The 57,671-nt window shown below is 72.3% G+C and carries 49 protein-coding genes and 2 riboswitches; of the genes, 19 read left to right on the forward strand and 30 right to left on the reverse strand.

Annotated features, from left to right (window positions below; translation table 11 throughout):
- Positions 1-137 precede the first annotated feature (137 nt).
- The 10 genes from EF918_RS00965 to EF918_RS01010 form a co-directional block, all read right to left on the reverse strand.
- The gene (locus EF918_RS00965) at positions 138-995 is read right to left on the reverse strand and encodes a thioesterase family protein (RefSeq protein WP_125638989.1); all 858 of its coding nucleotides are present in this window, start codon (positions 993-995) and stop codon (positions 138-140) included.
- A 56-nt stretch (positions 996-1,051) separates the two neighbouring features.
- Positions 1,052-1,708, reverse strand: coding sequence for a trimeric intracellular cation channel family protein (locus tag EF918_RS00970; protein WP_125638992.1), 657 nt, complete (start codon positions 1,706-1,708; stop codon positions 1,052-1,054).
- A gap of 129 nt (positions 1,709-1,837) precedes the next feature.
- Positions 1,838-2,929 carry an ABC transporter ATP-binding protein gene (locus EF918_RS00975; protein WP_125638995.1) on the reverse strand — a complete coding sequence of 364 codons (1,092 nt, stop codon included), beginning with the start codon at positions 2,927-2,929 and terminating at the stop codon, positions 1,838-1,840.
- Positions 2,930-2,934: 5 nt separating this feature from the next.
- Positions 2,935-4,047 carry an ABC transporter ATP-binding protein gene (locus EF918_RS00980; protein WP_125638998.1) on the reverse strand — a complete coding sequence of 371 codons (1,113 nt, stop codon included), beginning with the start codon at positions 4,045-4,047 and terminating at the stop codon, positions 2,935-2,937.
- A complete protein-coding gene (locus tag EF918_RS00985) occupies positions 4,044-5,042 on the reverse strand; it encodes an ABC transporter permease (RefSeq protein ID WP_125639001.1) in 999 nt (332 codons plus the stop codon). Before EF918_RS00985 ends, EF918_RS00980 begins: the two co-directional genes overlap by 4 nt.
- 119 nt (positions 5,043-5,161) lie before the next feature.
- A complete protein-coding gene (locus tag EF918_RS00990; RefSeq protein ID WP_125639004.1) occupies positions 5,162-6,946 on the reverse strand; it encodes an ABC transporter substrate-binding protein in 1,785 nt (594 codons plus the stop codon).
- 103 nt (positions 6,947-7,049) lie between these two features.
- Positions 7,050-8,048 carry an ABC transporter permease gene (locus EF918_RS00995; protein WP_125639007.1) on the reverse strand — a complete coding sequence of 333 codons (999 nt, stop codon included), beginning with the start codon at positions 8,046-8,048 and terminating at the stop codon, positions 7,050-7,052.
- A gap of 520 nt (positions 8,049-8,568) precedes the next feature.
- Positions 8,569-9,309 (reverse strand): enhanced serine sensitivity protein SseB C-terminal domain-containing protein, encoded by a 741-nt coding sequence (locus EF918_RS01000; protein ID WP_125639010.1) that lies wholly within the window; start codon positions 9,307-9,309, stop codon positions 8,569-8,571.
- A gap of 93 nt (positions 9,310-9,402) precedes the next feature.
- Complete coding sequence (locus EF918_RS01005) at positions 9,403-10,146, reverse strand: enhanced serine sensitivity protein SseB (protein WP_125639013.1); 744 nt, start codon at positions 10,144-10,146, stop codon at positions 9,403-9,405.
- A gap of 373 nt (positions 10,147-10,519) precedes the next feature.
- Positions 10,520-11,128, reverse strand: coding sequence for an ABC transporter ATP-binding protein (locus EF918_RS01010; RefSeq protein ID WP_125639016.1), 609 nt, complete (start codon positions 11,126-11,128; stop codon positions 10,520-10,522).
- A gap of 295 nt (positions 11,129-11,423) precedes the next feature.
- Positions 11,424-11,522, forward strand: a riboswitch (glycine riboswitch).
- 167 nt (positions 11,523-11,689) lie between these two features.
- Here EF918_RS01010 and gcvT point away from each other — a divergent pair.
- From gcvT to EF918_RS01060, 10 genes are all read left to right on the forward strand, one after another.
- The gene (gene gcvT / locus EF918_RS01015) at positions 11,690-12,805 is read left to right on the forward strand and encodes a glycine cleavage system aminomethyltransferase GcvT (protein WP_125639019.1); all 1,116 of its coding nucleotides are present in this window, start codon (positions 11,690-11,692) and stop codon (positions 12,803-12,805) included.
- A gap of 79 nt (positions 12,806-12,884) precedes the next feature.
- Positions 12,885-13,265: a glycine cleavage system protein GcvH gene (gcvH, locus tag EF918_RS01020; protein ID WP_125639022.1), complete on the forward strand. Its 381-nt coding sequence runs from the start codon at positions 12,885-12,887 to the stop codon at positions 13,263-13,265.
- 26 nt (positions 13,266-13,291) lie between these two features.
- Positions 13,292-14,557: a serine hydroxymethyltransferase gene (glyA, locus tag EF918_RS01025; RefSeq protein ID WP_125639025.1), complete on the forward strand. Its 1,266-nt coding sequence runs from the start codon at positions 13,292-13,294 to the stop codon at positions 14,555-14,557.
- A gap of 224 nt (positions 14,558-14,781) precedes the next feature.
- Positions 14,782-16,164, forward strand: a complete 1,383-nt coding sequence (locus EF918_RS01030; protein ID WP_125639028.1) for an L-serine ammonia-lyase — start codon at positions 14,782-14,784, stop codon at positions 16,162-16,164.
- A 144-nt stretch (positions 16,165-16,308) separates the two neighbouring features.
- The gene (locus tag EF918_RS36665) at positions 16,309-17,004 is read left to right on the forward strand and encodes a hypothetical protein (RefSeq protein ID WP_185921544.1); all 696 of its coding nucleotides are present in this window, start codon (positions 16,309-16,311) and stop codon (positions 17,002-17,004) included.
- Between the two features lie 21 nt (positions 17,005-17,025).
- Positions 17,026-17,220, forward strand: a riboswitch (cobalamin riboswitch).
- A 28-nt stretch (positions 17,221-17,248) separates the two neighbouring features.
- Positions 17,249-17,938, forward strand: a complete 690-nt coding sequence (locus tag EF918_RS01040; protein ID WP_125639031.1) for an energy-coupling factor ABC transporter permease — start codon at positions 17,249-17,251, stop codon at positions 17,936-17,938.
- Positions 17,938-18,372, forward strand: a complete 435-nt coding sequence (locus EF918_RS01045) for an energy-coupling factor ABC transporter substrate-binding protein (RefSeq protein WP_125639034.1) — start codon at positions 17,938-17,940, stop codon at positions 18,370-18,372. The genes EF918_RS01040 and EF918_RS01045 overlap by 1 nt, the downstream gene beginning before the upstream one ends.
- A 3-nt stretch (positions 18,373-18,375) precedes the next feature.
- Positions 18,376-19,125, forward strand: coding sequence for a cobalt ECF transporter T component CbiQ (gene cbiQ / locus EF918_RS01050; protein WP_125639037.1), 750 nt, complete (start codon positions 18,376-18,378; stop codon positions 19,123-19,125).
- On the forward strand, positions 19,122-19,964 hold the full coding sequence (locus EF918_RS01055) for an energy-coupling factor ABC transporter ATP-binding protein (protein WP_125639040.1): 843 nt from the start codon (positions 19,122-19,124) through the stop codon (positions 19,962-19,964). The genes cbiQ and EF918_RS01055 overlap by 4 nt, the downstream gene beginning before the upstream one ends.
- A gap of 9 nt (positions 19,965-19,973) precedes the next feature.
- Positions 19,974-20,510, forward strand: a complete 537-nt coding sequence (locus EF918_RS01060) for a PadR family transcriptional regulator (protein WP_125639043.1) — start codon at positions 19,974-19,976, stop codon at positions 20,508-20,510.
- A gap of 65 nt (positions 20,511-20,575) precedes the next feature.
- Here the strand turns inward: EF918_RS01060 and EF918_RS01065 are convergent, their stop codons facing one another.
- The gene (locus EF918_RS01065) at positions 20,576-20,788 is read right to left on the reverse strand and encodes an EF-hand domain-containing protein (protein ID WP_125639046.1); all 213 of its coding nucleotides are present in this window, start codon (positions 20,786-20,788) and stop codon (positions 20,576-20,578) included.
- Between the two features lie 254 nt (positions 20,789-21,042).
- Between EF918_RS01065 and EF918_RS01070 the strand changes: the two genes are divergently transcribed.
- Both EF918_RS01070 and EF918_RS01075 read left to right on the forward strand, forming a co-directional pair.
- Positions 21,043-21,777 (forward strand): tRNA-dependent cyclodipeptide synthase, encoded by a 735-nt coding sequence (locus EF918_RS01070; RefSeq protein WP_125639049.1) that lies wholly within the window; start codon positions 21,043-21,045, stop codon positions 21,775-21,777.
- A complete protein-coding gene (locus tag EF918_RS01075) occupies positions 21,758-22,990 on the forward strand; it encodes a cytochrome P450 (RefSeq protein ID WP_125639052.1) in 1,233 nt (410 codons plus the stop codon). Before EF918_RS01070 ends, EF918_RS01075 begins: the two co-directional genes overlap by 20 nt.
- Before the next feature lie 44 nt (positions 22,991-23,034).
- On the opposite strand, the gene EF918_RS01080 is transcribed toward EF918_RS01075, so the two are convergent.
- From EF918_RS01080 to EF918_RS01110, 7 genes are all read right to left on the reverse strand, one after another.
- Positions 23,035-24,222: a YncE family protein gene (locus tag EF918_RS01080; protein ID WP_125639055.1), complete on the reverse strand. Its 1,188-nt coding sequence runs from the start codon at positions 24,220-24,222 to the stop codon at positions 23,035-23,037.
- The gene (locus EF918_RS01085; RefSeq protein WP_260609679.1) at positions 24,219-25,022 is read right to left on the reverse strand and encodes a polysaccharide deacetylase family protein; all 804 of its coding nucleotides are present in this window, start codon (positions 25,020-25,022) and stop codon (positions 24,219-24,221) included. The genes EF918_RS01080 and EF918_RS01085 overlap by 4 nt, the downstream gene beginning before the upstream one ends.
- Before the next feature lie 404 nt (positions 25,023-25,426).
- Positions 25,427-26,035 (reverse strand): ATP-binding protein, encoded by a 609-nt coding sequence (locus tag EF918_RS01090; protein ID WP_260609680.1) that lies wholly within the window; start codon positions 26,033-26,035, stop codon positions 25,427-25,429.
- Positions 26,036-26,170: 135 nt separating this feature from the next.
- Positions 26,171-26,938 (reverse strand): enoyl-CoA hydratase/isomerase family protein, encoded by a 768-nt coding sequence (locus EF918_RS01095; protein ID WP_125639061.1) that lies wholly within the window; start codon positions 26,936-26,938, stop codon positions 26,171-26,173.
- 42 nt (positions 26,939-26,980) lie between these two features.
- Complete coding sequence (locus EF918_RS01100; RefSeq protein WP_125639125.1) at positions 26,981-28,192, reverse strand: Ig-like domain-containing protein; 1,212 nt, start codon at positions 28,190-28,192, stop codon at positions 26,981-26,983.
- Positions 28,193-28,363: 171 nt separating this feature from the next.
- Positions 28,364-30,583, reverse strand: a complete 2,220-nt coding sequence (locus EF918_RS36670) for a choice-of-anchor A family protein (RefSeq protein ID WP_185921545.1) — start codon at positions 30,581-30,583, stop codon at positions 28,364-28,366.
- 145 nt (positions 30,584-30,728) lie between these two features.
- On the reverse strand, positions 30,729-31,961 hold the full coding sequence (locus EF918_RS01110) for an Ig-like domain-containing protein (protein ID WP_260609681.1): 1,233 nt from the start codon (positions 31,959-31,961) through the stop codon (positions 30,729-30,731).
- A 412-nt stretch (positions 31,962-32,373) separates the two neighbouring features.
- On the opposite strand from EF918_RS01110, the gene glgX reads away from it, so the two are divergent.
- On the forward strand, positions 32,374-34,575 hold the full coding sequence (gene glgX / locus EF918_RS01115) for a glycogen debranching protein GlgX (protein ID WP_260609684.1): 2,202 nt from the start codon (positions 32,374-32,376) through the stop codon (positions 34,573-34,575).
- An 82-nt stretch (positions 34,576-34,657) separates the two neighbouring features.
- On the opposite strand, the gene EF918_RS01120 is transcribed toward glgX, so the two are convergent.
- From EF918_RS01120 to EF918_RS01135, 4 genes are all read right to left on the reverse strand, one after another.
- Positions 34,658-36,046: a serine/threonine-protein kinase gene (locus EF918_RS01120; RefSeq protein WP_260609682.1), complete on the reverse strand. Its 1,389-nt coding sequence runs from the start codon at positions 36,044-36,046 to the stop codon at positions 34,658-34,660.
- A 130-nt stretch (positions 36,047-36,176) separates the two neighbouring features.
- Positions 36,177-37,382, reverse strand: a complete 1,206-nt coding sequence (locus EF918_RS01125; protein WP_125639067.1) for a hypothetical protein — start codon at positions 37,380-37,382, stop codon at positions 36,177-36,179.
- Positions 37,379-39,097, reverse strand: a complete 1,719-nt coding sequence (locus EF918_RS01130; RefSeq protein ID WP_125639070.1) for a lipopolysaccharide biosynthesis protein — start codon at positions 39,095-39,097, stop codon at positions 37,379-37,381. Before EF918_RS01130 ends, EF918_RS01125 begins: the two co-directional genes overlap by 4 nt.
- Complete coding sequence (locus EF918_RS01135) at positions 39,094-40,299, reverse strand: glycosyltransferase family 4 protein (protein WP_125639130.1); 1,206 nt, start codon at positions 40,297-40,299, stop codon at positions 39,094-39,096. Before EF918_RS01135 ends, EF918_RS01130 begins: the two co-directional genes overlap by 4 nt.
- A 156-nt stretch (positions 40,300-40,455) precedes the next feature.
- Here EF918_RS01135 and EF918_RS01140 point away from each other — a divergent pair, with 156 nt between their 5' ends.
- Positions 40,456-40,962 carry an adenylyltransferase/cytidyltransferase family protein gene (locus EF918_RS01140; protein ID WP_260609683.1) on the forward strand — a complete coding sequence of 169 codons (507 nt, stop codon included), beginning with the start codon at positions 40,456-40,458 and terminating at the stop codon, positions 40,960-40,962.
- On the opposite strand, the gene EF918_RS01145 is transcribed toward EF918_RS01140, so the two are convergent.
- Entirely contained in the window at positions 40,943-41,665 is a 723-nt protein-coding gene (locus tag EF918_RS01145) for a CDP-alcohol phosphatidyltransferase family protein (RefSeq protein ID WP_125639074.1), read from the reverse strand. The two genes, EF918_RS01140 and EF918_RS01145, sit on opposite strands and share 20 nt — an antisense overlap.
- Positions 41,666-41,694: 29 nt before the next feature.
- On the reverse strand, positions 41,695-42,933 hold the full coding sequence (locus EF918_RS01150; protein WP_125639077.1) for an MFS transporter: 1,239 nt from the start codon (positions 42,931-42,933) through the stop codon (positions 41,695-41,697).
- A 68-nt stretch (positions 42,934-43,001) separates the two neighbouring features.
- Here EF918_RS01150 and EF918_RS01155 point away from each other — a divergent pair, with 68 nt between their 5' ends.
- Entirely contained in the window at positions 43,002-43,523 is a 522-nt protein-coding gene (locus EF918_RS01155; RefSeq protein ID WP_125639080.1) for a MarR family winged helix-turn-helix transcriptional regulator, read from the forward strand.
- On the opposite strand, the gene EF918_RS01160 is transcribed toward EF918_RS01155, so the two are convergent.
- Positions 43,520-44,989, reverse strand: coding sequence for a hypothetical protein (locus tag EF918_RS01160; RefSeq protein WP_260609685.1), 1,470 nt, complete (start codon positions 44,987-44,989; stop codon positions 43,520-43,522). The genes EF918_RS01155 and EF918_RS01160 overlap by 4 nt on opposite strands.
- A gap of 162 nt (positions 44,990-45,151) precedes the next feature.
- On the opposite strand from EF918_RS01160, the gene EF918_RS01165 reads away from it, so the two are divergent.
- Together EF918_RS01165 and EF918_RS01170 are read left to right on the forward strand one after the other, a co-directional pair.
- Positions 45,152-45,691, forward strand: a complete 540-nt coding sequence (locus EF918_RS01165; protein ID WP_125639083.1) for a WcaF family extracellular polysaccharide biosynthesis acetyltransferase — start codon at positions 45,152-45,154, stop codon at positions 45,689-45,691.
- Complete coding sequence (locus tag EF918_RS01170; RefSeq protein WP_125639085.1) at positions 45,688-46,812, forward strand: glycosyltransferase; 1,125 nt, start codon at positions 45,688-45,690, stop codon at positions 46,810-46,812. The genes EF918_RS01165 and EF918_RS01170 overlap by 4 nt, the downstream gene beginning before the upstream one ends.
- A gap of 48 nt (positions 46,813-46,860) precedes the next feature.
- Here the strand turns inward: EF918_RS01170 and EF918_RS01175 are convergent, their stop codons facing one another.
- The 3 genes from EF918_RS01175 to gmd all read right to left on the reverse strand — a co-directional run bounded on the left by EF918_RS01175 (position 46,861) and on the right by gmd (position 51,554).
- On the reverse strand, positions 46,861-47,544 hold the full coding sequence (locus EF918_RS01175) for a hypothetical protein (protein ID WP_125639088.1): 684 nt from the start codon (positions 47,542-47,544) through the stop codon (positions 46,861-46,863).
- Positions 47,545-47,633: 89 nt separating this feature from the next.
- Entirely contained in the window at positions 47,634-50,408 is a 2,775-nt protein-coding gene (locus tag EF918_RS01180) for a DNRLRE domain-containing protein (protein WP_125639092.1), read from the reverse strand.
- A gap of 132 nt (positions 50,409-50,540) precedes the next feature.
- The gene (gmd, locus tag EF918_RS01185) at positions 50,541-51,554 is read right to left on the reverse strand and encodes a GDP-mannose 4,6-dehydratase (RefSeq protein ID WP_125639095.1); all 1,014 of its coding nucleotides are present in this window, start codon (positions 51,552-51,554) and stop codon (positions 50,541-50,543) included.
- A 294-nt stretch (positions 51,555-51,848) separates the two neighbouring features.
- Here gmd and EF918_RS01190 point away from each other — a divergent pair, with 294 nt between their 5' ends.
- The gene (locus tag EF918_RS01190) at positions 51,849-52,805 is read left to right on the forward strand and encodes a GDP-L-fucose synthase (RefSeq protein WP_125639097.1); all 957 of its coding nucleotides are present in this window, start codon (positions 51,849-51,851) and stop codon (positions 52,803-52,805) included.
- A 19-nt stretch (positions 52,806-52,824) separates the two neighbouring features.
- Here the strand turns inward: EF918_RS01190 and EF918_RS01195 are convergent, their stop codons facing one another.
- A complete protein-coding gene (locus tag EF918_RS01195; protein WP_125639102.1) occupies positions 52,825-54,300 on the reverse strand; it encodes a sugar transferase in 1,476 nt (491 codons plus the stop codon).
- 394 nt (positions 54,301-54,694) lie between these two features.
- Here EF918_RS01195 and EF918_RS01200 point away from each other — a divergent pair, with 394 nt between their 5' ends.
- Positions 54,695-56,965 (forward strand): M4 family metallopeptidase, encoded by a 2,271-nt coding sequence (locus tag EF918_RS01200; protein WP_125639105.1) that lies wholly within the window; start codon positions 54,695-54,697, stop codon positions 56,963-56,965.
- 110 nt (positions 56,966-57,075) lie between these two features.
- On the opposite strand, the gene EF918_RS01205 is transcribed toward EF918_RS01200, so the two are convergent.
- Complete coding sequence (locus EF918_RS01205) at positions 57,076-57,594, reverse strand: hypothetical protein (RefSeq protein WP_125639108.1); 519 nt, start codon at positions 57,592-57,594, stop codon at positions 57,076-57,078.
- Between the last annotated feature and the right edge of the window lie 77 nt (positions 57,595-57,671).

Consider the following 57,671-nt stretch of genomic DNA (forward strand, 5'->3'; position numbering starts at 1 on the left):
GTCCCGCCAACTGGCCCGCGCCCCCCGCCCGGCCTGACCGCCAGACCGCACCTGCGGCCCTGGGGCGCCACAAGCCCCCGGGGCCGCAGGCCGCCGGGCCGCCGGGCGCCACCCGGGCCGCAGGTGCGGTCTGGCGGTCAGGCCGGGCGGGGGGCGCGGGCCAGTTGGCGGGACTGGGCGACCAGGCGGTCGGTCGAGTCCCAGACCTCGGCGTCCTCCTCCAGGAAGCCGCCGGCCAGGTTCCGCGTGGTGATGGAGACGCGCAGCGGTCCGGGGGCGGGCCGGTGGCGGATGTGGGTGGTGAGCTCCACGGTCGGGCTCCAGCCCATCAGGCCCAGGTCGAACACGGTCGGCGGGAGCGCGTCCACCACCAGGAGCAGGGACAGCGGGTCGGCGTCGCGGCCGTCGGCCAACTCGAACCAGGCCCGCATCTCGCCCTTGCCGGAGGGCCGGCCCACGGCCCAGCCCGCGGTCGCCGGGTCCAGGCGCAGCCGCAGCCGGTCGACGATCTCGGAGCTGCCGGGGATCGGGGCGGGTCCGGCGTCCGCGGCGAGGCAGTCCTCGTAGGCGGGCATGGCCGGCGGGGTCGCGGTGGTGCGCACGTCGTCGGGCAGGGACGCGAGGTCGCCGTACGAGGCCAGCACGCGGATGCGCTCGACCTCGGCGCCGTTCTCGTCGAACTGGACCAGCGAGGCCTGGCCGGTGGAGAGCGTCCGGCCGGTGCGGACGACCTCGGTACGGATCACGGCCGGGCCGGGGACCGAGGCGCTGAGGTAGTGCGCCGAGACGGTGAACGGGTCCGGGTGCGGCAGGGCCGCGGACAGGGCCCGGCCGACCAGGGCCAGCAGGTAGCCGCCGTTGACTGCGGCGATGATCGTCCAGCCGGCGGAGAGCTCCGCGTCGTACACGCCGGGCTCGCCCGCGCGCGGGATGACGGAGGTGTCCCGGTCGAATTCGCTGTCGCCGATGAGGGCGTGGGCCGCTGCGTGTGACATGGCTCGAAAGTACACCCTCAGGCTACTAAGCGGTAGCTTTTTCGTTCAGGTGTGGGTCACGGCTCCTCCGCCACCGAGGAGCGGCGGTTCCAGGCCAGCGGGGCGCGCCAGTGGAAGCGCATGGCCAGCAGGCGCAGGACGAAGGTGGTGACGACGGCGAGGCCGCTGGTCAGCGGCGTGAGCATGCCCATGCCGAGGAAGACCGCCACCAGGGTGGCCCCGACCAGGGCGGGGACCGCGTACATCTCGCGGTCGCGAAGGAGGGAGGGGACCTCGTTGACCAGGACGTCGCGCAGGACGCCGCCGCCGACGGCCGTGGCCACGCCGAGCGCGGCGGAGGCGGTCAGGCCGAGGCCGTACTCGTAGGCCTTGGTCGTACCGGTCACCGAGAAGAGGGCGAGGCCGGCGGCGTCCAGGACGTTGATCAGCCGGTTGATGCGGGCGACCTCGGGGTGCAGGAAGAAGACGATCGCGGCGGCGACCAGGGGCGTGACGAAGAAGCTGAGTTCGCCGAAGGCCGCCGGGGGGACCGCGCCGATGACCAGGTCGCGGAAGAGGCCGCCCCCGAGGGCCGTGACCAGCGCGAGGACGGCGATGCCGAAGACGTCGAAGTTCTTGCGGACGGCCAGCAGGGCGCCGGCGGTGGCGAAGACGAAGATGCCCGCGAGGTCCAGCGCGTGCTGGATTTCGGGCGGGAAGAGATCGTGGAGCACCGGCCCATTGTGTCCCGTCCCCCGGCCCCACCAGGCTCCCGGGGCACCCGTGCCCCGGCCGGGAACCGGCGCGCCCGGCCGGGGACCTGAGGGTCCCGGCCGGGCGGCGGGGGCGGGTGACGGCCGGGATCAGGCCGTCGGGGTGGCCTTGGCGTCCGCGGCGCCCGGCAGGGGCTGGTCGCCGGGGGCCTGGTCGGTGCCGTTCTCCGGGTGGTGGCAGGCCACCTGGTGCCCCGGCTTGAGGGCCGCCAGCGGCGGCTCCTTCGTCGCGCAGATCTGGGTCGCCTTCCAGCAGCGCGTGTGGAAGCGGCAGCCCGACGGCGGCGACAGCGGGGACGGGACGTCGCCCTTGAGCAGGATGCGGCCCGTCTTCACGCCCCGGCGGCGCGGGTCCGGCACCGGCACCGCCGACATCAGGGCGTTGGTGTACGGGTGCATGGGGGTGTCGTAGAGCGACTTGCGGTCGGTCAGCTCGACGATCTTGCCCAGGTACATCACGGCGATGCGGTCCGAGACGTGCCGGATGACCGACAGGTCGTGCGCGATGATCACGTACGTGAGGCCGAGCTCCTCCTGGAGGTCGTCCAGCAGGTTGACCACCTGGGCCTGGATCGACACGTCCAGGGCCGAGACCGGCTCGTCCGCCACCACCAGCTTCGGCTTGAGCGCGAGGGCCCGGGCGATGCCGATGCGCTGGCGCTGGCCGCCGGAGAACTCGTGGGGGTAGCGGTTGTAGTGCTCGGGGTTCAGACCCACCAGCGACAGCAGCCGCTGGACCTCCGCCTTGATGCCGCCCTCCGGCTGCACGCCCTGGAGCTTGAACGGGGCGCCCACGATCGTGCCGACCGTGTGCCGCGGGTTCAGCGAGCCGTACGGGTCCTGGAAGATCATCTGCACGTCCCGGCGGAGCGGGCGCATGGCCGCCACCCCGAGGTGCGTGATGTCCTTGCCCTCGAACTCGACCTTGCCGCCCGTCGGCTCCAGCAGGCGCGTGATCAGCCGGCCCATCGTGGACTTGCCGCAGCCCGACTCGCCCACGACACCGAGGGTCTCACCGCGGCGGACGTCGAAGTCGATGCCGTCGACGGCCTTGACCGCCCCGACCTGGCGGCGCAGCAGCCCCTTGTTGACGGGGAAGTGCTTGGTCAGGCCGGTGACCTTCAGCAGCGGTTCCGGGGAGTCCACCGCCTGGGCGGGTACGGCCGCGGCCGTCTTGTTCATGTCGGTCACAGCTTCGGCGCAATCTCTTCGGTCCAGATCCGGGTCCGCTCCTCCTGCGACATGTGGCAGGCGGACCAGTGCTGCTCCCCGCCCCCGCCCGCGTCGACGAGCGTCAGCTCGGGCCGCTGGGTGCGGGTGATGCCGCCCTTGGGGACGTCGGCGTACGGGCAGCGCGGGTGGAAGGCACAGCCGCTGGGGATGTTGATCAGGCTGGGCGGGGAGCCCTTGACCGGGATGAGGCGGTCGGTCTGGTCGCGGTCGATGCGGGGCATCGAGCCGAGCAGGCCCCAGGTGTAGGGGTGGCGGGGCTCGTAGAAGACCTTCTCGGCCGAGCCGCGCTCGACGCACCGGCCGCCGTACATGACCAGGATGTCGTCGGCCATCTCGGCGACGACGCCCAGGTCGTGCGTGATCATGATGACCGCGGAGCCGAACTCCTTCTGCAGGTCCCGGATCAGGTCCAGGATCTGCGCCTGGACGGTGACGTCCAGGGCGGTGGTCGGCTCGTCCGCGATGAGCAGCTCGGGGTTGTTGACCAGCGCCATCGCGATCATCGCGCGCTGGCGCATACCGCCGGAGAACTCGTGCGGGTAGGCGTCGACGCGCTTGCCGGGCTCGGGGATGCCGACCCGGTCGAGCATCTCGACGGCGCGGGTGCGGGCCGTCTTCTTGTCGACGTCGTGGTGCATCCGGTACGCCTCGACGATCTGCTGCCCGATGGTGAAGTACGGGTGCAGGGCGCTGAGCGGGTCCTGGAAGATCATGGCGATCTCACGGCCGCGCAGGCGCCGTACCTCGTCCTCGGGCGCCTGGAGCAGCTCCTTGCCGTCCAGCCAGATCTCGCCGCTGATCCGGGCCCGCTGGCGGCCGTACTGGCCGACCCGGTGCAGGCCCATGATGCCGAGGGAGGTGACGGACTTGCCGGAGCCGGACTCGCCGACGATGCCGAGGGTCTTGCCCTTCTCCAGCGAGAAGGTGAGCCCGTCGACGGACTTCACCAGGCCGTCGTCGGTCGGGAAGTGCACCTTGAGGTCGCGGACCTCCAGGAAGGCGGTGCCGGGCCGGCCGCCGACCGGCTCGTTGAGGGCGCCGGCGCCGGTGGTGGTCAGGTCGCTCATGAGAGCCTCACTCGGGGGTCGATCACCGCGTACAGGAGGTCCACGACGAGGTTGGCCACGACGACGAAGAACGCCGAGATGAGCGTGACGCCGAGGATGACCGGCAGGTCGTGGTCGCTGATGGCGGTGACCGCGTTGTAGCCGAGGCCGTGCAGGGAGAACGTGTACTCGGTGAGCACGGCACCGCCGAGCAGGGCGCCGAGGTCCAGGCCGAGCACGGTGAGGATGGGGGTCATCGTGGACCGCATCGCGTGCTTGCCGATGACCACCGGCTCGCGCAGGCCCTTGGCGCGGGCGGTGCGGATGTAGTCCTCGCTGAGGACCTCCAGCATGGTGGCGCGGGTCAGCCGGGCGTACATCGCGGCGTACAGGAAGGCCAGCGAGAACCACGGCAGGATCATGCCGTTGAACCACTTGACCGGGTCGGCCGCGAATTCCGCCTCGGGCCGTCCGAACCAGCCGAGGCCGTCCGAGAAGACCGCGATGAACAGCATGCCGGTGAAGTAGATGGGGAGCGAGACGCCGGCGAGGGCGATGCCCATGGCCGTGCGGTCCACCGGGGTGCCCCGCTTGAGGGCGGAGACGACACCGGTGCAGACACCGCCGATCACCCACAGGATCACCGCGCCGAGGGCGAGGGAGAGGGTCACCGGCAGCCAGTCGAGCAGCAGGGGGAAGACCTCCTGCTCGGTCTTGAAGGAGTAGCCGAAGCAGGGTGCGGCGCAGTGCGTGACGTCCGTGCCGTTGGCGTAGGTACGGCCGGCCACCAGCCCGACGACGAACTTCCCGAACTGGATGAGGACCGGGTCGTTGAGACCCATCTTCTGCCGGATGCCCTCGATGGCCGCCGGGTCCGACTGCTTGCCCACGAAGTACAGCGCGGGGTCGGCACCGATCATCTTGGGGAAGAGGAAGAAGATTCCGAAGGTCACCAGCGTGATGACCAACAGCATCGCGATGACGGCGAACAGCCGCCGGAGGAGATATGCAAGCACTGCGTTCGGCCTGGCGGTGGGCCGGGCGCCCGTGTGGGGGCCCGGCCCGCCGTCGCGGCCATCACCTGCCCTTCGTGCCTAGCGGGTGTGGCACTGGAACGTGAGTCGGAGCTGGGGGGTTACTTGACGACGCCCAGGGAGGCGTAGTCGTACCGGCCGTTGTACGCGTCGGTGGTGTACGCGTTGGTGAGCCGGGTCGAGCGCCAGGTGATGGTCTTGTCGTAGACGAAGGGCAGGTAGACCGCCGCCTCCGAGACCTTCTGGTTCATCTGCTTGTAGATCTCGCCGGCCTTGTTCGGGTCGGTCTCGGCGATCGCGTCGTCGAACAGCTTGTTGATCGCCGGGTCGTTCAGCTCGGAGAAGTTGTTGTTACCGCTCTGCTGGATGAAGCGGCCGTCGACCAGCGGCTGGGAGAAGCCCTGCCCGGTCGGGAAGTCGGCGCCCCAGCCCATGATGATGATGCCGTAGCCCTTGTCCTTGACCACCTTCGGCGAGCCGATGATGCCGGAGGTCTGGGCGCCGTCGAACTGGTCGATCTGGGCGTCGATGCCGACCTGCTTCAGGGCGTTCTGGAGCGAGACGGCGGTCGCGACCTCGACCGGCTTGTTGTTGCGGACCGCGATGGTGGTCTTGAAGCCGTTCGGCTGGCCGCACTTGGCCAGGTGCTCCTTGGCCTTGTCCAGGTTCGGCTTGCCGTCGTTCTGCAGCGCGCCGTACGGGTCGTACTTGGCGTCGGAGCCCTTGATGCCCAGCGGGAGCATGTTCGGGGCGATGTCACCACCGGCCTGCGGGCCGCCGCGGGCGGTCTGCAGGGACTTCTTGTCGGCCGCGTAGATGACGGCCTTGCGGCAGTCGACGTTGTCGAACGGGGCGACGGTCTGCGGGAACACGGCGTAGCGGATGAAGCCGGTCTGGCCGTTGTCCAGGTTGGCCTTGTGGTCGCGCAGCGCGGTGGCGCGGGCGGCCTGGCCGATGCCGGTGGCGTTGATGTCGAGGTCGAACTCCCCGTTCATCAGGCGCTTGTCCATGTCGTCGGCGTTCGACATGAAGGTGACCGAGATGGTGTCCGGCAGCGCCTTGCGGATCGGGTCCGACTCGGGCTTCCAGCTGGGGTTGCGGGAGAGCTTCATGCTCTGCTTCGGCTCGTACGAGTCGATCTTGTACGGGCCGCTGGAGAACGGCTTCAGGCCGTACTTGGCCGCGGTGTCCTTGTCGGCCTTGACCGGGCTGGCGGCCGGCATGGCGAGCATCTGCTCGAAGTCACCGTTGGGCTTGGGCAGCTTGAAGATGATCGTCTTCGCGTCCGGGGTCTCGATCGCCTGCAGGCCGAGCTTGTCCGGGGCGGTGTCCTTGTACGGGCCCGGGTAGGTCTTGTCCGGGTCGAGGGTCTGCTGGAGGTAGACCGGGCCACCGGCGATGACGTCCTGGGCCCAGGTGCGCTCGATGCCGTACTTGATGTCCTGGGCGGTGATCGGCGAACCGTCCTCCCAGGTCACGTTGTCCTTCAGGGTGTACTTGTAGACCTTGCCGCCGTCGGAGATCTCCGCCTTGCCGGCCGCCAGGTCGGGGACCAGCTCGACGCTTCCGGAGCCCGGGGCCGGCTTGAAGCTGACCAGCTGCCGGGTGTAGTAGCGGGCGAAGTCCCACATGAAGCCGTAGTAACCGCGCTGCGGGTCCCACGAGTCGGCGTCCTGGGTACCGACGAACTTCAGCTCGCCGCCCTTCTTGTCGGACGGGTTGGAGACCTTGTCGATACCGGCGTTGAAGCCGGTGGCCGAGCTCTTGGCCTCGCCGTCCTTCTTCCCGTCGTCGTTACCGCCACAGGCGGTTGCCGTCAGCATGGCGGCGAGCACGACGGCCGTGGCGCCGGCCAGTCTGCGCTTCGTCGAGCGGTGAACAGTCACGATGCGAGCAACCTCCGTGGTGATTCCGGCCCCAGCGGCCGGTTTTCCGGTTCTTGCGGTGGTGCGTGGTCCTGCGGCTACGGCGTGTCGCGCGCCGGGCGCGTCAGCGGGATCCCTTGGGGTCCAGGGCGTCACGGACGCCGTCGCCGAAGAGGTTGAAGGCCAGGACCGTGATGAAGATGGCCACGCCGGGGAAGATCATGAACAGCGGGTCGTCCTGGTAGGTACGCACCGCGGTGGCGAGGCTCTCGCCCCACGAGGGGGTGGGCGGCTTGACGCCGACACCGAGGAAGCTGAGGGCGGCCTCGGTGAGCACATTGGTGGGGATCATCAGCGTCGAGTAGACGGTGATCGGGGCCACGAGGTTGGGAAGCAGTTCCCGGAAGAGGATGTACGTCCGCCCGGCACCCAGGCTGCGGGCCGCCTCGACGTACTCGCGCTCCCGCAGGGAGAGCGTCTGGCCGCGGACGATCCGGCCGATGTAGGGCCAGCCGAAGAAGCCGATGACGCAGACCAGCACGGCGATGCGCAGGCCCGAACCCTCGAACCCCCACAGCTCGCCCGGGACGACGGACACCAGGGCGATGATGAACAGCAGCTGGGGGAAGGCGAGCAGCAGGTCCATGACGCGGCTGATGGCCGCGTCGACCCAGCCGCCGAAGTAGCCGGCCATGATGCCGAAGACGGTGCCGAGGCTGACCGCCACGAAGGCGGACAGGAAGGCCACCAGGAGCGAGATCCGGGCGCCGTAGACGATCCGGCTGAAGACGTCGCGTCCGTTGACCGGTTCGACGCCGAGCAGGAAGTCGCCGCTCATGCCGCCCCAGTCGCCCGTGGGCAGGCCCAGCAGCGGGTCGATCATGTCCTCGTGCAGCTCCTCCGGCGGGTGGCCGAAGGCGTTCACGATCAGCGGCGCGAAGATCGCGACGAGGACGAGCAGCAGGACGACGACTCCGCCGGCGAGCGCCACCTTGTCCCGTTTCAGGCGCGTCCAGGCGATCTTCCAGGGCGATCTGCCCTCGATCGCCTTCTGCGGGACATCGGCCGCGACGTCGACGGCGGCCGTTTCGGCCGCGCTCGTGTCGTGCAGTGGTGCCGTCATCGTGGTGGGGACCCCTCTCGGCCGACGGGTGGTCGGCCCATGCCGCCGCGGTAGCGGCGTTGGTGCGGTGCGTAGAGCGGTGCAGTGCGTGGAACGTGCGGTGCGTAGGGCTGTGCAGCGGTACGGGTGCGTGTGGTGCGTAGGGCTGTGCAGCAGTGCGGTGCAGCGGAGTGGCGCGGTGCGGAAATGCGGTTGACGAACCGCGAAGAGCGGGACTGAGCTGCTCTTGGTGGGGGAGTCTTCATCGGGCGCTCGATCAGCCGCCAGACCCGCAGATGAATGGATGCGCAACCGTGATGTGAGGGCCCGGTTCCCGTTATCCGAACTTCGATCACGGCTGAGCGGAGCAAGACCGTCCGTTCGGTACGGAACCGGACATCATGCCCAACTGACCCCGCCTGCATGCACTTTGGGCATCCGAGAGGGACTAAATCCGGACAAGGCGAAGGCCGCACGGAACGGGGTTCCGTGCGGCCTTCGGGAAACGGGGTCCCAGGGGGTGGACGAGGCCCTCAGGGGTTCAGTAGGTGGGGGCGGAGCCCTCGCGGTCGTAGAAGGACCGGGTCTGGGTGCGCAGCCACATGGCCACCGGGTCGTGCTCGTCGGCGAGGGCCACCGTGCACACCGGGACGCCCTCGGGCACGGCGGACACCGACCGGTGCATCATCTCGCGCACCGACTCCAGAGCCTGCGGGGAGGTGTCGTACAGGTCCAGGCCGACGGCCAGGTACGCGGTCCCGACGGCCGGCTGCACCCAGCAGCGGCGCAGCGCGCGCACGGCCGGGGTGCGGTGGGCGTGCTGGGTGAGCAGCCCGTAGAACTGCGGCAGCTCCAGGGCCGGCTCCGACAGCCGCAGCGGGCCGGCCGGCATGCGGTCGAGGCCGGCGGCGACCCGGCGCAGGTCCGCCCAGGGGATGCCGACGCCGCCGTTGGGGGCATGCGGGTTGAGCCACAGGCCCCAGCGGTCGGGGTAGAGGGAGCGGGCGATCTCGCGGCCGGTGACGACCTCGTAGGCGCGGTTCCAGCCGCTGGCGGCGAGCTCCTGGGGGGAGGTCACGCAGGGGGCGTAGCCGAGGCCGTCGACCTCCATGCCGCCGTACTGGGCGTCGCCGGAGCCGGGCTGGCCGTGCCAGAGCAGCATCCACAGCCGTCCCTCGGTCAGGGCGTGCAGCAGCGACTCGTAGCTGTCGTAGCGCCCGGGCGTAACCTGGCGCAGCATGTGCTCGACCTGCCCTGCTGCGGCCGTGCCTGACGCACTCACCCGGAACCCCTCTTCCGCCGTCGTCCACGCGTGGCCCGGCCGGGGACGCGGCCGGGAATGGAAACAGCTTATGCGGACCCGCCCCGGGCGGACCTACGGGAGGTGGAACGGGCGCACGCGCGTCGCGAGCCAGTCGGCCACCGGGTCCTCGGTGGCGTCGAGGAGGATCAACTGCACGGGCCAGGGCGGCTGGACGCGGCCCAGGGCCCGGCCGAGCGCCTCCATCGGGGCGTTCCGCATGTCGGGCTCGAAACCCAGCAGGCGGACACCGATGTAGAGCTCGGGCGCGCCGCCCTCGACGCTGGCCAGGCAGCGGTGGGCGGCGGCCACCACGCCGGTGGCACGGAACTCCTCGGCGGCGGCGGCCAGGAAGTCGACCGGGTCGTCCTGCCAGTCGGGCTCGTAGAGGCGGACGCGGCCGCCGGTGGCGGGGCCGTCCAGGGGGGTGCGGCCGGTGCGGCAGAGCTCCGCGACGGCGGGCGGGGGCAGCGGGACGCCGACGGCGCCCTCGGGGTTCACGGCGATGCCGAGCTGCGGGGGCAGGCCGCGGGCGAACTCCACCGCCGGGGCGACGGTACGGTCCATGCCGGGTCCGACGCAGGCCAGGAACTGGGCCTCGCTGCTGTAGACCGGGACGTACGCGGCTCCGCCGATGTCCATGGTCGGGAGGGTCAGGCCCCCGGGCGCGTCCGGGGAGCCACCGGCCGGCAGCGGCACCCAGACGTGGCTGCGCCCCAGCACCTCCAGGATCCGGGCCCCCGCATCCTGGTGCCCCAACGCCGCCGCCAGCGTCTCCTCCAACTCGTTGACCGGCCATCCACTGGTATCGCCGTACATCCGCGGTGCCCTTCTCTCGTACCGTGACCCGAGCGTAGCCATCCCGGGGGGCCGGGAAACAGCTGGCCCGGCCCCCGCAAGGGGCGCGAGGAACTGCGCGAGCAACCACCGACGGCCCGCACCCGACCGACGGGGCACACCCACCCCTTCCAGGGGCGCGGGGAACTGCGCGAGCAACCGGGGGCGGCCTGAGGCCGGGGACGGGGCGGCGGGCCCCCGGACGTCGGCCGCAGGCCGTGGCGGGCCGGGCGCGCAGTTCCCCGCGCCCCTGGCGGCGGCTCCGACAGGGGGCAGGCGCCCCCACCTCGGCCGCGGGCCGTGGGGTGGCTGGCCGCGCGGTTCCTCGCGCCCCTGGCCGGGGCTCCGGCCCGGGCTACGGGTGGAAGGTGATGCCCTGGAGGCTGGTGGCGGAGGGGCGGTCCAGGAGGACTGCTGTGGTGCAGCCGGGCGGGAGGTGCCCGGACTCGGCCGCTCTGATCAGGCGGGCCGCCGCCCTGCGATGGCGGGCGAAGGCGTACGCCGAGACGCCCCGCCCCCGCGCGGCCTGCCCCGCCAGCGCCTCCGCCGGGCTGGCGTCGAGCAGCAGCAGGTGCAGGGACCGGCCCCGCCGCCGCGCGGCCCGGGCCAGGACGGCCCGCACCCACGCCTGGGTGCCGCAGTCGTGCACGACCAGTGGGGCCCCCGAGGCCAGCGCCCGCCACAGCCCCCAGTAGTGCGCGACCCGGACCGCCGGCCGGTAGACGGCGTACGGCAGCCACGCCGGCATGCTCCGCTCCCACCGCTCCCGGACGTCCTGGGAGTCGATGCTCCCCCCGGCCGGGGCCGCCCGCGCGATCAGCGTGGACTTGCCGCCGCCCGGCAGGCCGGAGACCACGACCACGTCGCCCGCGGCGAAACTCAGCACCGTCGGCCCCCCGGCCCGCCCCCGCAGGTCCCGCACCACGGCGCCCGCGGCCGCCCTCGGCCGCCACGGCCGCGCCACGGGTCCCGGCCCGGCGGGGGTCCGTACCGGCCCCGCCTGGGCCGGGACACCGCCCGCCGCGGCCGGCCGAGCCTCAGCGGCTCCGAATCTCCACACGATGTTCGCCTCCCCCGGGGGTACCTCCCAGCGGTAGCTGGGGGCGGGCCACCAGGACCCCATGCCCACTGAGTGTAAAGAGACGGTAATCCGACGAACCCGGTTCCGGTCCGTACTCACTTTCGGGCCCGGCCCCCCATTCGCCCGGGTCGCGTGGCATGATGTGCGCCAACTGGACACCAACTGCATACCGGCCGCTTGAATCCGCGCGGGAGAGTCCCGGGACCCCATCAGGTCCGGGCGCCGAAGGAGCAAGTACCTCCCTTGAATCTCTCAGGCCCCGTACCGCGTGGATGAGGCAGATCTGAAAAGCGGGCCGCGTCGTCGCGGCTCCACCCAAGGTGCAAGCCGGGAACACGAGACACGTTCTGCACGTTCCCGGCGAACCTCTCAGGTTCCATGACAGATGGGGAGGATCGTCCTCGTCATGTCATGCCGATGCCCTGGGACCTGGGAGCCGCACCCATGAGCAATGCCCTCCGTCTGACCGCCCTCGACGCGCTGCACCGCTCGCTCGGTGCGACGATGACCGACTTCGCGGGCTGGGACATGCCGCTGCGGTACGCCAGCGAGCGCGACGAGCACAACGCCGTACGGACCAAGGCCGGCCTGTTCGACCTCTCCCACATGGGTGAGATCACCGTCCACGGCCCGGAGGCCGTCAAGGCCCTCGACTACGCCCTGGTCGGCAACATCTCCACCGTCGGCGTGGGCCGCGCCCGCTACACGCACATCTGCCAGGAGGACGGCGGCATCCTGGACGACCTGATCGTCTACCGCCTGGGCGAGACCGAGTACATGGTCGTCGCCAACGCCTCCAACGCCCAGGTGGTCCTGGACGCCCTGACCGCCCGCGCGGCCGGCTTCGACGCCGAGGTCCGCGACGACCGCGACGCCTACGCGCTGATCGCCGTCCAGGGCCCGGAGTCCCCCGGCATCCTGTCCCGGCTGACGGACGCCGACCTGGACGGCCTGAAGTACTACGCCGGCCTGCCCGGCACCGTGGCCGGCGTGCCCGCCCTGATCGCGCGCACCGGCTACACCGGCGAGGACGGCTTCGAGCTGTTCGTCCGGCCCGAGCACGCCGTCCAGCTCTGGGAGGCGCTGACCAAGGCGGGCGAGGGCGTCGGCCTGGTCCCGTGCGGTCTGTCCTGCCGCGACACGCTGCGCCTGGAGGCGGGCATGCCGCTGTACGGGCACGAGCTCACCACCGCGCTGACCCCGTTCGACGCGGGGCTCGGCCGGGTCGTGAAGTTCGAGAAGGAAGGCGACTTCGTCGGCCGCGCCGCCCTGGAGGCCGCCGCCGAGAAGGCCGCCGCACAGGCCCCGCGCAAGCTCGTCGGGCTGATCGCCGAGGGCCGCCGCGTCCCGCGCGCCGGCTTCTCCGTCGTCGCCGACGGGAAGGTGATCGGCGAGGTCACCTCCGGCGCCCCCTCCCCCACGCTCGGCAAGCCGATCGCGATGGCGTACGTGGACGCGGCGTTCGCCGCGCCGGGCACCTCCGGCGTCGGCGTGGACATTCGCGGTACGCATGAGCCGTACGAGGTCGTCGCTCTGCCCTTCTACAAGCGGCAGAAGTGACGATCTCCCCACCGGGACCCGTCTCACTCCGCAAGACCACCGTTCATCAGCACTCCCCCGTATCCAGGAGAATCAGGTCATGAGCAACCCCCAGCAGCTGCGTTACACCAAGGAACACGAGTGGGTCACGGCCGTCGACGGTGACGGCGTCGCCACGGTCGGCATCACGGAGTTCGCCGCCAACGCGCTCGGTGACGTCGTCTACGCCCAGCTCCCCGAGGCGGGCGACACCGTCACGGCCGGCGAGACCTGTGGCGAGCTGGAGTCCACCAAGTCCGTGAGCGACCTGTACGCCCCCGTCACGGGCGAGGTCGTCGAGGCCAACCAGGACGTCGTGGACGACCCGTCCCTGGTGAACACCGCCCCGTTCGAGGGTGGCTGGCTGTTCAAGGTCAAGATCACGGGCGAGCCGGACGAGCTGCTCTCCGCCGACGAGTACACCGCCTTCTCCGCCGGCTGACCCAGCCGAGACCCGAGGGATAGAAGATGTCTGTGCTGAACACCCCTCTGCACGAGCTGGACCCGGACGTCGCCGCCGCCGTCGACGCCGAGCTCGTGCGCCAGCAGTCCACCCTGGAGATGATCGCGTCGGAGAACTTCGCTCCGGTCGCCGTCATGGAGGCCCAGGGCTCGGTCCTGACCAACAAGTACGCCGAGGGCTACCCGGGCCGCCGCTACTACGGTGGCTGCGAGCACGTCGACGTGGTCGAGCAGATCGCGATCGACCGGATCAAGGCCCTCTTCGGTGCCGAGGCCGCCAACGTGCAGCCCCACTCGGGTGCGCAGGCGAACGCCGCCGCGATGTTCGCGCTGCTGAAGCCGGGCGACACGATCATGGGCCTGAACCTGGCCCACGGCGGGCACCTGACCCACGGCATGAAGATCAACTTCTCCGGCAAGCTCTACAACGTGGTCCCGTACCACGTCGGCGAGGACGGCCAGGTCGACATGGCCGAGGTCGAGCGCCTGGCCAAGGAGTCCAAGCCGCAGCTGATCGTGGCCGGCTGGTCGGCGTACCCCCGCCAGCTGGACTTCGCCGCGTTCCGCCGGATCGCCGACGAGGTCGGCGCGTACCTGATGGTGGACATGGCCCACTTCGCGGGCCTGGTCGCCGCGGGCCTGCACCCGAACCCGGTGCCGCACGCCCACGTCGTGACCACCACCACGCACAAGACCCTCGGCGGTCCGCGCGGTGGCGTGATCCTCTCCACCCAGGAGCTGGCCAAGAAGATCAACTCCGCTGTCTTCCCCGGTCAGCAGGGTGGTCCGCTGGAGCACGTGATCGCCGCCAAGGCGGTCTCGTTCAAGGTGGCCGCCTCGCCCGAGTTCAAGGAGCGCCAGGAGCGCACCCTGGCCGGCGCGCGGATCATCGCCGAGCGCCTGGTCCAGGACGACGTCAAGGCCGTGGGCGTGGACGTGCTGTCCGGCGGCACCGACGTGCACCTGGTCCTGGTCGACCTGCGCAACTCCGAGCTGGACGGCCAGCAGGCCGAGGACCGGCTCCACGAGATCGGCATCACGGTCAACCGCAACGCGATCCCGAACGACCCGCGGCCGCCGATGGTCACCTCGGGTCTGCGGATCGGTACGCCGGCCCTGGCCACCCGCGGGTTCCAGGCCGAGGACTTCACCGAGGTCGCCGACGTGATCGCGGAGGCCCTCAAGCCGTCCTACGACGGCGAGGCCCTCAAGGCCCGGGTCTCGGCCCTGGCCGCGAAGCACCCGCTGTACCCGACGCTCGCGTCCCGCTGAGAGCACCAGGCGGAGGGGGCCCGGCCTTGGTTTCCCAGGGCCGGGCCCTTCTCATGACCGGAGCCCTGGGTGGGCGCTCCGCCATCCGCCCGACCTCCGTAAGTCGCCCTCCGGCCGGCGAGGCGTTCGTCCGCCCGCGCTAAGCTCGTCTGTCGGACAAAATCCGCACATCCCCCCCAGCTGCCCCTCCTCCCACCCACGAGCAGACATAGGAGTCCGCAACCGTGGCCATCTCCGTCTTCGACCTCTTCTCCATCGGTATCGGTCCCTCCTCCTCCCACACGGTCGGCCCGATGCGCGCCGCCCGGATGTTCGTGAACCGGCTGAAGAAGGACGGTGTCCTCGCCCAGACCGCGTCCGTGCGCGCCGAGCTCTTCGGTTCGCTGGGCGCCACCGGCCACGGCCACGGCACGCCGAAGGCGGTGCTGCTGGGGCTGGAGGGGCACTCCCCGCGGACCGTGGACGTGGAGACGGCCGACGACCAGGTGGAGCGGATCCGCCGCAGCGGCCGGCTGCGGCTGCTGGGCACGGACATAGACGACGCGCACGAGATCGCCTTCGACGAGCCCACCCAGCTCATCCTGCACCGCCGCCGTTCGCTGCCGTACCACGCCAACGGCATGACCCTCTTCGCGTACGACGAGACGGGCGCGCCGCTGCTGGAGAAGACCTACTACTCGGTCGGCGGCGGGTTCGTGGTGGACGAGGACGCGGTCGGCGAGGACCGGATCAAGCTTGACGACACCGTGCTGAAGTACCCGTTCCGCTCCGGCGACGAGATGCTGCGGATGGCCCGCGAGACAGGACTGTCGATCTCCTCGCTGATGCTGGAGAACGAGAAGGCCTGGCGGACCGAGGAGGAGATCCGCGCGGGCCTGCTGGAGATCTGGCGGGTCATGCAGGCCTGCGTCTCGCGCGGCATGTCCCGCGAGGGCATCCTGCCCGGCGGGCTGAAGGTCCGCCGCCGGGCCGCGACCACGGCGCGCAAGCTGCGCTCCGAGGGCGACCCGCAGGCGCTCGCGATGGAGTGGATCACCCTCTACGCGATGGCCGTGAACGAGGAGAACGCCGCGGGCGGCCGGGTCGTGACGGCCCCGACCAACGGCGCGGCGGGCATCATCCCCGCGGTCCTGCACTACTACATGAACTTCGTGCCGGGCGCCGACGAGGACGGCGTGGTCCGCTTCCTCCTCGCCGCGGGCGCGATCGGCATGCTGTTCAAGGAGAACGCCTCGATCTCCGGCGCCGAGGTCGGCTGCCAGGGCGAGGTCGGCTCGGCCTGCTCGATGGCGGCCGGCGCGCTGGCGGAGGTGCTGGGCGGCAGCCCGGAGCAGGTGGAGAACGCGGCCGAGATCGGCATGGAGCACAACCTGGGCCTGACCTGCGACCCGGTCGGCGGCCTGGTGCAGATCCCGTGCATCGAGCGCAACGGCATGGCGGCGGTCAAGGCCGTCACGGCGGCGCGGATGGCCATGCGTGGCGACGGCAGCCACAAGGTCTCCCTGGACAAGGTCATCAAGACCATGAAGGAGACCGGCGCCGATATGAAGATCAAGTACAAGGAGACGGCCCGCGGCGGCCTGGCGGTGAACGTCATCGAGTGCTGACCCCGTTGTCCCTGGTGACGGGTACGGTCCGGCGCGGCCGCCGTACCCGTTCCCACGGCAGCCGGGTCCCCGTGTGACGATGGCCCCCCTGTCACCCGTACAGACGCTCGATCCCGAGCGTGCTCGCGTCCCAGGGGGGAACCTTTGCGCACCATCCGTACCGCCGTCGGGCTCGTCGCCGCCGGCACGGCCCTGCTCGTCCTGGCCGGATGCACCGCCGCGGAACCGCAGGCCCCGGCCGCCTCGGGGGCGGCGGCCGGCCCGGCCGGCCAGCCCGGCTCCTTCGACGGGCCCCGGCCGCAGGACCAGAACCTGCTGGCGTGGACCGGCGACCCGAACGACGCCGGGCACGTCACCGCGCAGACCTCCGCCGGGGTCGGCGGCCGGGTCACACTGGTGCGGATCGTGCTGCGCCAGGAGATCACCTGGTCGAACATCTGGCTCGGCCTGGCCGGGATCGACCCGAACGCCTCGCTGTCCCAGTGCTACCTCGGCGTGTACGACGCCCAGGGCGTGCTGCGCGCGAGCACGGCCGACATCTCGCCCCAGCTGATGACCGAGCCGGTGGCCAAGCCGCTCGCGCTGGCCAAGCCGTTCACCGCGGCCCCCGGCACGTACTTCATCGCGCTGCTGCTCAACGGCACCTGGGCCACGAACCAGCTCACGCTGAAGGCCACCGGCGCCGGGATCTCCGTGAACGCCGGCCTGACCCCGCCGAACCTGCGCTACAGCACCGTGCTGACCGGGCAGACCTCGCTGCCCCCGACCCTGAACCTGTCCGAACAGGCCACCAGCACCATCAACACCGGCTGGGCCAGCCAGTGGTACGGGATCTCCTGAGCGGGGCCGGCCGCGCGTGACGTAAGGTCATGGGGCCTTGGTGTTCGGGAAACCGGTGCGAAACCGGTGCGGCCCTCGCCACTGTGATCGGGAAGTCCGGCTCTTTCCTGCGGGAAGCCACTGGGCCGCCGCGGGTGACCGCGCGGCGTGGGAAGGCGGAGCCAGGGGCATCAGTACCCGTGAGCCAGGAGACCGGCCAGGGCGCGTTGTCCATCCACGAGGTGCTGGAGAGGTCTCCCGACTCATGCACATAGCCGAGGGCTTCCTGCCCCCGTTGCACGCGGCCGCCTGGGGCGTCGCGTCCGCCCCCTTCGTCGTCCACGGGGTCCGTGCGCTCAGCCGCGAGGTGAAGGCGAACCCGGAGAGCACGCTGCTCCTGGGCGCGTCCGGAGCGTTCACGTTCGTCCTGTCCGCCCTGAAGATCCCCTCCGTGACGGGCAGTTGCTCGCACCCCACGGGCACCGGGCTGGGCGCGATCCTGTTCCGGCCGCCGGTGGTGGCGGTCCTGGGCACCATCACCCTGCTCTTCCAGGCGCTGCTGCTGGCCCACGGCGGGCTGACCACGCTCGGCGCGAACGTCTTCTCGATGGCGATCGCGGGCCCCTGGGCGGGGTACGGGGTGTACCGCCTGCTGAAGAAGTTCGACGCGCCGCTGATGGTCTCGGTCTTCCTCGGCGCGTTCTTCGCCGACCTGGTCACCTACTGCGTCACCAGCGTGCAGCTGGCGCTGGCCTTCCCGGACCCGGGCAGCGGCGTCGCGGGCGCGCTGGTGAAGTTCGGCGGGATCTTCGCGGTCACGCAGATCCCGCTGGCGGTCAGCGAGGGGCTGCTGACGGTGCTGGTGATGCGGCTGCTGCTGCAGTCCAGCAAGGCGGACCTGGCCCGGCTGGGTGTGGCCCGGGCGGAGCGCGCGGAGCAGGGGGCGGCGGTCTGATGTCGAAGAACGCGAAGATCAACACCTTGCTGCTGCTCCTGGTGGCGGCGCTGGCCGTGCTCCCGCTCGCGCTGGGGCTCGGCGAGGGCAAGGAGGAGCCGTTCACCGGCGCGGACGCGCAGGCCGAGGCGGCCATCAGCGAGCTGCGGCCCGAGTACGAGCCGTGGTTCTCCCCGCTGTACGAACCGCCCTCGGGCGAGGTCGAGTCGGCCCTGTTCGCCCTCCAGGCGGCCCTGGGCGCGGGCGTCCTGGCGTACTACTTCGGCCTGCGCCGGGGCCGCCGCCAGGGCGCCGCGGCCGCGGCCGCCACGGCACCGGCGGGCGCGGAAGCCCCGGCGGGCGCGGAAGCCCCGGCGGGCGCGGGAGCCCCGGCGGGCGCCGCCGCCGCGGCCGGCCCAGGCGACGGTGGACCGGCCGGCCCCACGGGGGCCTGAGGCGTGCTGCCGATCGACGCCGCCGCGCACGCGAGCCGCTGGCGGCACCGGCACCCGCTGGAGAAGGCCCTGCTGGGGCTCGGGCTGACCGGGTGCGCCGTGGCGCTCCCGCCCTGGCCCGGGGCGCCGCTGGTGGCCGTGGCCACCCTCGCCGTGCTGCTCGGCCCGGCGGGGGTCGGGCGGCGGCAGCTGTGGCGGGCGTTCCGGCTCCCGCTGGGCTTCTGCGTCACCGGCGCACTGCCGCTCCTGGTGGCGGTCGGCGGCCCGGCCGGGCCCGTCGCCCTCGCCCCCGACGGACCTCGGCACGCGACCGAGTTGCTGCTGCGCACCTCGGCGGCCTCCCTCGGGGTGCTGCTGTTCGCCTTCACCACGCCCGTCTCCGACGTGCTGCCCCGCCTGGTCCGGGCGGGGGTCCCGGCACCGGTGGTGGACGTGGCCCTGGTGATGTACCGGATCGGTTTCCTGCTGCTGGACGCGGTCGCCCAGGTGCACGCCGCCCAGGCGGCCCGGCTCGGCCACACCGGCCGGGCCGCGCTGTGGCGTTCGGTGGCCGGCCTGGCCGCGACCTCGTTCGTCCGGGCCTTCGACCGGGCGGCGCGGCTCCAGGCGGGCCTGGCCGGGCGGGGCTACGACGGCACGCTGCGGGTGCTGGTGCCCGAGGCGGCGGTGTCCCCGCGTTTCCTGGCCGCCACGGCGGCCCTGCTGACCGGCGTGGTCGGCGCGACCCTCGCTCTGGAAGGACTCCGGCCGTGAAGCCGTTGGTACGACTGTCGGGCGCGAGCTACGCGTACGAGGACGGCCCCCCGGTGCTGTCCGGGGTGGAGTTCGCGATCGCCGAGGGCCGGGCGCTGGCCCTGCTGGGCCGCAACGGCAGCGGCAAGACCACCCTGATGCGCCTGCTCAGCGGGGGCCTGCGGCCGTCGGCGGGCAGCCTGCTGCTCGACGGGGAGCCGGTGGCGTACGACCGCAAGGGGCTGACCCGGCTGCGGTCCTCGGTGCAGCTCGTGGTCCAGGACCCCGACGACCAGCTGTTCGCCGCCTCGGTGGAGCAGGACGTCTCCTTCGGCCCGATGAACCTCGGCCTGCCGCCCGAGGAGGTACGGGCCCGGGTGGAAGCCGCCCTGACCGCGCTGGACATCACCGCCCTGCGGGACCGGCCCACCCATCTGCTGTCCTACGGCCAGCGCAAGCGGGCCGCGATCGCCGGCGCGGTGGCCATGCGGCCTCGGGTGCTGATCCTGGACGAGCCGACGGCGGGCCTGGACCCGGACGGCCAGGAGCGGCTGCTGGAGGTGCTGGCGGGGCTCACCGGGACCACGGTGGTGATGGCCACGCACGACGTGGACCTGGCGGTGCGCTGGGCCGACGACGCGGCCGTGCTCACCCCGTCGGGCATCCGGACCGGCCCGGCGGACGTGCTGCTGTCCGACCCGGAGCTGCTGGCCTCGGCCCGGCTGCGGCCGGCCTGGGCGCCGGCGGTGGCGGCCGTGCTGCGCGCGCACGGACTGCTGGCGCCCGGGGCCGGAGCGCCGCGCACCCCGCAGGCCTTGGCCGGCTGGCGGCCCGAGGTGCCGGGAGCGGCGCAAACCTAGGATGGCGGCATGTCGCTGCCGCACGCCATCCTCACCGCCCTGCTGGAGAAGCCCTCGTCGGGGCTGGAGCTGACCCGGCGGTTCGACAGGTCGATCGGCTACTTCTGGTCGGCCACGCACCAGCAGATCTACCGCGAGCTGGGGAAGCTGGAGGAGGCCGGGCTGATCCGGGCGCTGCCGAGCGTGCAGCCGGCGCGCGGGCAGAAGAAGGAGTTCGAGGTGCTGCCGGCCGGGTCGGACGAGCTGCGGCGGTGGGTCGGCCAGAGCCAGGACCCCAAGGCCGTCCGGGACCCGCTGCTGCTGCGGATGCGGGCGGCGGCGGTGGTGGGCGCCCAGGGGCTGCTGCCGGAGCTGCGGCGGCACCTGGAGCTGCACCGGAGGCAGTTGGCGGTGTACGAGGCCATCGAGGCGAAGGACTTCCCGCCGGAGCGCGCCTCCGACGGGGACCGGCTGCGCCGGCTGGTCCTGCACGGCGGGATCGCCCTGGAGACGTTCTGGCTGGGCTGGCTGGAAGAGGCCCTCGCGGAGGTCGAGGACATGGCCTGACCTCCGCCGGGCACGGCGGCGCCCCGGCGCGGCAGGTGCACGGCCGGGGCGGGCGGGCGCGAGGCCTACTTGTTCAGGGAGGCCCAGAACTCGTCGAAGCTCATCACCTTGTCGCCGTCGATGTCCTTCGAGGCGATGACGGCCTCGGCGACCGTGGTGGTGACGTGGTAGTCGCCCATCGCGGCCATGACCTCGCGGTACTCGGCGGCCGTGACGAAGCCGTCGCCGTCCTTGTCGAACTTGTTGAACGTCTCCCGGGCGCGGTCGATGTCCGCCACTGGGTCCACCCCTTCTTCGTGCTTGTTGACCGGCTCAGGGTAGCGGCCCCGCGGCCGGCGCGGACCCCGGGGTCCCGATCGGGCGGCAGAAAGAAATTCAAAGCCGCCCCGGTAAGCCGGAAGCTATAGTTCCAGCCAACAAATCGGCCTTCCACTTGTCACGCTCCGGCGCCACCGCATAACGTTGCGGCATTGCCGCCACACCAGGAGCGCAGGGCTCCCAGGGACAAGCGGCAACAAGGGCGATCACATAGGTGACGATCACTACTGACGCATCATTCGAAGTTCTGCCCTTCACCCGTACGTGCCGCCATATCTGGGAAGACGGCGACCATGTGCTCATCGGCGTGAGTCCTGGCAACAGCTACTTCAGTGCCGAGCGCATCGCCATGCTCGCCCGGTGGGCCACGACACGCTTCGCGCAGGTCGACTTCGTCTACGCCGACCTCCACGTGGACCGGATGTTCGCCGCCTTCGGCTACAGCCGGGAGCACGCCGAGAAGCGTGCCTCGAAGGAGATCAAAGCGGTCCGGCGGCGCATCCTCAAAGGCGTGGAGGAGTCCTCTCCGCACCACGCCGAGATTCGGGTGAGGGCACTTTCCGAGTTCGGGGACAACCCGGTGTACCAGTTGCTGCACCGACGGGTGCTGCATTTCCTGGAAACCGATGACGAATTCCGTAAGGGCTGTGAGCAGATGGCCCTGCACTTCGTCGGTTCCAAGTTGCCGGAAGGTGAATCCATCACGGACGAACAGTTGCAGGTCTGTTTCGACTACATGGCGGCGGAACTCCCGTTCTTCGTGGACACCCCGAGCATCCTGGAGGTCCCGTCCTCGGTGGCGGCCTACCACGTCCAGATGCCGCTGACCGAGGTGCTCTACGCCCGCGGCGGGGGCCTGCGCGCCACCCGCAACCAGGCCTACGCCGTCGTACGTCCGGAACGTCGTGAAAGTCCCGAAAGGAACGTCGTTGAGTACCAGGCAGCTTGAGAGCACCGAGGAGCAGCCGCTCCTGGACTTCCCGCTCTCCCGGCGCGGTGACGTGCTCCCCGAGGAGTGCGCCTGGCTGCGCGAGAAGGCGCCGGTGGCCAAGGTCCGCACCCTGACGGGGGACACCGCCTGGCTGGTGAGCAGCTATGCGCTGGCCAAGCAGGTGCTGGAGGACGAGCGGTTCAGTCTGAAGGACACCGCGAACGCCTGGGTGCCGCGGCAGTACGCGCTGACGATCCCGCCCGAGGTCGTCGACAACATGGGGAACATCAACAGCGCGGGCCTGCGCAACGCGGTGATGAAGGCGCTCAACCCGCGCCGGCAGGGCCTGCAGGACTGGCTGCGGGCCCAGGCCGGTGAGCTGATCGACGCCCTGGTCGCCGAAGGCGGTCCGGCCGACCTCCGGGCGGGGTTCGCCGACCCCTTCTCGGCGGCGCTGCACTGCCGGGTGCTCGGGGTGCCGTTCGACGACTGGCGGCGGCTGATGTCGGGGCTGGACGTGGCGTTCATGACCGCCCGTGAGCCGTTCGCCGACTCGGCCCTCAACTGGTACAAGGACGTGGGCTACTTCAGCGGGCAGCTGGCCGCCCAGCTGGGCCGACCCGCCGAGGAGCGTACGGGGCTCCTCGGCCGGTTCGCCGGGCTGAAGGAGGCCGACCCGGAGTCGGCGCACCTGACCGACGAGATGTTCGCGACCGTCGCCGTCTCGCTGTTCGGCGCCGGCGCCGTCTCCACCTCCGCGTTCCTGGTGCTGGCGGTGCTCGCGCTGCTCCAGCGGCCGGAGCTGATCGGCTACCTGCGGGAGCACCCGGAGCGGATGCCGAAGGCCGTGGACGAGCTGCTGCGCTGGAACCTGTCCGTGGGGGACGGACTGCCGCGCATCGCCCTGGCCGACATCCAGCTCGGTGACGTGCTGGTCCGCGAGGGCGAGCTGGTGCTCGTCCTGCTCGAAGGGGCCAACTTCGACCCGGAGGCCTTCGACCGGCCCGAGGTGCTCGACCTGGAGCGGGAGGGCCCCCACGCCCACCTCGCCTTCGGTGGCGGCCGGCACTTCTGCCCGGCCTCGGCCCTGGGCCGGGCGCACGCGGAGATCGCGCTGGAGGTGCTGGTCGAGCGGCTGCCGTCGCTGCGGCTGGCGGTGCCGGCGGAGAACCTGGTGTGGCGCACCGGGTTCATCAAGCGCCTGCCGGAGCGGCTGCCGGTCGCCTGGTGAGCAGGGGCCCCGGGGATCCCGTCCGGTCCCCGGGGCTCCACCCGTCAGCGGAAGATGCCGGTGTGGCCGAGCGAGTAGCGGCCGGGCTGCGGATAGACGGCGAGGCCGTGCGGGCCGTCGCCGACCGGGATCCGGGCCAGCTGCTTGCCGGTGGCGGTGTCGATGGCGTAGACCTCGGAGTTGTAGCGGCCCGACAGCCACAGCACCTTGCCGTCGGCGGAGACGCCGCCCATGTCGGGGCTGCCGCCGTCCGGCAGCTCCCACTTCTTGGTCAGCTTCTTCGCGGTGAAGTCGAAGACCGAGATGCTGCCCTCGCCGCGGTTGGAGACGTACATCTCCCGCGAGTCCCGGCTGACGTACAGGCCGTGGCAGCCCTTTCCGGTGGGCAGCAGGCGCGGGGTGTCGAACGTGTCGCCGCTGAGCACCCACATGCCGTCGGCCATCATGTCGGCGACGTAGAACGTCTTGCCGTCCGGGGAGATCTTCACGTCCTGCGGCATCGCGCCCTCGTAGGGCAGTTTCTGCTGGCCGACGACCTCCATCTTCTCGGTGTCCACCTTCAGCAGCTCACCGGAGAACTCGCAGGAGACGATGAAGTAGCGGCCGTCCGCGGAGAAGTCCGCGTGGTTGACCCCGAAGCAGGTCACCGGCACGGTCTTGACCCGGTCCATGGTGTGCGGGTCGCGGAAGACCAGCTCGCGGTCGAGCGAGGCCATCACCACCGCGTACTTGCCGTTGGGCGTGAAGTACAGGTTGTAGGGGTCGTGCACCTCGACCGGCTCGCCCGCCTCCCCCGTCGCCGGGTTGATCGGGGTCAGCGTGTGCCCGCGGTTGTTGTTGACCCACAGGGTCTTCAGGTCCCAGGACGGCACCACGTGCTGCGGCTGGACCCCGACCGGGATGGTGTCGATGACCTTGTACGACGCCGGGTCGATGACGGAGACGGTGTTGGAGTTGGTGTTCGGCACGTAGATCCGGGACGGGAAGTCCTTGACCAGCGGGGAGAGCTTGTTGGGCCGGTCGGCGGCGTACACGTCCTTGGGATCGAGGACCGGGGGCATCCCGGGCAGGCCCGGCGGGACCTCCGGGACGGCCTTCACGGGCCGGCCGGCGCCGGCCGAGCCGAGGGCCTCGGGCTTGCCCCCGCTGCCGGCGCCGCAGCCGGCCAGGGCGGCGAGGACCAGTCCGGCGAACAGCGCGGTGGCCCTCCGGGAAGGGCGGGTGGTCGTCATGGCGTCAGCAGCTCCGTGGTGGTCACCGCGCGCAGCTTGCGGCGCGCGAGTTCTTCGAGGAGGGGCGGCATCGCGTCGACCGTGTCCGCGTAGCCGAAGTGCAGGCTCACCACCGATCCGCTGCGGACCGGCCCGATGACGTTGCGGATGACGGCCGCGGCACCGGGCGAGGTGAAGTCGAGGGAGTCCACGTCGTACGACAGGACGTGCGGATAGCCGGCCCGCTGGGCCAGGCGCTGGACGAGCGGGGCGGCGTACTGGCCCTGGGAGTGGCGGAACCAGGGGCCGATGGAGCCGGTGAGCCGCTTGAGCCGCTCGGCGCAGCCGGTGATCTCGGCGTACGCCTCGGCCTCGGGCATGGCGTTGATGTCGCCGTGGTGCCAGGTGTGGTTGCCGAGCTCGTGTCCGCCGTCGAGGATCCGGCGGGCGAGTTCGGGGTGGGCGTCGAGCCAGGTGCCGATGGCCAGGACGGTCACCCGGGCGCCCGCGCGCTCGGCCTCGGCCAGGACGGCGCGGGCGGTGGCGGGGTCGCCGTTGCCGTGGAAGGTGAGCGCGACCGCGGGCCGGTCGCGCGGGCCGTGGTCGATCTGGACGGGCAGGCCGGGGAACCGGCGCGGCCCGGCGGCCGCGCGGCCGGGCGCCCGGCCGGGCCGGGCCGCCGCCGGCGGGGCGGCCGGGGGTGAGGAGCCGGGGTGCGCGGCGGGGGTCGTACGGGTCGTGCCGCAGGCGGCGGCCAAGGCCCCGGCGACGGCCGCCGCGCTCGCGCGCAGGGCCGCGCGGCGGTCTGGATAACAGAGCACCTGCCCATTTAAGGGGTGGTTGGCCCTGAAGGTAATGATTGACCCAATTCGGGACCCTGGACCAGGGCGGACCTCCCGGGCCGTTCACCACCCTTCCATCAACGATTCACGCACGTGGGCCCATATGTATGCATGGATTGTGAGGCGGGTGGCCCACCTCACCTAGGATTCAACGCGAAACTATTGCGATATGCACACTTATGTCCGAGTAGGGACTTTTGGTGTTCGGGGCGGTTGTCTGCCATAGTCGGAACCACGACTTCCCCATTGACCCGAGCGAAGTCATCCCCGCCGAGGACCCACACCCCACCGGTCCTCGGCACCCCTATGAAGCCCCCGCGGCGCCCCACTCCGGCGACTGGGGGCTTCAGGCTTTCCGGGGCCCGGCGGCCGCGCGTCGCCGCTCAGCGGTCGGCGACCCGCATCTCGAACCAGGTGGTCTTGCCGCGCGGCAGCAGGTCCGCGCCCCAGCGGTCGGAGAGCTTGTCCACCAGGAACAGCCCCCGACCGGTGGTGTCCAGCTCGTGCACCGGCATCAGACAGGGCAGCCCGCGCGAGGGATCGCGCACCTCGACCCGGATCCAGCCGCGCCGGCGCAGCATGCGCAGGCCGAAGGAGCGGGCGCCGGTGTGCCGGACGGCGTTGCCGACGAGCTCGGAGACCAGCAGCACGACATGCTCGGCGATCTGCGGGGACAGGCCCCACAGCCGGACCACCACGCACTGGGTGATCCGCCGCGCGGTGCTCGCGGATTCCGGCAGGGACGGGAGCGTCACTTCGGCCTCGGCCGGGTTGCCGTACAACTCCAGTGCCCTCAGGCCCTGTTCGTCCTCGATAGCCGCCACCAGCCGTACAGCGGAAGCGCCGCCGCGCTGCCGCGGTTGTTCCACACCCTCCAGGCCCGCCATGCACCCATCATGGACGGCCCGGTGCCCCTCCCGTGCCGTCTCGCAGGAAAACACCCCCTGCCGGCCCGGCCGCACAGGGGGTGTCGTGTCATATGACCTCGGCATCCGAGGAGTTGTCATACCCGTCGTGACCTGCGGTGACATCACGCCGGGAGATCATCACGGAGAGTGGGTGCCCGCCCACGCTTAAGGCTGCCTTAAGCCCTGGCTAATCCACCCACAGGGTGATCACCCAGCCGACTAGACGAATTTGGCCTTTCCGGGGCCCTCCTCGACGAAGCTGCGCATCCCGCGCTCGCGGTCCTCGGTCGCGAACAGCCCGGCGAACCAGGTGCGTTCGATGGCCAGGCCGGTGTCGATGTCGGCCTCCAGACCCGCGTCCACGGACTCCTTGGCCGCGCGCAGCGCGATGGCCGGGCCCTGGGCGAGCTTCGCGGCCCAGGCGTGCGCCTGCTCGTAGACCTCGGCGGCCGGCACCACGCGGTCGACCAGGCCCAGCGTGAGGGCCTCGTCCGCCTTGACCATGCGGCCGGTGAAGATGAGGTCCTTGGCCCGGGACGGGCCGATCAGCCGGGACAGCCGCTGGGTGCCACCGGCGCCCGGGATCAGACCGAGCAGGATCTCGGGCTGGCCGAGCTTGGCGTTGTCGGCGGCGATCCGGTAGTCGGCGCACAGCGCCAGCTCGCAGCCGCCGCCCAGCGCGTAGCCGGTGATCGCCGCGACGACCGGCTTGGGGATCCGGGCCACGGCGGTGAAGGAGTCCTGCAGGGCCCGGGACCGCGCGACCATCGCCGCGTGGTCCATGACCTGCATCTCCTTGATGTCCGCGCCCGCCGCGAACACCTTCTCGCCACCGTGGAGGATCACCGCGCGGACGTCGGAGCGGTCGCTCGCCTCCACGGCGAGCTCGCGCAGCCGGTCCTGGGTGGCGATGTCGAGGGCGTTCATCGGCGGGCGGTCCAGCCGGATGGTGCCGACGCCTTCGGAGACTTCGAGAGAGATGGTCATACGGGCACGTTAGTGCCCGTTAACCGTCCCGCACCAGCAGGGCTACTTGATCCACTCCGACCAGGGCATGTTCCACCCGTTGAGGCCGTTGTCGGGAGCGATCTGCTTGTCCTTGGAGTTCTTCACCACGACCACGTCACCGATCAGCGACTCGTTGAAGAACCAGGCCGCCGGGGCGTTGTCGTCGTACGCGCCGCGGACGTCGCGCAGACCCACGCAGCCGTGGCTGACGTTCTCCGAGCCGAAGGTGCTGGAGGCGGCCCAGTAGTTCCCGTGGACGAAGGTGCCGGAGTTCGACAGGCGCATCGCGTGCGGCACGTCGGAGATGTCGTACTCGCCGCCGAAGCCGACGGTGGCCCCGTTCATCCGGGTCACCTTGTACTTCTCGCTGATGACCATCTGACCGTTGTACGTGGTCGTGGACGGGGCGCCCGCGGTGATCGGGACGGACTTGATGACCTGGCCGTCGCGGACGACCTCCATCTGGTGGGTGCTCGCGTCCACCGTGGAGACCTGGGACCGGCCGACGGTGAAGGAGAAGGTGCGGGTCTGCTTGCCGTAGACCCCCGGGCGCCCCTCGACGCCGTCGAGACCCAGCTTGACGGTCACCTTGGTGCCCGCCTTCCAGTAGTTCTCGGGGCGGAAGTCGAGCCGGTCGTTGCCGAACCAGTGGCCCTCGATCTGCACCGGCGGGTCCGCCGTGACCTGGATCGCCTTCTCCACGGCCTCGGTGTTGGTGATGCCGCGCGAGAAGTTGATCGACACCGGCATGCCCACGCCGACGGTGGTGCCGTCCTCGGGCTGGTAGTGGCCGACGAAGGTGTTCTTCGGGGTGAGGGTGGTGAAGGTGATGTCCTTGGCGGACTCCCGGCCCGCCTCGTCCTTGGCGACCGCGTGGACCTTGTACTCGGTGGCCGCGCCCAGGTGCCGGGCCGGCTCCCAACTGGTGCCGTCGCCGGAGAGCTTGCCCTCGACGGCATTGCCCTTGGTGTCGGCGACCGTCACCGTGGTGAGCTTGCCGCCCGTGCTGGATATCTTCAGCACGCCGCTGGTCTCGACTTCCTTGGAGCCGTCGTCCGGCTTGATGGTGACGACGGCCTGCGAGGCCTCGTTGCCCGTCCGGGCACCGCCGCCGTTGCCCCCCTTGTCGCCCTGGCCGCCACCGGCACCGCCACTGCAGGCGGTGGTGAGCAGCAGCGCCGCGCCGAGCAGCAGGGCCGGCAGGCCGGTACGGATGCGCCGCTGAGGCTGCACCTTCACGCTTTTCTCCCCATGTCCCCCGCGCGCCTACGCGTCGCGCGCATGACGACAGGTAACCACATGGGTGCATCACGAAGAGAAACGGACGTGTCACCGTTCCGTCCCAAGTGGGGAGGGTGGTGTTCCGTGTACCGGCCCCCGGCGTTCTCCTGCCGGGCGGGTTCCTCAGCCCCGCGGCTCGTGGTGCCCGGGCTTGCCGTGACCGGGCTTGTGGCCCGGCTTGTGGTGGCCCGGCTTGTGACCGGGCTTGTGGCCCGGCTTGTGGCCCGGCTTGTGGCCCGGCTTGCCGTGGTGGTCCGGCTTGCCGTGGTGGTCGCGTACGTTGGTCAGCGCCACCACGAGCCGGTGGTCCGGGGTGTCACGGTCGAGCCGCAGCGGGCCGGTCACCGCGTCGCGGGGCAGGACGTACCCGTCGGGGACGGCGATCTCCCGCAGGTAGTACCAGCCGTCGGGCAGGTAGCCGAAGGTGCACACCCCCTGGGCGTCCGTACGGCAGCCCGGCCGCACCAGCAGGTCGAGGTCGTCGCCCTCGGTCTGGAGCCCCTCGGTGCCGTTGGTCTCCTGCCACAGCTCGAACACGGCCCCGGCCAGCGGCACGCCCTTCTTGGCGTCCTTCTTCTCGATCCGGATCGTGCCGTCGTTCTGGCCCTGGGTCCGGCGGTTGGTGACGGTGACGGTCACCCCGGCGGAGGCGTTCGGCTCGGGCAGGTCGACCCGGGTGACCACCACGGTCGGCAGGTCGTAGCCGTCGGGGGCGCGGGTCTCGCGCCAGTAGTACGTCTCGCCCGCGCCGACCACGAGGGAACAGCGGCCCTGCGCGTCGGTCCGGCACTCCAGCAGCCGCTCGTCCGGCGTGTCACCGGTGGTCTGGAGCCCCTCGACGTCGTTGGTCTCGCGCCACAGCTCGAAGCGGGCCCCGGCCAGCGGCTCTCCGGTCACCGCGTCCGTCTTGCGCACGGCCACCCGGCCGGTCGGCTCCGGCGGCTCGGGGGTACGGCGGTTGACCGCGGTGAACGACACCCCGGTGCCGGCGTTCGCCGCGGTCAGCACCAGCGGGTCCGAGACCCGCTGGGCGGGCAGGTCGTAGCCGGGCGGGGCGGTGGTCTCGCGCCAGTAGTACGTGCCGAGCGCGGCCTTGTACGTGCAGCGGCCGGCGGCGTCCGTGGTGCAGTCGGTCTCCTTGACGTCGGCGTTGATGCCGACGGTCTGCAGGCCCGGGGTGCCGTTGGCCTCGCGCCAGAGCTCGAACTCGGCGCCCTGCAGCGGCCGGCCGTCGGGGTCGGTCTTGAGCACGGAGACCTGACCGGTCACCGGCACCGGACCGGTACCGCAGTCGGGCAGGTCCCCGTCGAACGGGTAGGCGTGGAACTCCTGGCCGCCGCCGGTGGTGCTGGTGTGGGTCAGGGAACCGGCGGTGAAGAACCGGCCGTTGAAGCCGGGCAGGGTCACCGTGGTCTCGGAGCTCTGGTCGCCGACCAGCACCGCGCCCTGGAACTGGCCGCTGCCGCGCAGGCCCACGGCGGTGGCGTCGGGGAAGTTCCACAGCAGCCGGCGGCGGTAGGTCTGCTCGCCGCTGTAGGTGACGACGGCCCGGTCGCTGCCGAGCACGTTCACCAGGATCGTGGCGCCCTCCGGGATCCGCGCGAAGCGGATGCCCTGCTGGACGCGGTTGGCCCCGGCGATGTCGGCGTCGACGTTGAAGACCTGGAGGGCGGAGGTCCCGTCCCCGGTGAACAGCGTCTCGAAGCCGCTGTTGGCCACGGTCCCGGTGGCCGGGCGCAGGGTCCCGCCGGGCCGGGCGTAGCACTCGCTGGCGGTGGTGAGCCGGTCGCGCAGGCCCGCGTACGGCTCGACGGCGCGGGGGTCCTGCTCCAGCCGCGTCGCGACGACCGTGCCGGTGCGGGGTCCGGCGTGCCGGACGACTCCGCCCTCGGCCAGCAGGCGTTCGCCGGTGGCCACGGAGACGCCGCCGCCGGTGGTCAGGAAGTCGGAGCCCAGCGGGGGCTGGGTCTGGGAGCCGGCGCCGACGATGCCCACGTTGTAGACCTGGCTGACGCCGTCGGCCTTGTCCTGGTCGAAGGAGCCGAGGACGACGACCCGGCCCTCGGCCTCGGCGGCCCGTTCGCGGACCCGGAAGTCGCCGCCGACGAAGATGTTGATCCCGGCGTCGCGCCCGTTGACGGGACCGGTGTGCGGGTCGAGGTAGCGGTCCGGGCACTCGGGCCCCGCACAGGGTCCCAGTCCGCCCGGGAGCGGGGCCGCCGCCCGTACGGCGGGGCCCGCCGCCCGGGCCGGCTGGGCGGGGGCGGCGGTGGCCAGCACCGCCGCCGCCGTGGCCAGGCCCAGGGCCAGCCGCCCGGGCCGTGTGGCCGTCCTTGCTGTCATGTCTCTCCGTCCTTCTGCCGGCACTGCTGCCTGCCAGGCTGGGCGGGGAGCGGGAGACGGCACCCGAGGACACTCCCGGACTACGGCATTTCGATCACTGGAGTCACCCTGACGGTGACCACCGCGCGGCGGCCGTGCCGGGAACTCAGGTCAGGGCGGAGCCCGCGATCCAGTCGGGCCAGGACATGTTCCAGCCGCCCAGGCCGTTGTTGGGGGCGACGGTCTTGTCCTGGGAGTTGACCACCTCCACCACGTCGCCGATCAGGGTCCGGTCGAAGAACCAGCCGGCCGGGGTGTCCGAGCCGCCGCCCTTGTCGTCGCGCAGACCCACGCAGCCGTGGCTGGTGTTGGTGGTGCCGAAGGTGTCGGGGCTGGCCCAGTAGTTGCCGTGCAGGAAGGTCCCGGAGCTGGTCAGCCGGATGGCGTGCGGGACGTCGGGGATGTCGTACTCGCCGCCGAACCCGACGGTCTGGCCGTTCATGCGGGTGACGTCGAACATCTCCATCACCACCATCTTGCCGTTGTACGTGGTGGTCTTGGGCGCGCCGGCGCTGATCGGGACGGTCGAGAGCACCTCGTCCCCGCGCCGCACCACCATGGTGTGCGCCTCCGCGTCGACGGTGGAGACCTGGTGCCGGCCCACCGTGAAGCGGACCTTCTTGTTCTGCAGCCCGTACGACCCGGGGGCGCCCTCGACGTCGCGCAGCTTCAGGTCGATCGTGACCTCGGTGCCCGGCTTCCAGTACTGCTTGGGCCGCAGGTCCAGGCGGTCGTTGCCGAACCAGTGCCCGGCCACCTCGACGGGCGGGCTGGCGGTGACGGAGATGGCCTTCTCGACGGCGGCCCGGTGGGTGATCGCCCGGCTGAACCGGAAGGAGATGATCATCCCGGTGCCGACGGTGGAGCGGTGCTCGGGCTTGAAGTAGCCGATGAACCGCTCCTCCGGCACGAAGGTGGTGAAGGTGGTGTGCCGGGCCTGGCGCCGGTCGTGGCCGTCCACGGCGACCGCGTCCACGGTGTACTTGGCGGCCAGCGCGAGCTTGCCGTGCTCCGGGTCGGGACTCCAGCTCAGGCCGTCCTCGGCGACGGCTCCGGGGACCTCCTCCTCCTGGGCGTCCTCCACCTTGACCACCTTGACCCGCTCCAGGCGGCCCTCGGGCACGGTCACCGACAGCGGGCCCTCGGCCGGGACGCCCTTGGCGTTGTCGTCCGGGGTGATCCGGATCGCCTCCTCCGGGGACCGGGGTTTGCCCGGGAGCTGGATCTCGACGGGTGGCCGCCCGTCCTCGGTGCATCCGGTCAAGCCGCCCAGCAACCCCGCCCACACCGCCAGGACGGCCAGGGCCGTCCCGGTCCGGCGACACGTCACAAGTCTCACGTCCCGTCCAACGACAGCGCCCCTTCGGGGGAAACGTGAGTGCGGCCCAGGTTCCGGGCAGAACAGTGGGAAGGACCATACGGGGGCGGGCCCGGGCCGGGACGCCGGGGCCGCACTCCCCACCCCCGCCGTGGCCTGGAACAGCCGTGGAGGCGGGCAGGTGTCGAGTGCAGCCGAGCAGGAGGCGGTGGAGGCCGCCGCGGACGGGACGCGGGACGGTGGCGCCGCCGCGGACGGGACGCGGGACGACGGTGGCGCCACCGTGGACGGGACGCGGGACGACGGTGGCGCCACCGTGGACGGGACGCGGGGCGGTGGCGCCGCCGCGCCCGTACGCCCGGTGACGGGCCGGCCGAACGGCCAGGCGAACGGACGGACGAACGGCCGGCCGGGCCCCCGCGCCGCCACCGCCCTGACGGGCGGCCAGCTCCGGGGCGGCCGGGCCGGCCCGGGGACGGACACCGGGGCGCCACCGGTGTGGCCGGGCTCCTCGGACCCGCTGGGCGCGCGCTACCGGGGCGGCCCCGAAGGGGTCGCGGGCACCAACTTCGCCCTGTGGGCCCCGGGCGCGGAGTCCGTGGAACTGTGCCTGTTCGACGCGTCCGGGGCCGAGACCCGGTGCGCGCTGACGGAGCTGACGCACGAGATCTGGCACGGCTTCGTGCCGGGCGTGCGCCCCGGGCAGCGGTACGGGTTCCGGGTGCACGGCCGCTGGGACCCCTGGACCGGGGCCCGCTACAACCCGGCGAAGCTGCTGCTGGACCCGTACGCGCGGGCCGTGGACGGGGACTTCACCCTGCCCCCGGAGGTGTACGGGCACGTCCGTGACTGGCCCCAGCAGTACATCGCCGACACCGTCCGCGACGACCGGGACTCGGCGCCGTACGTGCCCAAGGGCGTGGTCGTCCACGATGACGACGACTGGGCGGACGACGTACGGCCGAGGACCCCGTGGGAGGACTCGGTCATCTACGAGCTGCACGTGCGCGGCTTCACCATGCGCCACCCGGGGATCCCCGAGGAGCTGCGCGGCACGTACGCGGGGCTGGCCCACCCGGCGGCGGTCCGGCACCTGACGGACCTGGGGGTGACGGCGGTCGAGCTGCTGCCGGTGCACCAGTTCGCGCACGAGGACCACCTGCTGCGCCGGGGGCTGCGCAACTACTGGGGCTACAACTCGATCGGCTACTTCGCCCCGCACGCCGGGTACTCCGCCAGCGGGACGGCCGGCCAGCAGGTCGGGGAGTTCAAGCGGATGGTGCGGGCCCTGCACGCGGCCGGGATCGAGGTGATCCTGGACGTGGTGTACAACCACACCGCGGAGGCGGGCGAACTCGGCCCGACGCTGTCGCTGCGCGGCATCGACAACCGCGGGTACTACCGGCTCCAGTCCGACCAGCGCCGCTACGCCGACTACACCGGCTGCGGGAACACCCTGCACGCGGGCCGCCCGCACGTGCTGCGCCTGATCACGGACTCGCTGCGCTACTGGGTCACGGAGATGGGGGTGGACGGCTTCCGCTTCGACCTGGCGGCGGCCCTGGCCCGCTCCATGCACGACGTCGACATGCTCTCCCCCTTCCTCGCGGTGATCGCCCAGGACCCGGTGCTGCGCCGGGTGAAGCTGATCGCCGAGCCGTGGGACGTGGGCGCGGGCGGGTACCAGGTGGGCTCCTTCCCTCCGCTGTGGACGGAGTGGAACGACCGCTACCGGGACGCCGTACGGGACTTCTGGCGGGGCGCCCTGCCGGACGTACGGGACCTGGGCTACCGGCTGTCGGGCTCCAGCGACCTGTACGCCTGGGGCGGCAGGCGACCGTACGCCTCGGTCAACTTCGTCACCGCCCACGACGGCTTCACCCTGCGCGACCTGGTGTCGTACGAGCGCAAGCACAACGAGGCGAACGGGGAGGACAACCGGGACGGCACCCATGACAACCGCTCCTGGAACTGCGGGGCCGAGGGCGAGACCGACGACGTCCGCATCCTGTCCCTGCGCCGGCGCCAGCTGCGCAACCTCCTGACCACCCTGCTGCTGTCCACCGGGGTGCCGATGCTGGTGGCGGGCGACGAGTTCGGCCGCACCCAGGGCGGCAACAACAACGCCTACTGCCAGGACAACCCGACGGGCTGGGTGGACTGGTCCCTGACGGAGGAACCCGCCTGGCGCGAGCTGTTCGCCCTGACCCGCCGACTGCTGCGCCTGCGCCGGGAACACCCGGTCCTGCGCCGCCGGGCCTTCTTCTCGGGCCGGCAACAGGGCGCGGACGGCCTGCGCGACCTGGCCTGGTTCACCCCGGACGGCCGGGAGATGACCGAACGCGACTGGTACGCCCCGACCGCGTCCCTGGGCCTGTACCTCTCGGGCCGCGACATCCCCGGCCGCGACGCCCGGGGCCGCCCGGTGACGGACGACAGCTTCCTGACCCTCCTGCACGCCGGTGACCGCCCCCTGTCCTGGGAACTCCCGGGCGCCCCGTGGGCGACGTCGTACGAGCTGGTGATCGACACGTCCCACGAACAACAGACGATCCCCCCGACCCTCCGCCACCGCGCCGGCACCCGCATCACGATGGCGCCGCGGTCGGTCCTGCTGCTGCGGGTGGTGGGGTGAACCGAGCGGTGAGCGGCTGCGCCTGATCCCGTACTCCGCGGCGCGGTACGTCATCTGCCGCGTGGGGGCGCGCGGCCGGCGGCTACCGGCCCACGTCGACCCTGAAATGGAGCCGGCCGCCCTCCGTCTGGAGTACGGCGCCCTGAAGGGTCGGGTCTTTGTAGGACGGCACCTGCTCGACCAGCATCGGGCAGCCGTGCTCGTCGTCGAGGCAGCCGCCGAATTCGGCACCGAGGGCATCGACCCGCGCTACGCCCGCCTGCTTGCTCATCCACTCTTCGACCAGGGACACCTGGTCGGCGCAATGATCGACGCACGGGTCGGGCCACGTGTACGTCACCTGTACCCGGTCCTGGTCGATGCGGGTCGTGGTCCCCCGGGAAAAGCCCGTGGGGCCGGTCAGGGCGTCGGCCACTCTCCGGTTGGCCTCGTACGATTTCTCGTCGGCCCGCTTGTCGAGGAAGTACCCGGCATACGTGACCAGCCCGATCACCAGTGTCATCGTGCCCAGCTTGGCCCACGGTGGGAAACGTCGGCGCCGTACGGGCCCCGGCCTGGCGGTGGTCTGCGATGCCGGCTGCTGCACAGCGGGGCTCCGCGCCGGCATGGTGGGGGTGCGGAACGCAACGGGGCCTGCCTCGGCAGGGGTAGCCGTGAGGGAGACCTGGCTCAACTGGTGCTGCAGCTGCTCCATGGTCAGGCGCTGGGCGGGATCCTTGTGCAGCAATCGGTCGAGTACGGGACCGAGCGCGCCCGCCCGCACCGCCGGGGCCGGTTCCTCCGTCACGACTGCGACCAACACCGCGCTGGGGGCAGTTCCCGCGAATGGCGGGCGGCCCTCCACGGCCGCGTACAGCGTCGCGCCCAACGACCACAGATCCGACTCGGCCGTCGCGGGCAGACCACGGACCTGCTCGGGCGCCATGAACGCGGGCGTCCCCATGATCATGCCGGTGGCGGTGAGGGTGGCGTCCCCCTCAAGTGCGGCGATCCCGAAGTCGGTCAGGACGACCCGGTCCCCCTCAAGGAGGATGTTGGCGGGCTTGATGTCCCGATGGGTGATCCCCATCCGGTGCGCGGCACCGAGCGCAGCCGCCACTTGCCGCCCGACATCCACCGCCCGCTGGGGCGTGAGCGCCCCCTGTACCTCGATGAGATCGGCCAGGGACCCGCCGTTCACCAGCTCCATGATGATCCAGGGCCGCCCATCGAGGCCCGATATCCGGTCATGAACGGTGATGATCCCCGGATGCTTCAGTCGTGCGGCGGCGCGCGCCTCGCGGTCGAGCCGGGCGATCCAGTTCTGCCGCTCGGCCTCGCCCAGGCGCTCGGGCAGCCGCAACTCCTTGACAGCGACGTCCCGCCCCAGCTGCTCATCGTGGGCCTGCCAGACGGCGCCCATGCCACCTCGGCCGAGCATTCGGCTCAACCGGTAGCGGCCCGCCAGGAGTTGACCGTGATCCTCGTCCACGCAGGAAATATAGCCGGGGGCTGCCGTGGCCGGGCCCTGGCCTTCATGCTGCTCTGCCCGAGCGAACCGGCCACCCATGCCGTGCCGCAATGAGTGCCGCGGTGCGGTCCCTACCGGCCCGCGGGTCCCCTCAGGCCGGTGTCGGGACGCCGGGCCGGGTGCGGTGGACGCGGAGCCAGGCGGCCGTGGCCTTGAGGGCGGAGCCGGCGGCCAGGCCCCAGGCGGCGCCGGCGGCGCCGGCGGTGGCGTAGCCGGCCAGGAGGAGGGCGACCGAGAGGAGGGAGTAGGTGATCTGGAGGGAGAGGGTCGACCTCGGGGCCAGGACGCGCAGGGTCAGCAGGGCGCAGGTGCCCAGGGCCATCACCGCGTACTGGGCCCCGGTCGCCGGCAGGAGGGACGCCGCCGCGTCCCAGGTGTCGCCGAGCAGCATCCGCCCGTACCGGGCCGGCAGCAGGTGCAGCACGGTCGCCCAGAGCGCGGCCACCGCTGCCAGGGCGGCGCCCAGCGCGGCCGTGGCGCGTACGGTCGCCCGCTTGTCGCCGAGCCGGGACAGGAACGGCGGGCCGAAGGAGTTCGCCGAGTTGAACAGGACGTTCAGTGGGCCGAACAGGGTGGTGGCGCCGCGCAGGGCACCCACCGCCAGCGGGGTCGCGAAGACGCCGAGTCCCAGCACGGCGAGCTGGCTGGAGCCGTTGCCCACCGCGAACTCGACCACGAAGCGCCGGCCCAGGTGGCCGCGCCGCAGGTACGGGGTCAGCGAGGCGCGCGCGTCGCGCACGTACGGGCGCAGCAGCCACAGGCCGAGGGCCAGCGCCGGCAGGGCCGACAGGCCCCAGGCCAGGACCAGTCGGGCGGGCGAGGTGCCCGTGGGCTGGACGGCGAGGGCGGCGACCACGCACACCAGCCGCAGGGCGTCCGCCGCCAGCGCCCGCTGCGGGGTCCGCAACGCCGAGAAGCAGTACCGCAGCCCGTCCTGGAGCAGGGCCACCGGCAGGACCAGCCCCAGGGCGGCGAACGCCCAGCCGGTGGCGCCGGACAGGACCGCGCCCGTGCCGGCCAGCGCGGCGCCCACCGCCGCGGACGCCGCCGCGGTGAAGGCCAGCGCCGAGCGGCACTCGGCGCCGAGCCGTTCGCCGCTTTCCAGCACCAGGGTCTGGCCGACGTAGGCCATGTTCAGCCCGAGCAGCACGGTGAAGGTCACGTAGACCATCGAGAACGCGCCGAACCCCGACACGGTCGACAGCCGGGCCGCCAGCACCAGCACCAGGATGTTGGTGGCGCTGGTGGCGGCCTGGTCCAGGACGGAGGCGGCGGCGGCGAGTCCGCGCCGGCTCACCTCTGGCCCGAGCGGACCGTGCGCAGCGCCACCGTGTCGGTGGCCTCGCCCGCGAGGGCGCCGGCCTCCGGCCCGGGCAGCGGCCCGTCCGGTGCGGGCTGCGCCTCGGCCGTGGAGCCGCGCCGGCCCGGCCGGCCGGCCCGCTTGTCCTCCGGTACCGGGCCGTGGAGCACCGCGCCGAGCACCGTGCCGCCGGCCCCGCTGATCAGCTCGCGGATCCGGGCCAGGTCGGTGCGGTGGACGGCGCGCGGGTCGCAGACGACCAGGACCCCGTCGACCCGGTCGACGAGCGCCAGCGCGTCGGCGTACGAGAGCACCGGCGGGGCGAGCACGATCACCGTCGAGCCCGGGGAGTCGGCCTCGGAGACCAGCCGGGTGGCGCGCGGCGAGGTCAGGGCGCGCGGGACGTTGCGGACGCGGCCGCCCGGGACCAGGTCGAAGGTGCCGGACTCGCCGGCGTCCACCACGAGCTGGCGTCCGTCGGGCCATTCGGCCTCGGTGCCCGTGGTGTGCCCGCCGGTCCCGGTGGGCATCTGGCTCCAGCGGGGCCGGGCCCCGGTGTCGGTCGGCAGCTGGCTGGCCAGCACCGGTGTGCGCAGGTCGGCCTCGATGAGCAGCACGTCCTTGCCGGTCTCGGCGAAGGAGGCGGCCAGGTTCACGGCCACCGCGGCGGCGGTGGCGCTGCTGCCGCGCGGGGCGACGACGAGCAGCCGGCGCCGGTCGGCGAAGCGGGAGTCGTAGGCCAGCCGGAAGGCCACCGAGCGGTACTCCTCGGCAAGCCGCGGATCGGCCTCGCCGGCGGCCAGCAGCGGTCCGCCGCCGGTCCGGTCGCGCGGCAGGGTGCCCAGCACCGGCGCGCGCAGCGCGCGCGAGACGTCGCCGTCGGAGCGCGGGGCCGGGTCGAAGACGAGCCGGACCCAGGCGGCGAGCAGGCCCAGGGCGAGGCCGACGGCCGCGCCGAGCGCCAGCGACATGGGCAGGCCCGGGCCGTCGCCCGCGGTGGGCGGGGTCGCGGTGGTGGTGATCCGGCCCGGGGTCATGTCCAGCGCTTCGAGCCGGGCGAGGTTGGCGTTGAGGGTGTTGACCTTGTTCTGGAGGTCGGTCTTGGTGGTGTACGCGGTGTCGCGGCTGGGCCCGGCGGGCAGGGCCGCGATCTGCTTGACCAGGTCGTCGAGCTGCTTGGCCAGCGGGTCGCGCTGGTCCTTGTACCCCTTGACCATGGTGTCGCGGGTGTCCTGGAGCGCGGCCTGGCGCTGCTTGAGGTACGCCTCGGTCATGGCGTTGGCGCGGGTGGCGGCCGTCTTCGGGGTGGACGCGGTGTAGGTGAAGCGCAGCACCATCGACTGCGGCGGGTTGGTCACCTGCAGCCCGCTGCGCAGCCCGGCCACGCCGGAGGCGGGCACGCCGAGCTTCTTGGCGGCCTCGGCGGCGACCGAACTGCTCAGTGCCGTCTGGCGTTCGGAGCCGATGTTCACCGTCTTGTCGGCGGCGATCGACGGGTTGAACGGGTCGTCGGTCGGGGTACGCAGCACCACGTCGGCGGTGGCGACGTAGGTGTCGGCGGTGGATATGCCCAGGTACACCCCGCCCAGCAGGCCGATGCCGATGCCCGCCCCGATGAGCTTGCGGTAGCGCAGGAGCTGGCGGAACTGGTCCCGCAGGAGGTCGGGTTCGTCCTCGCCGGGGACCGCCGCGGGGCGGTGCGTCTCGCTCACGGCCGGTGAACCCCCAGTGCTTCGTCGATGAGTGCGTCGATACGGGCCAGGCCCGCGTCACGGCTGAGGTGGGCCGCGACGTGGCGGGGTCCGGCCGCGCCGAGCGCGTCCGCGCCCTCGGGGTCCTCGGCCAGCGCCCGTACGGCCTTCAGCAGGGCCTCGGGGTCCTCCGGCGGTACGAGCACCCCGGCGCCCGAACGCTCCACCTCCTGGGCGGTGCCGCCCTGCGCCGCGACGGAGGCGACGACGGGCCGGCCGGCCGCGAAGTAGGAGGTGAGTTTCGACGGCACGCTCATGTCCAGCACAGCCGCGTGCTGCGTGACGGCGAGCACGTCCGCCGCGGCGAGGATATCCGGGAAGTCTCCGTCGGCGGCAGGGGGGATGATGTCCAGGTTCGGCACGTCGGCCGACATCTCGGCGAGCGCCGCCCGCTGGCTGCCGTCGCCCATGAGCACGAACCGTACGTCCGGGTCCCGCCGGGCCGCGCCGACCAGCACCTCCAGGCCCTGCTTGAGCCCCATGTTGCCGGAGTGCAGCACGACGGTCTGCCCGGGCGCCCAGCCCAGGTGGCGCCGGGTCTCGCCGCGCGGCTTGGTGGGCGAGGGCACGTGGGACCAGTTGGGCACGAGCCGGATCTTCGCCGGGTCGACGCCCATGCCCACGACCCGGTCCACGAAGGTCTCGTGGATGACGCCGACCAGCGTGGCCCGCTTGAGCGCGTACGCCTCGGCCCGCCCGGCGACGGCGGCCGCCTTGTCGCCGCCACTGATCCCGCTCTGCGCGGCGGCGGCGCCCATCAGGTCCTGGACGACGGGGACGAACGGCACCTTCCAGCGGGCGGCGAGCCGGGCGGCGAGCACCCCGCCGGCCAGGCTCGGCATCTGGGCGAGGACCGCGTCCGGCCGGGGCATCCGCGGCGGGGCCACGGCGCCGTGCAGCAGAATCGATCCTTCGAACAGGGCGCGCTTCACGGCGGTCTGACGCGCCGGCACGGTGTGCGCGCGCCGGTGCACGGTGACGCCCGCGCGCTCCTCGGTACGCCGTAGCGCCCCCCGGTACTCCGGTTCCAGCGACCACGACGGGTAGTGCGGCATGCCCGCGAACACATGGGTGTCGTGGCCGAGCCGGGCCCAGTGCTCGGCGATCTGCGTGGCGTACGGACCGATTCCGGCGTGCTCGGGCGCGTAGTTGGTGGAAACCAGCAGCAGGCGCCGGTGACCGGAAATGGACACTGAACGTCCCCTTCCCCCTGGATGATGCGCTGCTCACCCTAATCGTTCACCCGCGCACCCCGGAACGCGCGCGCTATTGTCTGCTAATCCGCCGCACTGGGGAGTGCGGCTGCTGGGGGGTAAGAGATGACGGAGCACGACATGTCCGCCCACGGCGCGCCCGCGCGTAAGCCGTACCGCGTCGGATACGCACCGGGTGCCTACGACCTGTTCCATATCGGGCATCTGAACATCCTTCGGCACGCCCGCAGCCAGTGCGACTATCTGGTCGCGGGGGTCGTATCCGACGAGATGGCGGAGCGGGCCAAGGGGCGGCGCCCGATGATTCCGCTGGTGGAGCGGCTGGAGATCGTCCGTAGCGTCAAGTACGTCGACGCCGCCTTCGTGGAGACCGTTCCCGACAAGGTGGAGACCTGGCGGCAGGTCCGCTTCGACGTCCTGTTCAAGGGCGACGACTGGCGGGGCACCGCCAAGGGCGACAAGCTGGAGGCGGACTTCGCCGCCGTCGGCGTGGACGTCGTCTACTTCCCGTACACGGTGCACACCTCCAGCACCCAGCTGCGCCGGGCGCTGGACGCGCTCGCCCAGCCCACGCTCCCCGAGCAGGCCGCCGTCACCGCCGAACGGCGCTGAGCTCCCGGAACCACTTGGTGAGGAAGGCCAGCAGGAACAGCCCGGCCACCGCGCCCAGCGCGGCGTACGCCCACCGGAACAGCTCCCCGCCGCCGAGCAGCAGGAACACCAGGCAGAACACGCCGTAGTCCACCGGCAGCAGAGCCACCGCGCGCAGCGTGGACGGCGCCTCGGCCGGGGTGCCCGGGGCCGGCCGGGGCTTGAGCTTCTCCGTCAGCAGCCCGCCGAAGAAGGTGACCACGGCGGCGAACTGGAAGCCGAGCGGTACCAGCAGCCAGCCGTCGGAGCCGGTGCCGTACGCCTCGGGGAACCGGTGGAAGGCGATCAGCACGCAGGTGTGCAGGGCGGTCAGCTTGGCGGCGTCCACCACGTGGTCGAGCCATTCGCCGGCCGCGCTGCCGCCCCCGCGCAGCCGGGCGAGCTGGCCGTCGGCGGAGTCGAAGGCGAAGCCGACCGCGAGCGCCGCCCACACCGCGAGGCCCAGGCCCCAGGAGGGGGCGACGAGGGCGACCGCGGCGAGGGCGGCGAAGCTGAAGGCGGCGCTGACCAGGGTGACCTGGTTGGGGCTCAGGCCGAGCGCGTAGGAGCCGGCGGCGAGATAGCGCCCGGCCGGGCGGTTGACGAAGCGCGAGTAGAGCGAGACGCCCTTCGCGGACTTCTGTGCCCCGCGCAGCTCCCGCAGCGCGGTCCCGACACTCGCCATGCGCCCCCCTCGGTCCTGTGAGGGTCACATCATCGCAGGGCCGGGGCGTGCGTACGTTCCGGATCCGTACGGGCGTACGCCCGGACGTCCGGGAGCAGCAGGACGGCGAGATTGGCGACGGCCGTGAGCACGGCCCCCGCCAGCAGCGGCGCGGCCGTCCCGGTCGCGGCGGCGAGCGGGGCCGCCACGGCCAGGCCCAGCGGGCGGGCGGCGAAGGAGATGAGGGTGTCGAAGGCGCCGACCCGCCCGAGCGCCTCCACCGGAACCCGGCGCTGCAACGCGGTCTCCCACAGCGGGCTGAGCACGCCCAGCCCGAACATGGCGCAGAAGTACGCGCCTGCGGTCACGGCCAGCGGCAGCCGCAGCGCGAAGGCGGTCAGCGGCAGGGCCAGGGCGGCGGCGCCGAGGGCGACCCCGAGGAGCGGGCGGCGCAGGGGCAGCCGGCCGGCCGCCCACACCCCGGCGAGCAGTCCGGCGGTGCCGGTCTGGGCGACCACCACCCAGGACCGTTCGCCGCCCAGGCTCTCCACGGCGATCAGCGGGCCCAGCGTGAGCAGGAACCCGGCGGCGAGGTGCCAGACGCCGTGCGCGGCCACGTTGGCGAGGAACCAGGGGTGCCGCCGGGTCTCGGCCCAGCCGGCCCGCAGCTCGGCGAGGAACCCCGGGCGGGCGGCGGGCCGTTCGTCGGGCCGCGCGCCGGGCCGGTCGGCGGCGGTACGAGGCGACAGACCGCCGAGGGTGAACGCGGAGGCCACGAACAGCCCGGCCGTCAGTACCGAGGACCAGCCGGCGCCCAGGCCGAGCATCAGCGCACCCGCCGCAGCCGGCCCGGCGAACTGGGCGATCCCCTGGGCCACCCCGAGCCGGGCGTTGACCTTGAGGAGGTCCGCGGCCGGGACGACGCTGACCACCAGGGTCCGGGCGGAGGCCGTACCGAAGGCCACGGCGGCCCCGGTCACGGCGGCCAGCGCGGCCAGTTCCGCCACCCGGACCGGCCCGGTCAGCAGCAGGACGCCGGTGGCGAGCTGGGCGGCGGCCCGGACCAGGTCGGCGGCGAGCACCACCCGGCGGGCCGGGAACCGGTCGGCGACCACGCCCGCCACCGGCAGCAGGAGCAGCAGCGGCAGCAGCTCGCACGCGAGGACCAGGCCGAGGTCCGTGGCGGAGCCGGTACGGACCACGGCGAGGGTGAGGGTGGTGGGGATCAGCGCGCTGGCGAGCGCGGCGCAGGAACGGCCGGCGAGCAGCCGTCGGACGAGGGGTGGCATGAGGGCAAGATATTTCGGCACCGAATCATTCGTCAACGAATTACTCCGCCGACGGCGATAATGCCTCCATGGCAGCGGACAGCGACGGCACAGAGGACTCGGTCGACCGGCACATCGCCCGCTGGCACGGCAAGGCGCCCTTCGACGTGCCCACCGAAGAGGTCATCACCCGGATCCAGCTCCTCGCCAAGCACGTCCTCCAGGTCAAGGAGCAGGCCCTGGCCGAGACGGGTCTGCAGCTCTTCGAGTTCGAGACCCTGCACCGCCTGGCCGCCCGCGGCACCCCCTGGCGGGCCACCCCGTCCGAACTCGCCGCCGAGCTCCTGCTCTCCCCGGCCGGCATGACCGGCCGCCTCGACACCCTGGAGGCCTCCGGGCTGGTCCGCCGACTGCGCGCGGCCGAGGACCGGCGTCGCGTCGACGTCGAACTGACCGCCGAGGGCCACGCCCGCTGGTCGGCCGCGATGCGCCTGCGCGGCCTCGCCGAGAACGCGATGCTGACCCCCTTCGACCCCACCGAGACCGCCCACCTCTCGGCCCTGCTCAAGCGGATGCTGCTGCACGTGGAGACCCGCGGCGGGGCCCACTAGCGCAGCCTCGCCCCCGCGTCCGCGCGGTGGGTGGTGATCAGGGCCAGGCACAGGGCGGCGATGGCCACGCGGCCCGAGGCCTGGAGGAGCGGGCCTCGCAGGAGGATGAAGGAGTAGCCCGCCACCAGGGGGACCACCACCGAGATCAGGCTGCCCGGTGGGGTGCGGCGGGTGGCGCGTACGGCGTAGCGGCGGTCGACGCGGGCCGAGGCGTAGCCCAGGGCCAGCAGGCCCGCGCCCATGCCCAGGGGGCCGAAGTCGATCCACAGCTCGGCCCAGATCGGCGAGGACAGGTTGGTGTTGACCGTGCCCATCCACTCACCGATCATCACGCCCGTGTCCTTCGGCTTGTCCGGCCACACCGCGCGGGGCACCGCGAAGAGGACCGAGCCGGCCAGCTGGCGGCCGTAGGAGTGGCCCGCGCCGGACTCCACGTAGGTGATGGTGTTGGCGAACATGCCGATCTGGTCGTAGTCCTTGAGGGCCATCGGCTCCAGGAACGACGTGGTCTCCATCGGCTTGTAGTTCTTCTCGTCGTAGCGGAACCGGTCCGCGAACGGGAAGACCAGCAGGGCGACCACCACCGCCATCGACAGCGCCACGCGGTACATGGCCGCGCTCACCGGGAAGACCGCGAACAGCAGCGAGAACAGCACCGTCAGGAACCAGTAGCGGGGGTTCGAGACGGGGTTGTTGACGATCAGGTTGAGCAGCGCCAGCGCGCCCCACGTCAGGATCACCGACGGCTTGCGGCGGGCGTACGTGGACGTCACCAGCCAGCGCGTGTACAGCAGCAGGGCCAGCAGGGCCGGGACGGTGCCGAAGCCGCGCAGGAACGCCTGGCCGGCCTGGCCGTCGCCGTTGGAGACGCCGGCGTCCTGGATGCCGGCGATGATCTCCTGGCGGCTGCTGAAGAAGACCGCGGGGCCGCCCAGTTTGGCGATGAAGGCCCCGCTCGCCACGAAGGCCAGCGCCGTCAGGAGGTACAGCCGGCGCCGGTGCGTCATCAGTGGCCTGGGCTCCGCGGGCGGGCCGCCCGCGCGGCCCGCGGGGCGGTGCCGGGCCAGCAGGACGCCGATGTCGAACGCGCCGCAGCCGAGCAGCACCAGCGCGATCGCCCAGGTGAGGTCGGAGCGCGGCCCGACCACCGGGGTCGGGACCTGGCCGAGGACGGCCTGGGCGAGCGGGGCCACGCCCATGGCCATGTAGACGAACAGCCAGAAGGAGCCCTGGAGGAGCTTGCGCCGGCTGGTCAGCACCATCGCCGACAGCCGCGCGCCCGCGTACATCGTCAGGGCCAACTGGAGCCAGAACGGCGCGTCGTGCGCACCGGCGCCCGGCTGGACGGCGACGACCAGCGGGAGGAAGACGGTGAAGCCCAATGCCAGCGGGACCGACAGGGCCCGGGACAGCAGGGTGCGCGGGGAGGTGACGCGGCCCCACAGGGACTCGTCCTCCTGCGGCAGGAGTGCTCCCGGGGGGCGCCGCCGCGCGGGGTCGGTCCGTGGGCCGCGTACGTCCGTTGCCACTCCAGCCCCCACCCCTGTGCGTCGTCCGCGCGCAGTCTAGTCTGGGCCCACGGCGCCGGGGGAGGCGCCGCCGACGGGGTGGACGCGAGGGGGTGCTCGGTGCGTGATCTTCCCGCCTTCACGCTGGCCGGCTACGACAAGGGTCGCGGCCTGCTGACCCAGGCGCTGTGGTTCGCCGTGCTGAACCTGCTGTTCATGGCCTGGTTCTGCCCGGCCCGGGTGCGGGTGGCCCTGCTGCGGGCCTTCGGCGCGCAGATCGGCGAAGGGGTGCTGATCCGGCACCGGGTGCGCGTGCTGTGGCCGTGGAAGCTGACGGTCGGCGACCACACCTGGATCGGCGAGGGCGCCTGGCTGCTGAACCTGGAGCCGGTGACGATCGGATCGCACGTGTGCGTGTCGCAGGAGGCGCTGCTGTGCACCGGCTCGCACGACCACCGGGCCGCCGACTTCCGCTACCGCAACGCCCCGATCACCGTCGAGGACGGCGCCTGGGTGGCCGTACGGTCCACCGTGCTGGCCGGGGTCACCGTGGGCCGGCACGCCGTGGTCGGCGCCGGCGCGGTCGTCCACCGGGACCTGCCCGAACTCACCCTGCAGACCGCCGACGGCACCCGCCGGCCCGTGGAGGAGCCGAAGTGAAGGTCCTGCACGCCGTCACCCTGCACTCCACCAGCCATGCCTTCGGCGGGCCGGTGCGGGTGGCGCTGAACCTGGCCACGGGCCTGCGCGGGCGGGGCCACGAGGCGTCGCTGCTGGCGCTCGGCGAGGGCTTCGGGGACCCCTGGCCCACCGAGGTCGAGGGGGTGCCCGCCCGGCTCTTCCCGGCCCGCCGGCTGCTCCCGCTGGGCTTCAGCGGGATGACCTCGCCCACCCTGCTGGCCACCGCGGGCCGGCTGGTGCGCGGCGCCGACCTGGTGCACGTCCATCTGGCCCGCGACCTGGTGACGCTCCCGGTGGCGCTGGCGGCGCTGCGCGCCGGCAAGCCGCTGGTGCTCCAGACCCACGGCATGGTCGACCCGAGCGGGAAGGCGCTGGCCAAGGTGCTCGACGCGGTGGCGGTGCGCCGGCTGCTGCGCGGGGCGGGGGCGGTGCTGTACCTGACGCCGCACGAGAAGGCCGGGCTGGACGCGGTCGTGGGAGGCGAGCCGCTGGCCAACACCGTGCACCTGGTCAACGGGGTCCCCGCGCAGGAGGAGCGCCCGGCGCCGGCCGGGCCGCCGCGGATCCTGTACTCGGCCCGGTTGCAGGCCCGTAAGCGGCCGGTGGACTTCGTCCGTGCCGCGTCCCTGGTGCGGCAGCGGTTCCCGGAGGCCCGGTACGTCCTGGCGGGACCGGACGAGGGCGAGTCCGGGGCGGTCGCGCACGAGGTGGACACCCTGCGGCTGGCCGACCGGCTGACCGTGCCGGGGGCGTTGACGAGCGAGCAGGTGCAGGCCGAGCTGCGCCGGGCGCACGTGTACGTGCTGCCCTCGGTGGACGAGCCGTTCCCGATGTCGGTGCTGGAGGCGCTGGCGGTGGGTGTTCCGGTGGTGGTCACCCGGTCCAACGGGCTGGCCCGTGCCGTGGCCGGGTCGGGCGCCGGGCGGGTCGTGGAGCCGGGCCCGGCCGGGGTGGCCGCAGGGGTGCTGGAGCTGCTGGACGAGGACGCGAACCGGGCCGCGTCGGTGGCGGCCCGGAAGCTGGCCGCGGAGGCGTACGCGATGGACGCGGTGGTCGACGCGCTCCTCACCGTCTACGGCCGACTGACCGACGGCGCCTGACGGCCGGCGCGTGACCGGCCGGCGCCGACGCCCGCCGGCTGCGTCCCGTTACGCCGGGATCCAGGCGTAGCACCCGTTCGACTGGAACTCCGTCGTCCCCGAGGGAACGGTGGCGGTGATGCGGGTGCCCTGCTGCGGCGGGGTCTCCGGGCCGGAGGCCAGGATCGCGCCGTCCTTGCCGCGGGCCTGCCAGGTGCAGGCGGTGCTCTGGGTCAGCGCCCGGTACGTGCCCGGGGCCGGGGTCGTGCGGACGCCGTCGCCGAAGCCCTTCGCGGCCACGTCCAGCAGCGGCTTCTGCTCGGGGCACAGGTAGGTGACCGCGTCCTTGGCGCCCTTGATCTCGCCGGAGACGATGGCCGCGGTCGCCGCGTCCTTGTCCCGCTTGGCCGTGCGCCGGATCCGTTCGCAGGACTCCTGGCCGGCCTGCAGGACCGCGGCGGGGTCCATCTGCTCCGGTACGCGCCCGCTGAGGTACTTCTTCTCGTTGTCCTTGAAGCTGCCCGTCCGCGGGGTGAGCTTGGCGTCCGGCAGCACCGGCCCGGTGGGCCCGGCGTCGGGCGCGGTGCTCGGCGCGGGCGTGGTGTCCGCCGGGTCCGGGGCGGCCGACGCGGCCGGCGGCTTGGCCTGGGCCGTGCCGCCCGTCCCGTTGCCCTCCTTGCCCGAGCTGCTGCACGCGCTCAGGGTCAGGGCGGCGGCCAGCAGGACGGCGGCGGTCGCCGGGCGTCGGTACATCACGGGCTCCCAGGGGACGGGTACGGGGGTTGCGGGGCCGGCGGGTGCCGGGCGGGGAGCGACGCGCCCCGCCCGGCACCCCCGGGGGGCTACTTCTGGCCGAACGTGAGGACCAGCTGCGGAGTGCCCTCCGCCGCGGAGGCCTCGGACGACCACAGCCACAGCGGGTCGGTGCCCGTGCTGGTCAGCGCCATGCTGTAGCTGGTGCCCAGCGCCGCGGAGAGGGCGGCGGTGTCCAGGTCGACGGTGTGGACCGCCGAGCCGTCCGGGACGCCCGCGAGCGAACCGAGCGCGGTCGTGCCCAGGGTGGGCTTGGTGTTGAACGTCGTGCCCGCGCCGCTCCAGGTGCCGGTGACCGGGACCACGGTGACGGTGTCGGCCGTGCCGGCGCCCGCCTGGGTGGTGGTCTTGACCTGCAGCGAGGCCGACTTCAGGACCTGACCGGCGGGGGCCGCCGGGAGGCTGAAGCGCAGGTACGTCTCGTACGCCGAGGTGCCGCGCACCGCGAGCGAGGAGGACGTGCCGTACGCGGTGGCGGGGGCACCCTGGTTGATGTAGGTGTCCTCGGTCGCGTTCACCTCGGTGACCGTGTCGACGGGGGCCTTGGCCAGGGTGAAGTGGTTCTGGACCTGTGCCTGGGTGAGGGCCGTCGGGTAGACGGCGGTCTCGTCGAGCTGGCCGGCGAAGAAGCTGCTGGTCGGGCGGTTCGGCCAGTTGGCCAGGGTGTCGCCGCCGACGTGCCAGTAGCCGGCGTAGGACGCGGAACCGGTGACGTTGGAGCTGTCCTTCTTCTGGCCGTCGACGTAGAGCGCCATGCCGGACGGGCCCTGGGTGGCGACGACGTGGTGCCACTTGTTGTCGTTGTACGTGTCGAACAGACCGGTGGTGACGACCTTGAACCCGCCGCTGTACACGCCGAAGGCGAGACGGCCGGTGTTGGTCATGTAGATCTGCTTGTCGTACGAGACGCTGTTGCGGGTGGTGTTGTCACCGAACCCGATCAGCTTGCCGCCGCGGGTGGTGCTGGTCCTGAACCAGGTCTCCAGGGTGTAGCTGCTGCCGACGGTCTGCCGGCGGTCGCTGTGCACCTGCTGGTTGCTGCCGTTGAAGCCCATCGCGGTGCTGGAGCCGGTGACGGCGCCGGGGGTCTGGCGCAGGGCCGGGGTGTTGATCTGGACGCCGCTGGTGTTGCCGGCCGAGGAGTCGGCGACGTACGGGCTGGTGGCGTCGTCGTAGCGCCAGTAGAGCTGGGCGCCGTCGGTACGGACCTGCTGGGCGTACGCCTGCACGGTGGTCGGCACGGTCACCGAGGCCGTCGCGGACAGGGCGCTGGTGTTGCCGGCCCCGTCGGTCGCGGTCACCCGGTAGGTGTACGACTGGCCGGCCTTGACGGTGGTGTCCGTCCAGGAGGCCTGCGGGCGCTGCCAGTCCAGGGACTCCGCCTCGACGGTGGCCACCGGGGTGGCCGCGCCGTTGCGGTAGACCTTGTACGTCAGCTTGCTGTCGTCGAGGTCGAGGCTGGTGCGCCAGCGGACCTGGACCTCGCCGGGCTTGACGCTGGCGGCGCTCACGGACGGGGTGGTCGGGGCGCCGACGTCGCCGGTGGAGGCGAAGCGGGTCAGGGCCTGCTGCGGGGCGCCGTTGACGGTGGTGAACTCACCGCCGACCCAGAGGTACTTCGCGCCGTCCTTCTCGGCGACCTCCATCACGCGCGGGCCGATGCCCTCGCCGAGGCCGTCGTTGGTGTCGGGCAGCCAGCCGAGCTTGCCCGGGCCGCGCACGAAGCCGTCCACCGGTGCCGGGGCGGCGCCCTTGTGGTCGGTGGGCTGGGCCAGCAGGTGGTGGCGGCGGCCGTCGCCGAACTCCAGCTCGGTGGAGCAGTCGTGGGCGTGCGAGGAGCTGTAGAGGACTCCGTCGTACGGCAGCACGGACTGGGTGGCGCCCAGGCAGCGGTCGCGCCACTTCTCGGTGAAGTCGGTGAGGTTCAGGCCGATGCGGCCGTCGAAGACGCCGCCGCCCGAGCCCTCGTTGGCGGTGTAGAAGCCGGTGGCGTCGGTGGCGATGTCCTTGACGACCGAGTTCGAGGGGATGGTGGTGTAGCTCTTCTTCAGGGCGCCGGTGGCCGCGTCCACGACCGCGAGGGCGTGGGTGTCGGAGCCGTTGACGGTGAAGAAGTCGCCGCCCAGCAGGACGTTCTTGCCGTCCGGGGTGACCTCGACGGCCCGGCCGGGCTCGTCGGCGTTGGCCACGAACGGCCTGACGGCGCCGGTGGCGGCGTCGACCGCGGCGAAGCGCTCGCGGGTCTGGCCGTCGACGGCGTTGAAGTCGCCGGCCGCGTAGAGCGTGTCACCGGTGACGGCGAGGCCGCGGACGGTGGCGGGGAAGCCGGGGTGGAAGTCCGCCTTCGGGGTGCAGCTGGCGATGTCGATCGCGGCGACGCTGCTGACCGGGGTGCCGTTGACGGCGCCGAAGTAGCCGCCCGCGTAGAGGGTCTTCTGGTCCTTGGAGACGGCCAGGGCGCGCACGGTGGCGGTGCCCTCGCCGATGGTGAAGGACAGCTTGCAGTCCGTGGGGGCACCCGTCGCGGCGTCCAGCGCCACGAAGTTCACCGCTTCCTGCCCGGTGCCGGCGCCGCCCTCCGGCGGGCGGACGTTCGAGAAGGTGCCACCGGCGAAGACGGTGCCGCCCGTCTGGGCCAGTGCCCAGACGATCCCGTCGGGCTGCCAGGTCGGCAGGGAGTCGGCGGTGAACGCCACCGGCGGCGTGAGCGCGGACGCCTGCGGCATCAGCACGACTCCGAGGCCGGCGCCGGCGCCCGCCACGGACAGGACGAGGGCAGCAGTCAGCCCTCTGGATCTACGCATGAACCCCCCAGGGCATCGCCCGGTTCGAATGGCTGGAATTCTCCGAACAGCCTTGCACAATGGTGCGGTTTGCCCCGGTCGCGCCCGAGTGGGATGACCGGGACATGGCACATCGCAGGGAAAATATACGGCCTAGCGATCGATGCGCACCGAGGCTCCGGCGAGCTGGTCCTCGACCTGCCGGATGTCGGCGTCGGTCATGATCCGGGCCAGTTCGTCGACCAGGACCGTCGGCTTCCAGCCGAGCAGCTCCTGCGCCTTGCTGCTGTCACCGATGAGGGCGTCGACCTCGCTGGGGCGCTCGTACTTGGCGTCGTACCGCACGTGCTCGGTCCAGTCGAGCCCGGCGTGCCCGAAGGAGGCCTCGACGAACTCCCGCACGGTGGCGGCGACCCCGGTGGCGACCACGTAGTCGGTGGGCTCGTCCTGCTGGAGCATGCGCCACATGGCGTCCACGTACTCGGGGGCGTAGCCCCAGTCGCGCACGGCGTCGAGGTTGCCGAGGTAGAGCTTGTCCTGGAGGCCGGCCTTGATGCGGGCGACGGCACGGGTGATCTTGCGGGTCACGAAGGTCTCGCCGCGGCGCGGGGACTCGTGGTTGAAGAGGATGCCGTTGACCGCGAACATGTCGTAGGCCTCGCGGTAGTTGACCGTGGCCCAGTAGGCGAAGACCTTGGCCGCGCCGTAGGGGCTGCGCGGGTGGAAGGGCGTCTGCTCGTTCTGCGGCGGCGGCGTCGCGCCGAACATCTCCGAGGAGGAGGCCTGGTAGATCCGGGTGTCCACCCCGCTGGCCTTGATGGCCTCCAGCAGCCGCAGCGCGCCGAGGCCGGTCACGTCGCCCGTGTAGAGGGGGGCGTCGAAGGAGACGCGGACATGGGACTGGGCGCCGAGGTTGTAGACCTCGTCGGGGCGGATGTCGCGCAGCAGGTTGACCAGGGCGACGCCGTCGGAGAGGTCGGCGTGGTGCAGCACGAAGGACCGGTCGACGGTCTGGGGGTCCTGGTAGACGTGGTCGATCCGCTCGGTGTTGAAGCTGGACGAGCGCCGCACGAGCCCGTGCACCGTGTAGCCCTTGGAGAGCAGGAGCTCGGCGAGGTAGGAGCCGTCCTGTCCGGTGACTCCGGTGATGAGTGCGGTCTTGCCCATGGGGTCCCCCTGATGGTCGTTGCTGGTCGGTGGAACGGTGGTGCGCCATGCCCTGGCAGGGGGTCCTGCCGGTCCGGCCCGACGCGGCGGCCGACGCCGTGACACCCGGCCGGGTCGGGGCCGGGCCCGACCGGAGCGGACGGGTTCCCGCATCGTACGCGCGTTCCCCGGTACGTCCGTTCCGGGGTGGCCGGGGTGCGCGGCGCGGGCGGCGCCCGCGCGGCCGGGCCGCCGGTGGCCCGGAAGCGCGGTCCTCCCCCGCGGCCGCCGCGGCGGTTTGGCATCATCGCCGGTATGACGAATCCGAATGAGCTCCTGCCCCCGCGTGCCCGGATCTTCGTGGCCGGCCACCGTGGCCTCGTCGGGTCGGCGGTCGTGCGCCGGCTCACCGCCGACGGACACGAGGTGCTGACCCGGGGCCGCGCGGAGCTCGACCTGCGGGACGCCGCCGCGACCGCGGCGTACCTGGCGGACGTCCGGCCCGACGCGGTGGTGCTGGCCGCCGCCAAGGTCGGCGGGATCATGGCCAACAGCACCTACCCGGTGCAGTTCCTGGAGGACAACCTCCGGATCCAGCTCAGCGTCGTCGCGGGGGCGCACGCCGCCGGGGTGGCCCGGCTGCTGTTCCTCGGCTCCTCCTGCATCTACCCCAAGCACGCGCCGCAGCCCATCACCGAGGACGCGCTGCTGACCGGTCCGCTGGAGCCGACCAACGAGGCGTACGCGCTCGCCAAGATCGCCGGCATCGTCCAGGTCCAGTCGTACCGCAAGCAGTACGGCGCCTCGTACATCTCGGCGATGCCCACCAATCTCTACGGTCCCGGCGACAACTTCGACCTGGAGACCTCGCACGTCCTGCCGGCCCTGATCCGCCGCTTCCACGAGGCGGCGGCCGAGGGCCGCGAGGAAGTGACCCTGTGGGGCAGCGGCACCCCGCGCCGGGAGTTCCTGCACGTGGACGACCTGGCGTCGGCCTGTGCGGTGCTGCTCGCCGGCTACGACGGCGACGAGCCGGTGAACATCGGCTGCGGCGAGGACCTGACCATCCGGGAACTGGCCGAGACGGTGGCCGAGGTCACCGGCTTCCGCGGCCGGCTCGCCTGGGACACCGGCAAGCCGGACGGCACCCCGCGCAAGCTGCTGGACGTGACCCGGCTGACGTCGCTGGGCTGGAAGCCCGCGGTACCGCTGCGCGACGGCATCGCGGCCACCTACCGCTGGTGGCTGGACCAGCGTGCCGGGCAGAGCTGAACCCACCTGACCGTGCTCCCTAGTACGCTCCGCGCCCGTCCACGACGGCGCGGAACGTACGGGCCACGACGTCGACATCGCTGGTGAAGGACCAGTTGTCGACGTAGCTCAGGTCCAGCTGAATCGTTTCGTCCCAGGACAGGTCCGAGCGTCCGCTGATCTGCCACAGGCCCGTCATCCCCGGCCGTACGGTCAGCCGGCGCAGGGCGACCTCGTCGTACTGGGCCACCTCCTCCGGCAGCGGCGGGCGCGGGCCGACCAGGGACATGTCCCCGGCCAGGACGTTGAAGAGCTGCGGCAGTTCGTCCAGCGAGGTGCGGCGCAGCAGGCGGCCGACCCGGGTGACGCGCGGGTCGCGGCGCATCTTGAACATCAGGCCGTCGTGCTCGTTGGCACCGGCCAGCTCGGCCTTGCGCCGGTCGGCGTCGACCACCATGGTGCGGAACTTCCACATGACGAACGGCTGCCCGTCCCGGCCGATCCGGCGCTGCCGGTAGAAGGCGGGGCCGCGCGAGCCCAGCCGGATCGTGAGGGCCAGGCCCAGCAGGAGCGGGGAGAGCAGCACGATGCCGGCCGCGGCCCCGGTGCGGTCCAGCACCGACTTGAGCACGGGCTGGAGGCCCCGGCGCACCGGGGGCGCCACGCGCAGCACGGCGAGCCCGCCGGCCGAGAGGGTCTCCAGCCGCTTGACCGAGACGTCCACCAGGCCGGGGAAGACGGCCAGTTCCCGTCCGGCGTCGTGCAGGGCCCAGGCGACCCGGCGCAGCCGCTCCCCCGCGAACCGGGCGCCCGGTGCGACGAGCACCAGGTCGGCGTGGTGGCTGCGGACCGCGCCGAGCACGGCCGCGCAGTCCCCCGAGGGGACCTCGGGACCCGCGGCGTCGAGCCGGGCGGCGACGGGCACCCCGCTGTCGAGGGTGCCGGGGCCGACCGGGACGACGCCGACGACGACGTACGGGTGGTCGGTACGGGCGGCCAGGTGGCCGATGACCTCCTCGGCCGCTCCCGGTTCGCCGATCACCAGCACCCGGCTGACCGCCTGTGCCTCGCGCCGGGCCGCCGACAGGTGGCGGTAGGTCAGCTTCCGCACGGCCAGCGTGACCAGCAGCGCGGGCACGAGCGCGCCGAGGGCGGCCAGCCGGGGCGTGCTCTCGCCGGTGGCGGCGCGGGCCACGGCCAGGACACCGATCAGAATCAGCCAGTCGTGGAGCACGGGCAGGACGCCCCGGGACTCCCCGAGGGCCCGGCGGTCGTAGCGGTGGCGCACCGCCTGCACGCCGAGCCAGGCGACGGCGGCGCCGGCCGCGCAGGACCAGGGGTGCGCCTGCTGAGCTGCCCCGAAGACGAGTCCGACCGGAACGCCTGCGCCGACGAGGTCGGCGACGAGCGCCGCCGGCAGGTACCAGCGGGCCTTGTCGCCGAGCCGGCACAGCAGCCCGGTCCCGCGGATGGCCCCTCCGGCCACGCTTTGCGCAGGAAAACGGACATGCCTCATGAGCCCCCCTGGCACCTGGTCATAGGTCAGTGGCGCCTGCCCGTGGCTTCCCCTGGCGACGGGCGTCCGACGCACCGGGAAACAGTACGACAAACGTCCGTTCGTTCAGCACGGTTTGCCCGAACGAAGTCTCGCGTTGCCCAAGCGTTAGCAACCGGCACCCGGCGCTCCCGCCGCCGCTCCCGCGACCCCTGCACGCCCCTGCCACACGAAGGTGAAGAGTCCGTATAGCGGACGCGTCTGATCGGACAACGAACCAAATCCGGCCAATCATTTGACGCGGCCCTGACATTGCACGCCGGAGCTGGCACTGTTCGATCCGCACTGCGCACAGCCCTGTTCTGCCCGGCGGCCTACCCAGCCGACCGGAACCCCCCTGCAGAAGGAGTCTGCGTTGAGTCCCACCCCCCAGCGGCGTGCCACCGCGGCCGGCGCACTCATCGCCGCGGCCGCACTGCTCGCCGTAGGTGTCCAGGGCGGTACCGCCGCGGCCGACGCCACCGCGTCCCAGGCCCCCGCGGCCGCCCGTTCGAACCCGGGTGCCGCCCCGTACAAGCTCAGCCCCTCGGAGCGTGCGACGCTCCTCACCGAGGCCAACTCCACGACGGCGCAGGCGGCTCGTGCGCTCGGGCTCGGCGACCAGGAGAAGCTGGTCGTCCGCGACGTGGTCAAGGACGCCGACGGCACCACCCACACCACGTACGAGCGGACCTACGCCGGTCTGCCCGTGCTGGGCGGTGACCTCACCGTGCACGCCAAGGACGGCGTGACCCGCAGCGTGACCAAGGCGACGCAGGCCGACATCAAGGTGGACACCACCGACGCCTCCGTCACCCCGGCCGCGGCCGAGAACCAGGCGGTCGGCGCCGCCTCCGCCGAGGGCTCCAAGGAGTCCAAGGCCCAGCAGGGCGCCCGCAAGGTGATCTGGGCCGCCGAGGGCACGCCGGTCCTCGCCTACGAGACCGTGGTCGGCGGGCTCCAGGACGACGGCACCCCGAGCAAGCTGCACGTGATCACGAACGCCCGGACCGGCGCGAAGATCACCCAGTGGCAGTCCGTGCAGACGGGCACCGGCAACACCCAGTACAGCGGCCAGGTGACCATCGGCTCCACGCAGTCGGGCAGCACCTACAACCTGACCGACGCCGGGCGGGGCGGGCACAAGACGTACAACCTCAACCACGGTTCGTCCGGCACCGGCACGCTGTTCAGCGGCCCGGACGACATCTGGGGCAACGGCAGCCCCGCCAACGCGGAGACCGCCGGCGCCGACGCCGCCTACGGTGCCCAGCTCACCTGGGACTACTACAAGAACGTGCACGGCCGCAACGGCCTGCGCAACGACGGTGTGGCCCCGTACTCCCGGGTCCACTACGGCAACGCCTACGTCAACGCGTTCTGGGACGACTCCTGCTTCTGCATGACCTACGGTGACGGCTCGGGCAACAACAAGCCGCTCACCTCGATCGACGTCGCCGCGCACGAGATGACCCACGGTCTGACCTCGGTCACCGGCAACATGACGTACAGCGGTGAGCCCGGCGGTCTGAACGAGGCCACCTCCGACATCATGGCCGCCGCGGTCGAGTTCTGGGCGAACAGCCCCCAGGACGTCGGTGACTACCTCGTCGGCGAGAAGATCGACATCAACGGCGACGGCACCCCGCTGCGCTACATGGACAAGCCGAGCAAGGACGGCTCCTCCAAGGACGCCTGGTACTCCGGCCTCGGCGGCATCGACGTCCACTACTCCTCGGGCCCGGCCAACCACTGGTTCTACCTGGCCTCCGAGGGCTCCGGCGCCAAGGTCATCAACGGCGTGAGCTACGACTCGCCGACCTCGGACGGCCTGCCCGTCACCGCCATCGGCCGGGACGCCGCCGCGAAGATCTGGTTCCGCGCCCTGACCGTCGGCTACTTCAAGTCGAACACCAACTACGCGGCCGCCCGTACGGCGACCCTCCAGGCCGCGGCCGACCTCTACGGCCAGGGCTCGGTGACGTACAACAACGCCGCCAACGCCTGGGCGGCCATCAACGTCGGCCCGCGCGTGGTCCAGGGCGTCACGGTCACCAGCCCCGGCAACCAGAACACGGTCACCGGCAGCGCCGTGAACCTCCAGATCCAGGCCAGCAGCACCAACCCGGGTGCCCTGACCTACTCGGCCACCGGTCTGCCGACCGGGCTGTCGATCAACTCCTCCACGGGTCTGATCACCGGCACCGCGAACACCGCGGGCACGTACAACGTGACCGTGACCGTCCGCGACTCGGCCAACCAGACCGGTACGGCGTCGTTCACCTGGACCGTCGGCACCACGCAGCCGAACGTCTTCGAGAACACGAACGACTACCAGATCCCGGACAGCGGCCAGGCCGAGTCCCCGATCACGGTGACCCGTTCCGGCAACGCGCCGAGCACCCTGAAGGTGGACGTCAACATCGTCCACACCTACCGCGGTGACCTCCAGATCGACCTGGTCGCCCCCGACGGGTCGGCCTACCGGCTGAAGAACTCCTCCGCCTCGGACTCCGCCGACAACGTGGTGGCCACCTACACCGTCAACGCCTCCTCCGAGGTCGCCAACGGTGTGTGGAAGCTGCGGGTGAAGGACGTGTACGCGGCCGACACCGGCTACATCAACAGCTGGAAGCTCACGTTCTAGCAGCGTGACGCGGTTACCGGCGGCATGACGCGGGGCCGCCCGGGGAGTGACCCTCCCCGGGCGGCCCTGTTCCATGCCGGCCTGCGGCGTGCGCCGGCCGAAGACCTACGTCAGTCGATGGCGCGGAAGATGGTGGCGAACACGTCCGCCTCCTCCTCCTGCCGGTCGGACGCGTCGACCATGTCGGCCGACTCCTCCATGGCCGGGTCGGCGGGGGCCTCGGCCTGGTCCTGCTCGTCGGCCGGGCGGGAGGTGTCGGGCGCGATGCCGGGCTCGGCGGCCTCCTTGCGGTCCGCCTCGAAGACGACCGCGACGGCGTTGACGTCGTCGTGCCGCTCGCCCGGGCCGGCCACCGCACGCGGCTCACCCTCGCAACCGGGGTTGTCGAAGAGCAGCGCGACGGCGTCGGTGTCGTTGGCCACCGCCACGGCCGGGGCGGTGGCGGAGGCGTGCTGGAGCTGGAGGCAGCGGTCGTTCTCGAACTGCCGCAGCTGCGCGGCCTGCTCCTTGCCGTCCTTGTCGACGACGGTGTAGTTGAAGCCGTCGCCGTCGGCCATCGCCTGGGCGGCGGTGGGCAGGACGAGTGCGAGGGCCCCGGCGAAGGCGGCCGCGGTGGTGCGAAGGCGCATGAGGGTGTCCGTTCTTCCACGTCGTGATGCCGGTCCGGTTGGCATCCCCGAGGGAGCGTAGGAGCGCGCCTTTCTGC

This window comes from Streptomyces sp. WAC06614 (genome assembly GCF_003949795.1).
Classification (GTDB): Bacteria; Actinomycetota; Actinomycetes; order Streptomycetales; family Streptomycetaceae; genus Streptomyces.

What these genes read in the sequence shown, in the direction of transcription:
- EF918_RS00965 (WP_125638989.1), bottom strand. Translation starts at nt 995, where the DNA reads ATGTCACACGCAGCGGCCCACGCCCTCATCGGCGACAGCGAATTCGAC.
- EF918_RS00975 (WP_125638995.1), bottom strand. Translation starts at nt 2,929, where the DNA reads ATGAACAAGACGGCCGCGGCCGTACCCGCCCAGGCGGTGGACTCCCCG.
- EF918_RS00980 (WP_125638998.1), bottom strand. Translation starts at nt 4,047, where the DNA reads ATGAGCGACCTGACCACCACCGGCGCCGGCGCCCTCAACGAGCCGGTC.
- EF918_RS00995 (WP_125639007.1), bottom strand. Translation starts at nt 8,048, where the DNA reads ATGACGGCACCACTGCACGACACGAGCGCGGCCGAAACGGCCGCCGTC.
- EF918_RS01005 (WP_125639013.1), bottom strand. Translation starts at nt 10,146, where the DNA reads ATGTACGGCGATACCAGTGGATGGCCGGTCAACGAGTTGGAGGAGACG.
- gcvT (WP_125639019.1), top strand. Translation starts at nt 11,690, where the DNA reads ATGAGCAATGCCCTCCGTCTGACCGCCCTCGACGCGCTGCACCGCTCG.
- gcvH (WP_125639022.1), top strand. Translation starts at nt 12,885, where the DNA reads ATGAGCAACCCCCAGCAGCTGCGTTACACCAAGGAACACGAGTGGGTC.
- glyA (WP_125639025.1), top strand. Translation starts at nt 13,292, where the DNA reads ATGTCTGTGCTGAACACCCCTCTGCACGAGCTGGACCCGGACGTCGCC.
- EF918_RS01040 (WP_125639031.1), top strand. Translation starts at nt 17,249, where the DNA reads ATGCACATAGCCGAGGGCTTCCTGCCCCCGTTGCACGCGGCCGCCTGG.
- EF918_RS01045 (WP_125639034.1), top strand. Translation starts at nt 17,938, where the DNA reads ATGTCGAAGAACGCGAAGATCAACACCTTGCTGCTGCTCCTGGTGGCG.
- EF918_RS01060 (WP_125639043.1), top strand. Translation starts at nt 19,974, where the DNA reads ATGTCGCTGCCGCACGCCATCCTCACCGCCCTGCTGGAGAAGCCCTCG.
- EF918_RS01080 (WP_125639055.1), bottom strand. Translation starts at nt 24,222, where the DNA reads ATGACGACCACCCGCCCTTCCCGGAGGGCCACCGCGCTGTTCGCCGGA.
- EF918_RS01090 (WP_260609680.1), bottom strand. Translation starts at nt 26,035, where the DNA reads ATGCCGAGGTCATATGACACGACACCCCCTGTGCGGCCGGGCCGGCAG.
- EF918_RS01095 (WP_125639061.1), bottom strand. Translation starts at nt 26,938, where the DNA reads ATGACCATCTCTCTCGAAGTCTCCGAAGGCGTCGGCACCATCCGGCTG.
- EF918_RS36670 (WP_185921545.1), bottom strand. Translation starts at nt 30,583, where the DNA reads ATGACAGCAAGGACGGCCACACGGCCCGGGCGGCTGGCCCTGGGCCTG.
- EF918_RS01140 (WP_260609683.1), top strand. Translation starts at nt 40,456, where the DNA reads ATGACGGAGCACGACATGTCCGCCCACGGCGCGCCCGCGCGTAAGCCG.
- EF918_RS01145 (WP_125639074.1), bottom strand. Translation starts at nt 41,665, where the DNA reads ATGGCGAGTGTCGGGACCGCGCTGCGGGAGCTGCGCGGGGCACAGAAG.
- EF918_RS01150 (WP_125639077.1), bottom strand. Translation starts at nt 42,933, where the DNA reads ATGCCACCCCTCGTCCGACGGCTGCTCGCCGGCCGTTCCTGCGCCGCG.
- EF918_RS01155 (WP_125639080.1), top strand. Translation starts at nt 43,002, where the DNA reads ATGGCAGCGGACAGCGACGGCACAGAGGACTCGGTCGACCGGCACATC.
- EF918_RS01175 (WP_125639088.1), bottom strand. Translation starts at nt 47,544, where the DNA reads ATGTACCGACGCCCGGCGACCGCCGCCGTCCTGCTGGCCGCCGCCCTG.
- EF918_RS01180 (WP_125639092.1), bottom strand. Translation starts at nt 50,408, where the DNA reads ATGCGTAGATCCAGAGGGCTGACTGCTGCCCTCGTCCTGTCCGTGGCG.
- gmd (WP_125639095.1), bottom strand. Translation starts at nt 51,554, where the DNA reads ATGGGCAAGACCGCACTCATCACCGGAGTCACCGGACAGGACGGCTCC.
- EF918_RS01190 (WP_125639097.1), top strand. Translation starts at nt 51,849, where the DNA reads ATGACGAATCCGAATGAGCTCCTGCCCCCGCGTGCCCGGATCTTCGTG.
- EF918_RS01195 (WP_125639102.1), bottom strand. Translation starts at nt 54,300, where the DNA reads ATGAGGCATGTCCGTTTTCCTGCGCAAAGCGTGGCCGGAGGGGCCATC.
- EF918_RS01205 (WP_125639108.1), bottom strand. Translation starts at nt 57,594, where the DNA reads ATGCGCCTTCGCACCACCGCGGCCGCCTTCGCCGGGGCCCTCGCACTC.